The following is a 56950-nucleotide window of genomic DNA, read 5'->3' as shown; positions in this document are numbered from 1 at the left end:
CGCTGCTGCCGGGCTATCGGCCCTCCGGCGAGCCCTTCATCACCGCAGTCATTTCGCTTCAGTCAGATGACAAGGGCACGCGCTACACGGCAACGGCCATCCATCGCGACGAGGCTACCCGCAACAATCATGAAGAGATGGGGGTTCTTCGACGGCTGGGGCACGGTGGTCCGATCAGTTGGCGCACTATGTGAAGACCATTTGAGCTTTTCCCACTGCGGCCAGGACTTTGTCCCGGCCGCCTGGTTTTTGGGTCGTGCAGCGAAGTGCGCCGGAACCCTACGGCACCCGGGCTCAGTAGTAGAAGCGCTCTTCGGTGATCTTGCCGTTCTTGACCGTGTACAGGCCAACCTCGTCCATGGTGACCCGTTCGCCGGTCGCCTTGGGCGTTATGTCGAACTTGAAGCGCACTGCGAACTGGTCGCCGTTGACATAGGGGCCTTCGACAGAGCCGCCATGGACTTCGTGGTTGTCTTGCCACCATTCGCCCTTTTGCCTGAGAGCCTCCTTGCCACGGGCGATGGCCATCGGCCCCTCCATGGCTTCGAGGCTGACGATATCATCGGCATTGTACTTTTCACCAGCACCCAGGTGATCCCCCTGCTGGAGCATTTCAGTGAAATCCTTGGCAACATCCGCGATGGTCATGTGTGTTCCTCCTGTTCAGACTGGTTTGAAGTAGGTAAGCGCTTGCCGGCCCGCCACCTTTACCCGCACGACAGCTGACAAGGTGTGTCAGGACGATGATATAGCGCGGCTGTGTGACGACGATTGCGGCGGCGTCGGACAGCGACTTCGGTTGCAGACAAAAGCCAATTCCGCAATGCTGGGTGCATGTGCAACCTCTACAACATCACGACGACGCAAGAGGCGGTCCGCCAATGGACCCGCACATTGCGCGATATCAGCGGCAACCTCGAACCTTCGCTTGATGTCTATCCCAATCAACCTGGGCTTGTCGTTCGCAACAGGACGGATGGGGAGCGTGAACTGGCGAAACTGCTTTGGGGGTTGCCAACGCCGCCCGAGCGCATGAAAGGTAAGGCCGACTACGGCACCACCAACGTTCGCAATCCGCAATATTCGCACTGGCAGCAATATGTGGGCGTCGAGCACAGATGTGTCGTGCCGGTGACCAGCTTTGCCGAGCCCAGCCCTGCGGCGAACGATAAAGACCCGGAAACAGGAATCCAGCGAAATTACTGGTTTGCCCGTGGCGAGAGCCGGCCGCTGTTCTTCTTCGCTGGTTTCTGGACGTCTTGGCAGGGCGTGCGAAAGGTCAAGGACGGTCCCGGCGACTTCGAGCTATACGCCTTCATGACCACCAAGCCTAATGCTCTCATTGCGCCGATACATGAGAAGGCTATGCCCGTGATCCTCACCACGCCGGAGGAAACCGAGGCTTGGCTGACGGCGCCATGGTCGGAAGCACGGCATCTGCAGCGGACGGCGCCCAACGACGCGTTGGTGATCGTTGAGAAGCCAGCCACACAGATCAAGTTCCCACCACAGGCCCCGGCCCAAGGGTCTCTGTTTTAGCCCGAAATCGGCTCTCCTCAATCGTCGTCTCGCCAGATTACCCGGCGAACCATGCGGATTTCGACAAGACGTCTGACGCGAATTTTAAGGCGTTCAGCAGCGCTTGGCAGAATGATGCCTGCATCGAGCTCACGACCTTTGCAGCGCTCGCACCGCATGTGCCGCTCCACATCCCAAAAGGGGATATCACCAACCAGCTTTGCGAGATCGCCAGGCAGATAGTGTCGAGTGATGTTGCAGTTCCGACATCGAACACGAATTAGCTGCCCGACTTCATGCGCCAAGCAGAGGGTTTGCACATTTCGGCGCGGTCGGGTGCTTAGTTCGGGCATCCCGCAAAGTAGGAATATGTTCCTTTGCGAGTCAATTCACACTTAATTCCACCTTGGCGATCTTCACAGCAGGTTAAATCCAACCGTCGATGAAGGGATTGGGTTGGATCAGCTTGGCAGCATAGGGCAGTTGGCACCACGGCGCAGGCTGATATGCGCCACGTCGCCGACGCTGAATTGAAAGCCCTCGGCCTGGCGCGGCGCATCGATCACCACCGGCAATCCCTGCCCCAGCTCAGCATGCAGCCGCAGCGTGCGGCCGTGGAAGACGATGGAGTTGACGCGCGCCGGCGCGGTGCCGGCGGCGGCATCGGTGGTGGCCAGCAAGTCCTCGGGGCGAACGCCGATGGTGCGCTCAGTGCCTTCGCCGGGTGTGTCGCCGGTTTCAGATGTTGCTTCCAGCGAAAGCCCGCCAGCGGCGAAGCGCAGGCGGTCGCCGTCGCGGCCGATGAAGCGCGATTGCAAGAGGTTCATGGTGCCGATGAAGCTTGCGACGAATTTCGTCGCCGGCCGGTCGTAAAGCGTAGCCGGCGGCGCGATCTGCTCGATGCGGCCCTTGTTCATGACGACGATGCGGTCGGAGATCGACAGTGCTTCGGTCTGGTCGTGGGTGACCATGACGAAGGTGGTGCCGAGCCGCGACTGCAGCCGCTTCAGTTCGACCTGCATCTGTTCGCGCAGATGCGCATCGAGCGCCGACAGCGGTTCATCGAGCAACAGAACGCGCGGCTCGCAGACTATGGCTCGGGCGAGCGCGACGCGCTGGCGCTGGCCACCCGACAGTTCGGAAACGCGGGCGCCGAGCTTGTCGGCGAGGCCGACCATGTCGAGGGCTTCGCGGACGCGCTTTGCCTGCTCGGCGCCGGACAGTTTGCGCAGCGACAGGCCGAAGCCGACATTCTCGGCGACGTTCATATGCGGGAACAGCGCATAATCCTGGAACACGGTGTTGACGGGACGGTCGAACGGCCTGAGCGCGGTGATGTCGCGGCCGTCAAGCAGCACCTTGCCGCTCGACGGGCTCTCGAAACCGGCAATGACGCGCAGGCTGGTGGTCTTGCCGCAGCCCGAGGGCCCGAGCAGGGTGATGAACTCGCCGCTGATAATGTCGAGATCGACGGCGTCGAGCCCGACAATGCCGCCGGGGAAAACCTTCGAGACCGTGTCCAGGCGTACCAGCGCATCAGGCGCCATCGCGAACCTCGGACGGCTTGGTGGTGTTGACCCAGAGGATCTGGCAAGGCTCGGTGCCGGGATTGCGGAAGGCGTGCAGAAGCGTGCTCTTGAAGGCAAAGGAGTCGCCGCTCTTCAGCACGTATTTTGTCGAGTCCACCACCAGTTCGACCTCGCCCGACAGGACATAGCCGAACTCGTGACCGATATGCGCATAGGCTTCCGCCGTGCCGCCATCGGCTTCCACGGTCACCAAGAGGCCGGTCAGCGCCGCGCCCGGCGGCGACAGCAGCGCCTTGGCGATGCCTTCCGACTTGACCGGGAGCTGCCGCCTTTTGTCGGCGCGCACGCAATAGAGATCGTTGGCGGCTTCGTTGCCGTCGGTGATCAGCGCCGAAGGCTCGATGTCGAGCGCGGCCGCAAGCGGCCAGATCACCTTGACGCGCAGCGAAGACAGGCCGCGCTCGATCTGGCTCAGCGCACCGATGGAGACGCCGGCTTTTGCTGCCAGCTCGGCCAACGACAAATTGCGCTCCAGCCGCAGCGCCCGCACGCGCCGGCCGACGCGAATGTCGGCGTCGGCCTTTGGTTTCGCTTCAAGCATGTCCATCAGTTGGTCCTTGTTGCAGTCTTTGGCGCGGCGGCAAGACCCGCGGGCTTCAGGAGATTAGTCACAATTACCTGCCGTCGGCGCTGCCCCTCATTGTCCTGCCGGACATTTCTCCCCGTATAGTGACGGGGAGAAAGCGGCTGGTCGCAAACTCGGCGCCATTTCTGCAACGTTTGCGATTTGCGAAATCGCTGGTGACAGCGCCCCTCTCCCCGTCACTATACGGGGAGAGGATGCCGGCAGGCAGGTGAGGGGCAGCGCAACCGTCGGCGATGGATCCCTCAGCCGCCCGCCTTCACTTTCTCGAACATCTTCGCCACATCGTCGTTCTGCTCCATCGGGCCGGTGAAGATGGTGGTCTTCAGCATCACCTCCGGGTCCGCCGGCAATTGCAGCTTGTCCAGTTCGTCCTTCGCCACGCCGGCGAAGGCGGTGCTCAGCGAGCTGCCATAGCCGTAGGCCTGGATCAGGTACTTACCCGAGTCGGCGTCGAGCCGACTGTTGATGAAGTCATAGGCGAGGTCGACGTTTTTGGCGTCCTTGAGCATGACGAAGCCGCAGGCCCAGGTCAGCATGCCCTCCTTCGGCTTCATGAACTCGACCGGCACGCCCTGCTTCTTCAGCGAGGTTGCCGACGCGTTCCAGGTCATGGCGGCGACCAGCTGGCCGCTGGCCAGCGCCTGTTCGACCGAGGTCATGTCGGTGGTGTAGTTGGAGAGCAGCGGACGCTGCTCGCGCAATTTTTCCGCCACCTTGTCCATCTGCTCCGGCGTCATATCGAAGGGGTTTACGCCGGCCAGAAGTGCTGCAACGATCGGCGTGTCATGCACGGCATCGATGGTCGCCATGCGGCCGGCATATTGCTTGTCCCACAGAAGGTTCCAGCTCGCTTCCGGGTTCTTCACCAGATCGGTGCGGTAGAGGATCGAGGTGTTGCCCCAATCCCACGGCACCATCCAGACCTTGCCGTCGCCGGCCTGGATGTCGGGCAGGTTCTTGAACACCGGGAAGATCGAATCCCAGTTCTTGATGCGCTTGGTATCGATCGGCTGCAGCAGGCCTTCCTTGTTCCAGCGCGCCACCTTGTCGTAGCAGGGATGGGCGATATCGGGGCGGAAGCCGGCCTTGACCTTGGTGAAGGCATCGTCGTCGTCGCCGAAGATCGAGGCCTCGACGCCATCGGGATGGGCCGTCAGGAAGCTCTTGTTGAAGTCTGGCAGTTCATAGCCGGACCAGGTGAAATATTGCAGCTTGTCGGCGGCGAAGGCGACAGTCGACGACAGGACGATTGCAAGCGCGGCAAGCCCGGTGCGGGCTGTCTTTGCAGTGATCGATTTCGGGCCAGTGATCGATTTCAGCCCAGTAATTGATTTCGGGTCGAATGCCATTTCGGTTCTCCTCTTTTGTTATGGTTCAGGCTGGACTGGTGGGCGCCGTCCGACGGGCTGTGCTCAGCCCGCGATGGCGCAGGATTTCGGCGATGCCGGCGATGATGACGGACACAGCAAGGATAGCTGTCCCCAGCGCCATCACGGTCGGCAGCGAGCGAGGAAAACGCAGTTGGCTCCAGATGTAGAGCGGCAGCGTCGGCTCGGTGCCGGCGAGGAAGAAGACGACGATGAACTCGTCGAAGGAAATCAGAAAGGCCAGCATGAAGGCCGAGACGATGGCCGGCAGCGAGAGCGGCAACATCACCCGCCGGAAGGTCGTCCAGTCGGAAGCGCCGAGATCGAGTGCGGCCTCGCGAATGGTTTTCGGAATTGCGGCAAACCGGCTGCGCATGATCACCACGGTGGTCGGCAGCGCCACCAGTATGTGGCCGAGAACGATGGCGATGCGCGACGGGCCGAGGCCGATGAGATTGACGAGGATCAGCAACGATATGCCGACGATGACGCCGGGGATCAGGATCGGCAGCCTGGAGATGGCGCTGATGGTGGCGGCGAGCGGCGAGCGGCCATAGAGATCCATGTAGGACACCGTGATGCCGCAGAGCGTGGCGCCGGCGGCGGCCACGACCCCAATGACGAGACTGTTCAAAAGCGCGCCGGACAGCGCCGGATTGCCATAGAGCGTGGCATACCATTCGAGCGTGAAGCCCTGCAGCGGAAACGCGGCCTGGATGGAGTTGTTGAAGGAAAACAGCGGGATCAACAGCACCGGCATATAGAGGAAGACGAGATAGGCACACACATAGACGCCGAGCCAGCCGCGGCCATCATCTCTCCGCGCCGCGCTCATGTGCGGCTGCCGAATCTGCGGTCGGCGCCACGTGCGACCAGCACCACGCAGAGAATGACGAGCATGACGCAGACTGAAAGTGCCGCCCCGAACGACCAGTCATTGGCCTTGCCGAACTGCGACTGGATCAATGTGCCGATCATGGTACTGGCGGGACCGCCGACCATGGCCGGGGTGACATAGTCGCCGACCGTCGGCACAAAGACGACGAGGGCGGCCGCCAGAACGCCCGGCATCGAATTGGGCAAGACGACGCGGCGAAACGCCGTGAACGGTCTGGCGCCGAGATCGGAGGCGGCTTCGAGCAGCGATTTCGGGATGGTGTCCAGCGCCACATAGATCGGCAGGATGGCGAAGGGCGCATAGGCATGCGCCAGCGTAACGACGACGGCGGCCGGCGTGTTGAGGAAGGCCAGCGTCGGTTCCGACCAGATGCCGCTTTCGATCAGCGCCGAGTTCAGCACGCCATTGTAGGCGAGCACGATCTTCCAGGCGAAGACGCGCAGGAGATAGCTGGTCCAGAATGGCAGGGTCACCAGAAACAAAAGCAGGCTGCGGCGGCGGCCGGCATGGAAGGCGAGATAGTAAGCGACGGGATAGGCGGTGACGACGGTTGCCAGCGTCACCAGGCCGGCGATCACCAGCGAGCGCAGCGTCACCGTCCAGTAGAGCGGATCGGAGACCACGGTGATGAAGTTGCCTGCCGTGAAGCCAGCGCCGAGCAGCGAGCCGTCATTGCCGCGCAAGGCGAGGAACAGCACCAGGCCGAGGGCAAACAGGATCAGGAAGAAGGTGACGAGCCCGCCCGGCAGCAACATGGCGAAGCGGAAGCCTCGGGACGACCCTGCCGGCGCTTCTGTTGCAACGATGCTCGACATCGGACTGCTCAACGGAAATATGAAATCGGCTTAGCTTTTTTCATATTTGTGAAACTGTCAAGCTGAATCCACGAGGCCTAGGCGACCGGCGCCCAATCAGCGCTCGAAGGCGTCGAGCATCCGGTACCAGGCGATGGTCGCGGCGACGCCGACCTGGCGGAAGGCGTGGAACGGGATCGGCCGGACCGGCGACAGCGGGAACGGCAATTGATTGACATCGCCGCCCGCGAGGTAGCCCGCCATGCGTTTTCCCAGCGCGGTCATCAGGCCGACGCCCCTGCCCTGGCAACCAACCACGGCGAGCAGGCCCTTTTCCGGCTCATGGATGTGCGGCAGGTGATCCGGTGTCATCGCCACACGACCGAACCAGCGTTTCTCGATCGAGATATGGGCCAAGGCCGGATAGAGCCGCACCAGCGCGTGCTGCAGATGCGCCCAGTCGGCCTCGCTCCTCGGCCGCGCCATGCGGCCGCGGCCGCCAAGCACCAGATGGCCGTCGGCTGTTTTGCGGTAGTAGACGAGAATGCGCCTGGAGTCGGACACCGCCTGCCCTTCCGGCAGGATCGTCGCCGCAAGGTTGGATGACAGCGGCGCGGTGGCGACCTGGAAGGAATGCAGCGGCACGATCGTTTCGGCGAGGCCCGGAAGCAGTCCATCGGTATAGGCGTTCGTCGCCAGGACAACCGCTTTCGCCCGCACCTCGGCGCCGTTTTCGCTTGAAACATGCCAAAGGCCGGCCTCCTTGCGGAGTTTCACCACCTTCTGCCGCTCGGCAATGCTGGCGCCGGCGGCGGCAGCGATGCGCGCCAGTTCCACTGTATAGGCGAGCGGATCGATGATGCCGGCGCGGCGGTCGAGCCAGCCGCCGAGATAGCCTTGCGCGCCGGTCATAGCGGCGATCTCGCTTTCATTCAGAAGCCGGACATCGGCGCCACGCGCCCGCCATTGACGATCCCTGTTCGCCGCCGCTTTCAATGCGGTTTCGGTATGCGCGGCCTGGATCCAGCCATTGCGCGTGAACGGCACCGCCAGCTTTTCGTCTTGGATGAGGTCGAACACCGCGTCCGCCGTGGAGGCGGCGAAATCGACCAATGCCTGGCCGCGCTCGGGACCGAAATGCTCGAGCAGCCATTCGGGATCATATTTCAGGCCGGGAATGACCTGGCCGCCATTGAGGCCCGAGGCACCCTGGCCGATCTCGCCGGCCTCCAGCACCTGTACACCGAGACCGAGCCGGGCTGCGTGCAAGGCGGTCGACAGGCCCATGAAGCCGCCGCCGACGATGGCAACGTCGACCGGCGCAGTGACGAGCAACTGGAAGGCGGATGCGGTCTGCGGCTTCTGCCAGATCGGAACGGAAAACGGTGTGGGCAAGGCTTCACCTGGAGTATGCGGAAAATGAAAATTCTAGTGCTAGTTTCATTTTTTTGAAAGAGCGGGCCTCATGTCAGAACCGACAATTGCCTGCGCCACGGGATAGACCTTTGGCGTGAATCCGGTGAAAGTGCCGCGGCCCAGCTGCCATCTCGATCATCAAAGGACCGTAAGCCATGACGAACCCAACGCAGCTTCCCGCCGACGGGCTCTTCATCGGCCGAGCCAGGGCAAGCGATGCCTCGCATCCTCTGGTGGTCACCGTGCGCGACGGGATCGTTTTCGACGTCACCTCGACCACCGCACCCACAGTGCGCGACATCTGCGAGATGGCCGATCCGGCCGGACACGTGCGCTCTGCCAAGGGCGAACCGATCGGCTCGCTCGACGCGATCGCCGCCAACAGTTTTCAGGCCACCCGCGATCCGGCAAAACCCTATCTGCTCTCGCCTGTCGACCTGCAGGCGGTGAAGGCGTCGGGCGTGACCTTCGTGGTCAGCCTGCTCGAACGCGTCATCGAGGAGCAGGCGCGCGGCTCGGCGGAAAAGGCCGACTCCATCCGCGCCGACATTGCCGGGCTGATCGGCCACGATCTGTCCAAGCTGAAGCCCGGCTCGCCCGAAGCGATGGAGATCAAGGCCAAGCTCATCCAGCGCGGCGCCTGGTCGCAATATCTGGAAGTCGGCATCGGCCCCGACGCCGAGATCTTCACCAAATGCCAGCCGATGGCGTCCGTCGGCTTCGGCGCCGATGTCGGGCTGCATCCTGTCTCCACCTGGAACAACCCCGAGCCGGAGATCGCCATGATCGCCGCCAGCACCGGCAAGATCGTCGGCGCGACCATCGGCAACGACGTCAATCTGCGCGACGTCGAGGGACGCTCGGCGCTGCTGCTCGGCAAGGCCAAGGACAACAATGCCTCGGCCTCGCTTGGGCCCTTCATCCGGTTGTTCGACGCAAGCTTTTCCATCGACGATGTCAAGCGCGCCACTGTGCGGCTGAAGGTCGAGGGCGAGGACGGGTTTTCGCTGGAGGGCGCGAGCTCGATGGCCGAGATCAGCCGTTCGCCCGAAGAACTGGTCGCGGCCGCCATGGGGCCGCACCACCAGTATCCCGACGGCTTGGCGCTTTATCTCGGCACCATGTTCGTGCCGTCGAAGGATCGCGGCGAGAAGGGCAAGGGATTCACCCACAAGGTCGGTGACATCGTCACCATCTCGTCGGAGAAATTCGGCGCGCTGGTCAACCGGGTGCTTCTGTCGCCCGATTGCCCGCACTGGACCTACGGCGCCAGCCATCTCATGCGGGACCTAGCCAAGGCCGACCTGATCTGATTTCGGAGCAGCGGGACGAACGGCTAGCCGGTAAACGTTCCTGTCCGGGATTCGTAAGCCGTTTGTTAGCGGAATCCGGGTGACTGTATCGGAAATTCGCTCCAGGATCGGGGCGCGGTCTGTGGGGGCCGAATCGCATGCTCGGTTTGCCGATGATATCGGTGCGCAATCTCGCCAAGCGTTATGGCGGCGTTTTCGCGCTAAGGGATATGAACCTGTCTGTCGGACAGGGGACGATCCATGCTGTCGTCGGTGAAAGCGGCGCCGGCAAGTCGACGCTGGTGAAGGTGCTTGCCGGCGTGCTCCGGTCCAACAGCGGCACCATCCGTGTCGGCGACCAGATAGTCACCGTCGACAGCCCGATCGCTGCACGCAAGCACAGCTTCGGCGTCGTCCACCAGGGGCTCAGTCTGTTTGCCGACCGCTCGGTGCTGGCCAATCTGTTCGTCAATCGCGAGCCGTTGCGCAACGGCTTTGTCTCCAGGCGCGAGATGGAGGCACGCAGCCGCACCTTGCTTCGGCAACTCAAGCTCGACGTCGATGTCCACGCTCCTGTGGGACAACTCGGCATGGGCGAACGGCAATATGTCGAACTCGGCCGCGCAATTCTGGAAGGCACGAGGCTGCTGATCCTCGATGAACCGAATTCTGCGCTCGACCTGCGCCAGACCGAGCACCTGTTCACCGTACTAAGTGACCTCAAGGCCAAGGGCACGAGCGTGCTCTATGTCTCGCACCGGCTGGAGGACGTGTTTGCGATCGCAGACCAGGTCACCGTGATGCGCAACGGCCGTGACGTGCTGACAAGTGAGCGCTCGGCGTTGAGCGAAGCCGATGTGATCGACGCCATGATCGGCCAGCAGCGCGGCAGCCTGTTCCCGCCTGCACTGCCGGCCAATGCCAGCACGATAAGGCCGCGGATCACGGTGGAGGGTCTGAGCGGCGGCCGGATTTCCGGCGTCAGCTTCACCGCCCGCTCCGGCGAGATCCTCGGCTTGGCCGGGCTTGAGGGGTCGGGCGTTGAAGACCTGTTCGAGATGCTGTTTGGCCTGCGCGAGGCGCAAAGCGGCAGGGTGCGGCTCCCCGACGGCTACGGCTTGCCTGGAAATCCGACCGAAGCGGCGCGACGCGGCATCGGCCTGGTGCCGGCCAACCGCCTGTGCAACGGCCTGATGCCCGACCGGTCGCTGGCCTTCAACATAGGCAACATCGCTACCGGCGCCCGCAACTGGGGGTCGCGCCGCTACTCGCCCAAGGCCGCGATCGCCGCCGCCGCAAGGCAGATCGATGCGCTGCGCATCAAGGGCCTGCCGGACGCGCCGGTGAATTCGCTGCTGGCCGGCGATCAGCAGAAGATCGTAATCGCCAAATGGCTGGAGACGGCGCCGCAAGTGCTGCTCCTAGACAATCCGGCTGGCGGTATCGAGGCGGCTGCCAAGCGCAAGATCTATGCGCTGATCCGGCAGATGGCAGCCAATGGCTGTATCGTTTTGCTGCGTTCGGTCGAGCCGTCCGAACTGACCAACCTCAGCAACCGCGTCCTTGTCTTCCACCGCGGCCGGGTCGCCGGCGAGCTGTCCGGCGCCGAGATGAAGCGAAGGACAGTGCTGCAACTGACCACCACCGGCGAGATGCCGGAGGCGGAGCGGCCGAAAAAGAAACTCGAGGGAGCCATGGCATGACACGATTGGATCCCATGCTACAGCTTGCCGGTTCGGCTGCCCACCCGAAGCGCAGCCTTCGCCTGCCCGTCGAACTCAGGCCGCTCATCGGGCTCGTTGTCCTGGTGGCGATTACAGGCTTTGCCCGGCCGGATTTCCTCGATGAGGCCAATGTGCTGTCGTTGCTGGAAACCGCTGCGTATCCCGGCATGCTGGCGATCGGCATGGTGTTCGTGCTCGCACTCCGCGAGATCGACCTTTCCGTCGGCTGGATATTCCATCTCGCGGCCCTTCTCACCGCATTCCTTCTGGCCACCGGCATTGACCCGTGGCTTGCCGCCCTTGCCGGCGTGCTGCTCGGCGCCGGGCTCGGCCTCGTCAACGGCCTGCTGGTGGTGGCGCTGCGACTGCCGGCCATCGTCGTTACGCTGGGCACCTTTGCAATGTTCCGGGGCCTGGCGGCGGTGGCCGTCAAGATGCAAGCGACAGCTCCGGCCAGCCCAGGCGGCGACTTCTTTGAGATCGTTCACGGCAAGCTGTTCGGCCTTGTGCCGACGGTTGTCTTTGTCTTCGTCGCAATGGCGGTGGTGATGCACCTCGTGCTTCACCGCAGCCGCTTCGGCTACCGGATCCAGGCCGTCGGCAGCAATCCGCAGGCGGCGCTCTATGCCGGCATCCCGACAGGTGCTGTGCGGCTGCAGACGCTGGTGCTGATGGGCATCGTCTCGGGGCTCGCGGGCGCGCTGTGGCTTGGTTCTCCCGTTACCGACGTCGACCAAGGCGGCGGTTTCGTGCTGATGGCGATTGCCGCGGCGATCATCGGCGGCACCTCGCTTTCCGGCGGGCGCGGCACCGTCTTCGGTGCGGTGATCGGCATGCTGATCGTCCAGGTCATCTTGAGCGGCGTGACCCTGTTCGGCATCGACGCCGCATGGAGCCCGTTCGTGATCGGCGCGGCGATGGTGCTGGCGCTCGCGCTCGACCGGCTGGCCAAGGTGCTGCGCAACCGCCAGGCCGAGCGCTTTCAGGAAAATCCGCGCGCCTGAGTTTAAGCCCCGCCTGCTTGCCGGGGAATATCTCTATCTCTTGGTTTGACGCAATTCCGGACGGAAAACCGTTTCACACTTTTCCTGGAATTGCTCTCTAACTGATGCGATCTGATGGGACCGCTGATGGCGCGTTGCATCGCGCCACCATCCATTGGGCGGATAGAGGCTTGCCATCGGCCGCAAAAGAAGATGCTCTGCGCATCCGGGTCGGCGCTGGCAGGAGGAGAGGATCAAGGGCATGGCCCGGATCATCGCCGGACGTGGAGGTCGTTTTTCAACATGGGAGGAAAGCAAATGCTGACGAGGCTACGATTACTCGTGCTTGGCTTGATTGTGGCGCTGGCCATTCCGGCGGCGGCACAGGCCAAGACGTTCTACTGGATTTCGCATGGCGGCCCGGCCGACCCGGTCTGGACCTACTTCCTGGCCGGTGCCAAGCAATGGGCGAAGGACACCGGCAACACCGTCAACACCTCGTTCCACAATGGCGACGTTGCCTCGCAGCAAGAGGCCGTGCGTGCCGCGATCTCGGCAAAGGCCGACGGCATCGTCACCACCAGCCCCGATCCGGGCAGCCTGATCGAAATCGCCAAGGAAGCCAACACCGCCAAGATCCCGATCATCAACTTCAACACGCCCGATCCTAAGGCAAGCTTCGACGCCTATGTCGGCGGCGACAACGTCACCTTCGGCAAGCACTGGGCGCAATATCTGGTCGACAAGGGTCTGGTGAAGAAGGGCGACTTCGTCTGGATGCCGGTCGAAATCCCCGGCGCCACCTACGGCGTCCAGGAAGAGGAAGGCATCAAGAGCGTCTTCGAACCGCTGGGGATCACCTATGAGATCACCGAAGCGACGCTCGACCAGGCCGAAGCCATCAACCGCATGGTCGACTATCTCACCGCGAACAAGGCCAAGGTCAAGGCAATCATCGGCCTCGGCGATCTGGTCACCGGCTCGATCAAGCGGGTGTTCGACCAGGCCGGCATCAAGCCGGGCGAAATCCCGGTCGTCGGCTGGGGCAACTCGCTCGACACCACCCAGGAAGTGCTGACCGGCTACGTCAATGCCGGCCAGTGGCAGGACCCGCAGGCGACCAGCTACGTCGCGCTGTCGCTGGCCAACATGGCGGCGTCAGGCATTCCTCCGGGCTTCAACGTCATCACCGGCGCGCTCTATGAAAAGGACACCGCGCAGGTCTACGACGACATCCTGTCCGGCAAATAACCCAGACCTTCAACAGTCGCGGCCGCAGCCGCGGTCGCGACTGTCTTTCGCCGAGCCCTTCGCGTTGCGCGCTGGGCTCAGCCTTCCCCTTCCTGTCGCAGGTTATCAGTGGAAAACCGTTCGCTCATCCAACGCCTGATCGCGAGGCCGGAATTCGGGCCCTTCGTTCTGCTCATCGTCGAAATCGCGGTATTCTGGAGCATCAACCACGATTTCCTGTCGCCGCAGAACATCTCCAACACGCTGGCCTTCACCGTCGAGCTCGGGCTGATCGCGCTGGCGATGACGCTGTTGATGACGTCGGGTGAATTCGATCTGTCGGTCGGCTCGCTGTTCGGCTTTTCGCCGGTGCTGATGTGGACGCTGTTCAACAGCGGCCTGACCTCGCTGGAGGTCGGCTTCCTCGCCGCGCTGCTGATCGCGGCCTTCATCGGCCTGGTCAATGGCTGGTTCGTCACGCAGCTGAAAATCCCATCCTTCCTGGTGACGCTCGGCATGCTGCTGGTGGTGCGCGGCACCGCGCTGTTCGTCACTGACGGCTTTCCGCAGCGGACGTGGAGCGCCGAGGGCAGCTGGCTGGCCGAAGCGCTGGTCGGTGATTTCTTCATCGGCCCGTTCCGCATCTACATGTCGCTCTTCTGGTTCATCGCGGCGGCCATCGCGCTGGGCTACGTGCTGACGCAAAGCCGGACCGGCAACTGGATCCAGGCAGCCGGCGGCAATCCAGGCGCCGCAAGGGCGCGCGGCGTCAACGTCAGCGGCGTCAAGATCGGCCTGTTCGTGCTGTCGTCGGTGATGGCTTCGCTTGCGGGCGTCATCTCGTCGCTGCGCACGTCGGCCGCCAACCCCAACAGCGGCACCGGCTACGAGCTCGAAGTCATCGCCATGGTGGTGATCGGCGGCACGGCGCTGACCGGTGGGCGCGGCACCATCATCGGCACCGTGCTCGGCATCCTCATCCTGCGCGTCATGCGCAACGGCATCGTGCTGATCGGCGTGCCCGGGCTGGCCTACAACATCTTCATCGGCGCCATCATCCTCGGCATGATGGCGCTGCACTCATGGCTGGAACGCCGGCATCAGGCAGGGACCTAGAACCATGGCTGAACCGCTCATCCGCATGTCCAACATCAAAAAGTCCTACGGGCGCGTGCAGGCGCTCGAAGACGCCAATTTTCATGTCAACGAAAGGGAGATCGTGGGCCTGCTCGGCGACAATGGCGCCGGCAAATCGACGCTGATCAAGGTGTTGTCGGGGGCGGTGCCGCTGACCAGCGGCGACATTTTCATCCGCGGCAAGAAGGTCAATCTGCGCAGCACCAGCGACGCCATCGCGCACGGCATCGAGACGATCTACCAGGATTCGGCACTGGTGACGCAGCTGTCGATCGCGCGCAACCTGTTCCTCGGCCGCGAGCCGATCAAGCCGCCGCGTTTTTTGAACCGCATGGACCAGGAGGCGATGAACAATGTCGCCCGCGACCTGTTGAAACAGGTCGGCATCTCCAAGAACATCCCGCCGACGACGCCGATCGGCTCCCTGTCCGGCGGCGAGCGGCAGGCCGTCGCCATCGCGCGCGCCATGCACTTCGACAGCGACCTGATCATCCTCGACGAGCCGACCAACAATCTCGGCGTCGCCGAGACGCAAGGCGTGCTGAGCTTCGTGCGCAACGCGCGCGATTCCGGGCATTCCTGCATCTTCATCGCCCACAACATCCACCATGTCTTCCAGGTGGTTGACCGCATCGTCGTCATGCGCCGGGGCAAGGTGGTGGCCGACGACATCGACCCGAAGACGACCAGCGTGGCCGAGGTCGAACGCATCATCACCGGGATGTCGGACAAGGAGATCCGCGACGCCATCATCGAAGGCGGGCCATCGCACGGCTGAACCGTCTTCGCGCCGTCTGGCACGGAAACGCATCCGCTCTAACTCGTTGTAGAGCATGACCTTTTGACAAAACGGTTCCCGTTTGTCCGAGAAAACCGGTTCCCACTTTTCGGGATCATGCTCTATGACTACAGCCATGAAAGCCACCGTTGCCGACATAGCCAGGAGCTGCGGCCTGTCGACCGCGACCGTCGACCGGGTTCTGAACAACCGGGCCGGCGCGAGCGCCGCCAACCGCCAACGGGTGATGGAGGCGGCCAAGCAGCTCGGCTATTTGCCGGTGGTCGATCAGGTGACGCTGCCGTCGCGGCCGGCGCATCTTGAATTCTTCCTGCCGATCGGCGCCAACGGTTTCATGATCGACCTCGCCGGGCACATCGAGGACTATGCGGGGCGCCTGCCGCTGGTCGCCTCGTGCCGGATCCACAATCTCGGCGGCATCTCACCGGCAGCGCTGCAGGCGGCGGTTGAAAATCTGTCGCTGAAGGCCAATGGCGTCGGCGTCATTGCCGTCGATCATCCGCGAACGCGCAACATATTGCGCGATGTGGTCGAGGCAGGCATCCGCCTTGTCACGCTGGTCTCCGACGTTCCAGCCGCCCCGCGTTCGGCCTATGTCGGCATCGACAACCGGGTTGCCGGACGCACGGCGGCGCTGTTGATGGGGCGCTTCCTCAACGGCCGCCAGGGTCATCTGGCGATGGTCGTCGGCTCGCGTTCCTATCGCGGGCACGAGGAGCGCGAAATGGGTTTTCGGTCGGTACTAACAGAGGAATTCCCCAATCTAACCGTCTCGAGTGCGGTCGAGATCAATGACGAACCCGAAGGCAGCTACACAGCAACGATGCAGGCGCTGCACAACGAGCCGGAACTGCTCGGCATCTATTGCGTCGGGGCCGGGCGCTCAGGTGTGGCGAGAGCGCTGCTCGAGGCCAAGCCAAAGAAGAAGCCGGTCTTCATCTGCCACGACCTGACCAAGGAAACGCGCGGCTATCTCGTCGACGACCTCGCCGATGTCGTCATCGACCAGAATGCGCGGCTGATCGCGGAGCAATCTGTGATCCGCCTGCTCGGCTCGATCGCGTCCGCCGCGCCCTACCTGACGAAGAAGTTCATCGAGCCACGGCTGATCTTCAAGGAAAACGTGCCGGTGCAGTGAAGTCGCGCCGTGGCGGTTTCTCCGATTTGTACGACAAGTCGGGGTAGATGCCGCAAATCTGCACAGCAGCCATGCAACTTTCATTGTTGCCGAATCATTGGGCAACCCGTACTCATCTGGGTGTCGGCCATCTACTCCTCCCAGATGCGATGCCGACGCTGAGCGCGGTGCACCTCCTCCCGCATCTCGTTCGAAATCGAGCCCGCTGCCACCTCCTCCCGGCAGCGGGCTTTTTTCATTCTCAAATGAATCTAAATTAAAGTTGACGGGCAAGTTCGGAGAATAGCCAAAAGCCCCGCCGGATGATGGGGACTCCTCAACTCCGAAAGCTGGAATTCAGCGCGCCCTGAAAGAGCTGATCAGGCCTTCAGCCATGCGCACGAACTGCGTGCTGGGGCCCTGGCAGCCCATGGTCTGCACGCTTACGCGCGCCCCTTCGAACAGCAGCGACAGCGTATCGGCCAGAAGCTCGGCCTGACCGATGCCCGCATCCCGGCACAGCGCAACGAGGCGATCGCGCTGAGCGCCCTTGAGCTCCTTGATCACGCTCCTGGCGGGATGGTCCGGCTCGGTCAATTCGGCGGCAGCATTGGCCATGTCGCAGCCGCGACCGTCAGCCGCCAGGCAAGCAGCGGCCATGCGAATCCAGGCATGCAACTGGGCGAGCTTGTCGCCGGGATGCTCAGCCTCGAATTGGTCCCACATCGCGGCGCCTTTAGCCGCCGACGCGCGCAGGCATTGGACGATCAGTTCGTCCTTCGACTCAAAATGACGGTAGAGCGTCATCTTGTTGGTGCCGGCGGCTTCCGTGATGGCGTCGACACCGACGCCCTTGATGCCATGCTTGTGAAACATGTCCTGCGCCGTCTCCAGGATTCGGTCCCGGGGGCGCACGCGATCGGTAATGCCGTCTGCCATCGCAGTCTCCTTGTCTCCCTAAAAATTCGGTTCACCTCTTGACTAGGGTGTTACCGGTCTGTAACTATCCGAATGTTACTTACTGGTAACACCTATGTGGCCTTCCGTCAATAACAAGGCCGTGAACTGGTCCTGCCAGATCACAAAGGGTGAAAATTGCAGGTCATGCGGCTCCGGCCGGTGAAGAGATGAAAACCGGTTCGCGATCGTCCGATGCGAATCGCTGGAATGGAGACGCTCCAATGTCGCAGCGCAAGGATTTGACCATCGATGAAGCCATCCGGGATCCGATGATCCGGCTGGTGATGAAAGCGGACCGCGTCAATCCGCGCGCCTTCGAAGCGATGCTGAGGACCGTTGCCGATGAGCAGGGCCTCAGCGGTGCGGCGCCGTCTTCGTATTTTTTGCAGGACCCGGGTTCGGTGCGCAGCCGGCGGCTGTCCCGGTCTGCCAATTCTTTTAAAGAGGCCGGTTCTTCTAAAGAGGTTTGCGTGTCGTGGTAAATTATTTCATCCATCGTCCGATCTTCGCCTCGGCCATCGCCATCATCATGGTGCTCGCCGGGACGATTTGTTATTTCCTTTTGCCGGTTTCGCAGTTTCCCGACATCACGCCGCCGCAGGTCGTGGTCAGCGCCCATTATCCGGGCGCCAGCGCGCAAGTGGTCGCCGATACGGTGACGACGCCGCTGGAGCAGCAGATCAACGGCGTCGAAGGTATGACCTACATGTCGTCGTCGAGCTCCAATGACGGCTCCTCGACCATCACCATCACCTTCGATGTCGGCTATTCCTTGAGCACCGCGGCCGTCGACGTCCAGAACCGCGTCTCGCAAGCGGCCTCCTCGCTGCCGGCGATCGTCAACCAGGGCGGCGTGACGATCAAGAAGCAGAACCCGAATTTCGTCCTCATCGTCAACCTGACCTCGCCCGACAGTTCGGTCGATCCGGTGGCGCTGAGCAACCTCGCCTATCTGCAGGTCGTGGATCCGCTGAAGCGGCTGCCTGGCGTCGGCGACGTCCAGATATTCGGCGAGCGCCGCTATTCGATGCGCGTCTGGCTCGACCCGGACAAGCTCGCCAATCTTGGCATCACCGCTGTCGACGTCCAGAACGCCATCTCGGAACAGAACGTCCAGGTGGCGGCCGGCAAGATCGGCCAGTCGCCGGCGCCCGCCGGCACCGCCTTCGAGATGCAGGTCAACGCCGTCGGCCGCCTGAGCGACCCCAAGGAGTTCGGCGACATCGTCGTGCGCGCCAACACCGGCACCGGCTCGCTGGTGCGACTGCGCGACGTCGCCCGCATCGAGCTCGGCGCGCTGCAATATTCGTCGTCGGCCTTCTTCGGCAAGGACCCGACGGTGGTGCTGGCCGTCTACCAGATGCCCGGTTCCAACGCGCTCGATCTGCAGCAGCACGTCAAGGACAAGATGCAGGAACTGTCGGCCCGTTTTCCCAAGGGCGTCAGCTACGCCATGCACTACGACACCACGCGCTTCGTGTCGGCATCGATGCATGACGTGCTGATCACGCTTGGCGAAGCGCTGGTGCTGGTCGTGGCCGTGGTGTTCATCTTCCTGCAGAGCTGGCGCACGACGATCATCCCGACCATCGCCATTCCGGTGTCGCTGGTGGCGACGATGGTGGTCATGGAAATGATGGGCTTTTCGCTCAACATGCTCTCCCTACTCGGCATGGTGCTGGCCATCGGCCTCGTCGTCGACGACGCCATCGTGGTGGTCGAGAATGTCGAGCGACAATTGGAGGCGGGCCTCAAACCGCTGGCGGCGACCAAGGCCGCGATGGCCGAGGTCACCGGACCGATCATCGCCACCACCGCAGTGCTGATGGCCGTCTTCGTGCCCGTTGCCTTCATTCCTGGCGTCTCCGGCAAGCTCTACAATCAGTTCGCGCTGACGGTGGCGATTTCGGTCGGCATATCCGCCTTCAACTCGCTGACGCTCAGCCCGGCGCTGAGTGCCGCCTTCCTGCGCCATCGCGGCGAGACGCAGTTCGCCCCATTCCGCTGGTTCAACACGGGCTTCGAGAGACTGTCGCATGCCTATGCCCATGGCGTGCGTATCCTCATCCGGCTGCGCTGGATCATGCTCGGTCTGTTCGCGGCCGGCCTGGTGGCCACCTACTTCGTCTGGCAGAAGCTGCCCTCGACCTTCCTTCCGGTCGAGGACCAGGGTTACTTCTTCGTCGTCATCCAGCTGCCTGACGGCGCCTCGCTGGAGCGCACCGACGCGGTGGCCCAGAAGGCGCGCGACATCCTCCAAGCTACGCCCGGAGTCGAGATTGTCGGTTCGATCAGCGGCCTGAACTTCCTGACCAGTGCGGCGCAGTCGAACTCGGCTGTCGAGTTCGCCATCCTGAAGCCGTGGGAAGAGCGCGGCCCCGACCAGAGCGCGTCGAAGCTCGTCGCCGACGTGCGCGGCAAGCTGATGCAGATTCCGGAAGCCTTCGCGCTGTCCTTCGATCCGCCTTCGATCCCGGGTATCGGCACCACGGGCGGCTTCGAATTCGTCGTCGAGGATCTCACCGGGCGCGGCAGTTCAGCCCTCAACGACGCGACGCAAGCCGTGATCGCCGAGGCGCGCAAGCAGCCGGAAATCAACCCGCAGCAGCTGTTCTCGCCGTTCTCGACCTCGACGCCGCAGTTCAACTACGACCTCGACCGCAGCAAGGCCAAACTGCTCGGCCTCAACCTGCCCGACGTCTTCAACACGCTGCAGATCTATCTCGGCTCGCTCTACGTCAACGACTTCAACCTGTTCGGCCGCACCTTCCGGGTGACCATCCAGGCCGACAAGGATGCACGTGCCGACGCAGGCGACCTTTCGCGGCTCTATGTGCGCAACGCCTCCGGCGGCATGGTGCCGCTGAGCACACTGGGCAAACTGGTGCCGTTCGTCGGCCCGGAAACCGTGCCGCACTACAACAACAACGCCTCGGCCACGATCAATGGCGGCGCAGCCCCCGGCTTCTCGTCGGGCCAGGCGGTTGCCGCGATGGAACGGGCCGCCGCCACCGCTTTGCCCAGGGATTTCGGCTTCGAATGGACCGGCATCACCTTCCAGGAGCTCAAGGCAGGATCGATCGCGTCGGTCGTCTTCGGCCTCGCCATCGTCTTCGTCTTCCTGATCCTGGCGATGCAGTATGAGAGCTGGGCGATGCCGTTCATGGTGCTGCTGGCGGTGCCACTGGCCCTGTTCGGCGCCTTCGCAGCCCTGTTCCTGCGCGGCATGCAGATCGACGTCTACTCGCAGATCGGCTTCGTCATGCTGATCGGCCTCGCCGCCAAGAACGCGATCCTGATCGTCGAGTTTGCAAGGCGGCGGCGCGAGGAAGGCTTGAGCATTGTCGACGCGGCGATGGAAGCCGCGCGGCTGAGGCTGCGGCCGATCCTGATGACGGCCTTCGCCTTCATCCTCGGCGTGCTGCCGCTGATGTTTGCGACGGGTGCGGGTGCGGCAAGCCGGCAGTCGATCGGCACCACCGTGTTTGGCGGCATGGTCGCGGCGACCATTCTGTCGCTGGTGTTCGTGCCAGTCTTCTACGCGGTCATCGAACAGCTGCGCGAACGCCGCGTGCGCAGCGAACCCAACGCTGCTCATGACCAGGACAATAATGAACCGACAGCCGAACCAGCGCCGATGCGCCTGGCCGAAGCAGCCGAATAGAATTGGAGACCAAAATGCGTAAATGGAAAATAGCTTTGGGAACGGCCGTCGCCCTGGGAGCGATCTCGGTGGCAAGCGTCCACTTCCTCGACATGGGCAATCTCAGCCTCAATGCCGGCACGGCGGCAGCGACGGCAGCACCTGCGGCATTCGTTATGCCGGTGCCGGTGACGAGCGTGGTCAAGAAGACGATCCCGATCTATCTCGACTACGCCGCCCGCATCGAGGCGATCCGCAGCGTCACCTTGCAGGCCCGCGTGCCCGGCTATCTGCAGGAGCAGACGGCTGAGGACGGCGCGGATGTGCGCCAGGGTGATCTGCTCTACAAAATCTCGCCCGACGACTTCAAGGCGGCTCTCGACCAGGCCAAGGCCGAAGTGCAGCGCGACCAAGCGAGCCTCGACTATGCACGCTCCAATCTCGGCCGCGGCTCCGAACTCGCCAAGAGCGGTTATCTGGCCAAGGATGGGTTCGACCAGCGCACGAGCACCTTGCGTCAGGCCGAAGCGTCGCTTGCCGTCAACCAGGCGGCGGTGCGGACGGCCGAGCTTAATTTGAGCTACGCCGAAATCCACGCTCCGTTTGCCGGCCGCGTCGGCCGCAACCAGGCTTCGGTCGGCACGCTGGTCAGCGTCGCCGGCACGGTGCTGAACACGCTGGTGCAGCTCGACCCGATCTACGTCACCTTCAATCCGAGCGAGACGGATCTGGCCGAAATCGAACAGGCCCGGGCCGCCGGCCCGATCGAGGTCGAGGTGCTGCTGCCCGGCGAGACCGAAGCCAGCCAGAAGGGCGAACTCACCTTCATCGACAACACGGTCGACCACTCGACCGGCACGATTACGGCGCGCGCCACCATCGGCAATGCGAAGTTCTCGCTGCTGCCGGGCCAGTATGTCCGGGTGCGGCTGCACATCAAGCAGCTGCCCGACGCGCTGATGGTGCCGCAGGTGGCGCTGGGTTCGAGCCAGCTCGGCAAATATGTCTATGTAGTCGGCAAGGGCAACACGGTCGACCAGCGCATCGTCTCGCTCGGCGCGACCAGCGGCGACCTTGTGGCGGTGCTCAGCGGCGTTGCCGAAGGCGACCAGGTGATAACCGGCAATCTGCAGAAGATCGGACCAGGAATGCCGATCTCGCCATTGCCCCAGGAGAAACCGGCCAGCTGATAACCCCCATCAGCCCCGGTCCTGCGGCGCCTTCGGCTTCCACGCCGAGGGCGCCGTTTTTTATGGAGCGCCGCACGCCGTTTTTGGAGTAACCGCAAGGCACAAGAATCCGGAACAGACATATTGTAGGATTGTCGACAATCTGCTTGTCTGTTTCCGGCTCTCACTGGAGTGACGGAATGGCCAAGCTGGACTTCAATCCGATCGCGGATACGACACGCCGGGCCGAGATCGTCGCGCTGTTGCGGCGGGCGATCCTGACCGGCCAGCTGGAACCCGGCCAAAAGCTCAACGAGCTGAGGATCGCCGAGCAGATGAGGGTCAGCCGTGCGCCGTTGCGCGAGGCAATGCGCGAGCTGGTGCAGGAAGGCATCCTGACCAGCATTCCCTATGCCGGCACCTTCGTCATCGATGTCACCGCCAAAGATATCGACGACGCCTATTCGCTGAACAAGGTGCTCGATGAATTCGCCATCGAGCGGACATGGAAGCTGCGCGACCAGCGCTTCTTCGACGAACTCGACCGCCGGCACGAGGCAGTGAAGCAGGCGACGCGCGCGCGCGACACCACCCGCCAGATCGAAGCCGCGCTGCAATTGCACGGGCTGATCTATGAATGGGCCGACAATTCGGTGCTGCTGGAAACCTGGCAGCGGCTGACCAGCCGGCTGCAGATGTATTTTGCCCTGCACCAGCGGGCCCGCAACGAGCCGGTGCCGGCCGAAGATCTCCACGAGACCTATGTGCGGCTCTTGAAGGGCGCCGACATGCGCGCTGCCCAGCGCCATGCGCGCGAGCATATCGACCTCGATTTCGAAGAGCTGCTTGCCTATGCGCGTGGCCTCGATCAGCGGAACATCGAAGGGCTGACCCTCCTCAACGCCTAGAGACAACGGACAGACAAGTGCAGATCAAAACCATCAAGGCCTATCGCGTCGTGCAGCCGTTCGTGGACGGGCCCTACCGCATGTCCAAGGGGCGGGTTGCAGACTGCTTCGATGCGGTGATCGTCGCCATCACCTCCGACAGCGGCGTGACCGGCTGGGGCGAGATGGCGCCGCTCGGCAATTTCTATTCGGCCGCCTTTCCGGCGGGAACGCGCGCGGGCGTGGTCGAGATCGCGCCGCACCTGATCGGCCAGGACCCGCGTGGCCTCGCCGGCATCGGCCGATTGATGGATACGGTGTTCAAGGGCCATCCTTACATCAAGTCGGCGCTCGACATGGCCTGCTGGGATCTGGCGGCCCGGGCCGCCGACGTGCCGCTGGTGACCATGCTTGGCGGCCGCGAGAGCGACATGGCGGAGACCTACCGCGTCGTCACCCACGGCACGCTCGACCAGATGGCGGCACTGGCCAAAAGGATCATCGCCCAGGGCTGCCGCCGGCTGCAGGTCAAGGTCGGCGGCAATGTGCATGAAGACATCGAGCGGGTGAGCGCAGTCGCTTCGGCCGTGCCGAAAGGCACGGTGATTTTCTGCGACGCCAATGCCGGCTGGACACCCTACCAGGCGCGGCAGTTCGCCGATGCAACGCGCGGCATCGACTACACGTTCGAGCAGCCCTGCACGACGATCGAGGAGAACATGTCGGTGCGACGCATGCTCGACAAGCCGATGGTGCTGGACGAGAGCGTCATCTCGCTCGAGGCGATGCTGGAAATCCATCGCCTGGGCGCCGCCGACGGGCTGACGCTGAAGATCTCGCGGCTTGGCGGCGTAACCAGGACAAGGCAAATCCGCGACGTCGCCGTCGATCTCGGTTTCATGATCACCGTCGAGGATACGGGCGGCGCCGAGATCGACACGGCGGCGATGGCGCATCTGTCGCTGTCGACGCCGGAAGAACGCCGGCTGCACGCCATCGCCTTCCATGAGTGGGTGACGGTGCGCACGGCCTCCAACGCCCCACCGGTCACCGGCAGCCACATGGGCATTCCCGACGGGCCCGGCCTCGGCATCGATGTCGTGCCCGACCTGCTCGGCAAGCCTTTCCTAGAGATCGGCTGAGATCAAGCGCAGCATGAAGCTGTCACCCCACGAATCCTCCGTGGGAGATTTGGTCCTGCAGCCATTCTCCGATTTGCGGGTTGAAATATTTTTCAAATGGAAATAGGAATGTTCAAAATGATGATTTGACGCTGCGGCGCGTCATGACTGGAGGAAGCGATATGGCCCATCCGCAATTTGCAGCGGAACTTCTGCAGCGCGCTGAAGCCCAAGGGCCCATCACCATCGGACTCGCCGGCGCCGGGCAGATGGGCACCGACATCGTCGTCCAGGTGGCGCTGATGCCGGGCATGCGGATCGGTGCCATTTCCGAGGTGCGGCCGCAAGCGGCGATCGATGCCGCACTGCTCGCCGGCCATGACCGCTCCGACATCGTCCAGGCTGCGAACGCCTCTGCCATCGACCGCGCCATCGAGGCCGGCAAGATCGCTGTCACCGAAGATCTGCATGCGCTGGCCGCGGCCGGCCGCATTGATGTCATCATCGACGCGACAGGCAATCCCAACATCGGCACGCTGTTTGCGCTCGAAGTGATGAAGAACGGCAAGCACATCGTCATGCTCAATGTCGAGGCGGACATTACGATCGGCCGCTTCCTCAAGGAGGAAGCGCGCAAGGCCGGCGTGGTCTACACCGGTGCGGCCGGCGACGAACCCGCCTGCACGCTGGAGATCATCGGCTTCGCCAAGAGCCTCGGCTTCAACATCATCGCCGCCGGCAAGGGCAAAAACAACCCGCTCAAGATCGACGCCATGCCCGCCGACTACGAGAAGGAAGCGGCCGAGCGCAACATGAATGCGCGCATGCTGGTCGAGTTCGTCGACGGTTCCAAGACGGCGATCGAGATGGTGGCTATCGCCAACGCCACCGGGCTGGTGCCCGACGTGCCGGGCATGCACGGCCCGACGGCGACGCTGGAGGAACTGGCCAGCGTTCTTTGCCCGCGCGAGGATGGCGGCGTGCTGCACCGCAAGGGCGTGGTCGACTATTCCATCGGCAAGGGCGTGGCGCCCGGCGTGTTCTGCATCATCGAAACGAGGCATCCGCGCGTGCTGGAGCGCATGGTCGACCTCAAGGTCGGCAAGGGCCCCTATTTCACGATCTACCGTCCCTATCACCTGACAAGCCTTGAAGTGCCACTGTCGGCGGCGCGCGCCGTTGTCTACAAACGCGCCGACATGGAGCCGCTCGACCATCCGGTCGCCGAAGCGGTGGCGGTGGCCAAAAGCGATCTCGGCGCAGGGCAGTCGCTGGGCATGATCGGCGAGAACGACTATCGCGGCTTCGCCATGACCTGGGAGGACGCCCGCGCCAAGGGCGCGCTGCCGCTCGGGATTGCCGAACGCGCCAAGGTGGTCAAGCCGGTCAAGACCGGCGACTTCCTCACCTATGAAAATTGTGTACCCGACGATTCGATGGTGATAACGCAGATCCGCCGCCGTCTCGACCAGTCGGACGGACAGTTTGTGACCAACGCCGCCTGAACCTTCGGGATCTCCCTGTGATGGACGATGTCGTTATCGGGATCGATGCCTCGACGACGGCGGTGAAGGCAATCGCCTTCACCCGCGACGGCGCGGAGCTGTTCCAGGCGCGCGAGGCCTATCCGCTGGCCAATCCGAAGCCCGGCCATTTCGAGCAGGATGCCGAACATTGGTGGGCAGCCCTCGTCAGTGCGCTGAAGCAGGTTGCCGACAAGGTCGGCGCCGCGCGCGTGGCGGCAATTGCCATAGCCCATCAGCGCGAGACCTTCACCCTGATCGATCAGGCCGGCACGCCGCTCATCCCGGCGATCCTGTGGCTTGACGAGCGCGCCCGGCCACAAGTCGCCCGGCTGTCGGCCGAACTCGGCCGCGAAGCGATCCGCGACTGGAGCGGCAAGCCGCCGGATCCGACGCCGGCGCTCTATGCCATCGCCTGGTTGGCGGAACACCAGCCGCAGGTGCTGGCCAACGCCGCCGCCCTGGTCGATGTTCATGGCTTCTTCGTTCACCGGCTGACCGCACAGCTGGTTACCAGCACGGCAAGTGCCGACCCGCTCGGCTTGCTCGATGTCGCGACAGGCGAATGGCACGCTGAGCTTGTGGCGGCTGCAGGGCTGCAGCCACGGCAGTTGCCGGCGCTGATCGGCCCAGGCGAAATCTGCGGCGGCCTTGCCGAAAGCATTGCCCAGCTGACTGGCCTCAAAGCGGGCACGCCAATTGTCGCCGGCGCCGGCGATGGCCAGGCCATGGGTCTCGGCATGGGCGTCTATGGTGCCGGCAGGAGCTATCTCTCGCTCGGCTCCGGTGTCGTCTGCGGCTGCTATTCCGGCACAGTCACCACATCGGACGCGTTTCGCACGCTGGTCTCGCCCACCGGTTCGGGCTTCATGCTGGAAACCGTGCTGCGCTCGGGCATGCAACTGGTCGACTGGATCGTGCGCACCACCGGCGCGTCTTCCGCGGCAGAACTGGAGAAGGGTGCGGTCGATGTTGCGGCCGGCAGCGACGGTCTTTTGGTCATGCCCTATTGGGCCGGCGTCATGAGCCCCTATTGGGATGGCGCGGCGCGCGGCGCCGTTGTTGGCCTGTCGCTCGACCATGAGCCCAGGCATCTCTTCCGCGCCACGCTGGAAGGCATCGCTTTGGAGCAAGCCATCGCCAGCGAGGCGATGGAGGCCGAAAGCGGCGGCAAGCCGGGAGAGATGATTGCCGCCGGCGGCGGCACCAATTCGGCGCTGCTGATGAAGATCATGGCCAGCGTGCTGGAGCGGCCGCTGTTCGTGTCGCCGGTCAACGAGGCGGCGGCCCTTGGCGCGGCCATGCTGGCGGCTTCGGCGATCGGCTGGTTTGCCTCGCCGGAAGACGCCGCCAAGGCGATGGCGGCGGCGCCGGCCAGGCGTGTCGATCCGGATATGACGCTGGTGCCGGCTTACCGGGCGCGCAAGGCGATCTACCGCGACCTCTATCACGCGACACGCGACATCCACGCGCGGCTCGGTGCGATCTGAGTTCAAGCGCAGCTTGCCTGCGTGAGGCTCCCATGCCCAACCTGCCCAGCTTGCCGATTTTGCGTCCTGCCCGGCCAATGCTAGACTCATCGGGCTCATGAAAGCAGTATTTCACCTTGCCGCCCTGCCCTGGATTGTCGCGCTTGCGGCAGCTCCAATGACGGCGCGTGCGCAGGACGAGCCGCCCTTCGAGGTCACGCTCGACATGGACAATGACGGCAGGATGGATCGGGCCGCGATCGCGGCGGATTCCGAAACCGGGCTGGCGGATCTCTCGATCTATCTGGCTGCCGGCGAAGGAAAGCTCGATCCTTCGCGCAAGCCTGACTTTGTCAAAAGGGCGCTGACGCAGGACCGTATTCTCGGGCTCGAAAGCAAGGGCAAGGGATCGCTTGTCGTCACCTCGTGCTTCGGCTGCGGCGCCAACAAATCATGGGATGCGACGCTGACCATCGTCTGGCGCGGCGGTAAATTCCTTGTCGCCGGCTACAGTCGCGACTGGGACTGGAATGTGCAGAAAGCCGACGGCTCGGTCGGGACGACGCTGGGCGGCTGCGACATCAATTTTCTCACCGGCAAAGGTACCGCTTCAAAGGACCTGGACGACGGCAAACCGGTCGCGGGAAAATTCGTGCCGATCGCACTGGCCGACTGGTCGGACGACAGTCGTCCGGAGCCCTGCGAATTCTGACCGACGCCGACAGCGCTCAACGGTTGAGCAGGCCTTTGGCCGCATCCTCATCGGTAATGAGCACCGAAATCCTGGTGTTGGCGAGCGCGGCGCGCATGACGGCGACCTTCTCCTGACCGCCTGACACCAGGATGATGCTCGGAATATCGGACAGATCCTGCAGCGGATAGGCGCAGACGCGGCGGTTGACCTCATGGTCGACAGAGTGGCCCTCGGCGTCGATGAAATGGCACAAGAGGTCGCCGACCGCGCCGGCCGCCTGCAATTCCTCTAGTTCGCTCGGTTTGATGAAGCCGTAATTGGCGATCGGGCTGTCCTTGGAAAACGAGCCGACGCTGAGCACGGCGATGTTGGCGCGGCGCGCGCGGAAGACGACATCCTGAACGCTGCGCTGGCTCATGAAGGCGTCGCGCTGTTCCGGCTTGTCGGCATAGACCGGCACCGGCAGCAGGAAACATTCAGCGCCGATCTTTTCGGCGAACTCCCAGGCGCTTTCGGTCGGGTTGAGCGGCTGCGCGTGGGTGAGGCCGCCGAGCATCGAGACGACCGTCGTCCTGGCAATCGGCCGCCTCGGCAATTCGTTGATGGCGAATTTCAGCGTCCGGCCCCAGCCCAGCGCAATGACGTCGCCGGCATTGACGTTGTCGGCGAGATAGGCGGCAGCCGCGTGGCCGATCATCAGCGGCGCGTTGCTGCGGTCGGCGGCCGACGGCACCACGACCGCCTGGCTTAGCCCAAAGCGCTGCTTCAGGCTCTCCTCGAGCTGCACACATTCGACGACACTGTCGCGAATGCGGAACTGGACAATGCCTTCCTCGCGGGCAGCCGACAGGATCCGGTGCACCTTGATGCGGCCGACGCCAAGAATCTCGGAGATGCGCTCCTGCGTCAGCCCTTCGACATAGTAATGCCAGGCGGCGCGGGCCTTGAGCTCGGCATCGGGGAAGCGCGAAGCCTTCTCATTTTCGACGGTCGCCATCTTTTGCCCTCCCGCGGCAGATTTCGGAAATCTTTTCCGCAAGCGCCGCCGCCTGGCCTTCCCTAGGACAAACCGCCCTGTGGCGCAAACCTTCGCCGAATGGCGCAACGGCTCTTGACAATTTTCTAATGAACAGTTTAGCTGAACAAAATTGCATATCAAAGATAAATTGTTCACAGGGAGGTGCCTGGTGAACAAGAGCGGACGGCAGGCCATCGTCGTTTCGCTGACGGAGGAGACGAAGTGGCCGTGAGTAATGATGCAAGCGAGTCGAAGGCTGGCGAGTTGAAAGCCGCGCCCGGCACTCAAGGTGCGACGGCCGCGAAGCTTTCGGCGCTGTTTGCCGGAACCATGGGGCCGCTGATCGGGCTGCTGCTGCTTTGCCTGGCGCTGACGCTGACCACCGACACGTTCCTCACCGTGCGCAACATCCTCAACGTACTTGACCAGATCACGGTGCTCGGCATCATGGCAATCGGGATGACGCTGGTGATCCTGATCGGCGGCATCGATCTCTCGGTCGGCTCGGTGCTGGCGCTGGCCGCCATGGTGATGGGCTTTGTCTCCCACCCCGACTATCTCAATCTCGGCCTTGCGGCCGGCGTCGTCGCAGCACTGGTCGTCGCCGGCCTTTGCGGACTGGTGTCCGGCCTGCTGGTGACCGTCACCCGGCTGCCGCCGTTCATTGCGACGCTGGCGATGATGTCGGTGGCGCGCGGTCTTGCCAACATGATCACCGACGGTTCGCAGATCGTCGGCTTTCCCGACTGGTTCACCAGCCTGTCGATCATCCGCCATTTCGGCTTCCTGTCGGTCACAGTCGGGGTGATGATGGTGCTGGCGATCGTCTTCGCCATCTTCCTCAACTACCGCGCCACCGGCCGCAGCCTTTACGCCATCGGCGGCAGCGCCGAGGTGGCGCGGCTCTCCGGCATTCCGGTGAAGTCGCTGACCAACTGGGTCTATGCCATCTGCGGCGTGCTTGCGGGTCTTGCAGGCATTGTGCTTGCCGCGCGGCTGGATTCGGTCCAGCCGAGTTCCGGCCTCGGCTATGAGCTCGACACCATCGCGGCGGTGGTGATCGGCGGCGCCAGCCTCTCGGGCGGCGTCGGTTCGATCGGCGGCACAGCGGTCGGCGTGCTCATCATCGGCGTGCTGCGCAACGGCCTCAATCTGCTCGGCGTCTCGCCCTTCATCCAGCAGGTGGTGATCGGCGTGGTGATCGCGCTGGCCGTCGCCAGCGACACCTGGCGGCGCAGGGCGCGATAGAGAGCGGGGCACAATTGAGAATTCGCCCGGAACGTCCGGGCGATAGACGGATCGGTCGATCCGAAACTGGGATGTTCCAAGGGGCGCGATGCGCTGGCGGGACAGTTTGACTATCAACGGAGGAAACACATGCTCACCAAACGTTCACTGCTGCTCGCCGCTGCCGCAATCATTCCCCTGCTCGGCCTGACCGACATGGCCTCGGCCAAGGACGCCAAGAAACTCGGCCTCGCCGTCGCCAATCTGCAGGCCGACTTCTTCAACCAGATCAAGCAGTCGGTCGAAGCCTACGGCAAGGAGAAGGGCATCGAGATCGTCACCGTCGACGCCAAGGGCGATTCAGCGACCCAGGTCAGCCAGGTGCAGGATCTGATCACGCAGAACATCGACGCGCTGATCTACATTCCGGCCGGCGCCACAGCCGCCACCGTGCCGACCAAGACCGCCAAGGCCGCCGGCATTCCGGTGATCAATGTCGACCGCAACGCCGACGGCGCGCCCGGCGACACCTTCATCGCCACCAACAGTGTCGCCTCGGCGCAGGCGGTGTGCGACTACATCGCCAAGCAGGCCGGCGGCAAAGGCGAACTGATCATCATCCACGGCCAGAAGGGCACCACGCCGGAAGTCGACCGTTCCAAGGGTTGCGGCGAAGCGCTCAAGGCCTATCCCGATATCAAGGTGGTCGGCGAATTGTGGAGCGAAGGCTGGCACCAGGACGAAGGCTTCAAGCTGACGCAGGACCTGCTGCAGTCGCATCCCGATGTCTCCATCGTCATCGGCCAGGCCGATGCGCTGGCGCTGGGTGCGGCACAGGCGGTCAAGGTCGCCAATCCCGGCCACAAGGTCTGGGTTGCCGGCTTCGATGGCGACGTGGCCGCGCTCAAGGCGCTGAAGGACGGCGTGTTCGACGTCACCGCGACGCAGCAGACGCAAGGCATGGGCCGTCTCGCCGTCGATGCGGCGATCAAGCTGGTGGCCGGCGAAAGCGTTCCGGCCGAGCAGCTGCAGGATGCGACGCTGACCACCAAGGACAATGTCGAGCAGTTCATCGCCAAGCATCCGTAACGACCGGCACCGCTTTAGAGAGCACCACGATGTCTCCTGATCCTCGCCACAGCGAAAGCCCGCACAACGGGCTCTTCGTCAACGGCCTTTGCAAGAGCTACGGACCGGTCCAGGTCCTGGCCGATGCAAGCTTTGAGGTGCGGCCGGGCGAGGTTGTGGCGCTGCTCGGCGAAAACGGCGCCGGCAAGTCGACGGTGTCCAATATCATCGCCGGCTCGACCCGGCCCGACGCGGGCACCATCATCTGGCGGGGGAAGCCCTATTCCCCCGCCTCGCCTGCCGCGGCAATCGATGCCGGTGTGGGCATGATCCATCAGGAACTGAAGCTGCTGCCGGATCTGTCGGTGGCGGAAAACGTCTATGTCGGGCGCCTGCCGATGCGCGGCGGCCGCATCGACCGCGCCGAGATGAACGCTAAGGCCTCGGCGCAGTTGAAGCGGCTTGGCCTCGACGTCTCGCCCGAGCGCAAGGTGGGCACGCTGCGCATCGCCGCCCAGCAACAGGTCGAGATCGCCAAGGCGTTGACGCTCAATGCCGAATTGCTGATCTTCGACGAACCCACCGCAGCGCTCGGCGGCGAGGAAACGGAGCTTTTGTTCCAGCAGATCCGCAAGCTCAAGGCGGAGGGCATGTCCTTCATCTACATCAGCCATCGTCTCGACGAGATCGCGCAGATTGCCGACCGCGTGGTTGTGATGCGCGACGGACGCATCGTCGCCCGCCACGAGCGCGCCGATATTCCCGTGCGCACAGTGGTGGAGCAGATGGTCGGCCGCTCGGTCGAACGGATGTTCCCGCATCTGTCGTCGCCGCGCGAGGAGACGCTGCTCGAGGTCGACAACCTGTCCTCGCCGGAGAAGAGCTTCAACAACGTTTCCTTCTCGGTCAAAGCAGGCGAGATCCTCGGCATTGCCGGGTTGATCGGCGCCGGCCGCACCGAACTGGTGCGGGCGATCGCCGGCGCCGATCCGATCTCGTCGGGCTCGGTGCGCGTTGCCGGCAAACCGGTGCATCTCAGCGGGCCAGCGGCAGCCATCAAGGCCGGCGTCGTGCTGGTGCCGGAAGACCGCAAGGCGCAAGGCGTGGTGCTCGACCAGACCATCGGCGAGAATCTGGCGTTCGGCAATTTCGACCATGTCGCGCCGAAGGGCTGGGTGTTCCCGAAAGCGGTGCAGAAATTCGCCGAGGCCGGCATCTCCCGTCTCGGCGTCAAAGGCAAGCCGAACCAGGCGGTGTCGAAACTGTCCGGCGGCAACCAGCAGAAGGTGATCATCGCCAAATGGGTGTCGCGGCCGCCAAAAGTGTTCATCCTCGACGAGCCGACGCGCGGTATCGATGTCGGCGCGCGTGCGGCGATCTACGACGTGATCGCCGACCTCGCCCGTTCCGGCATGGCGGTGGTGGTGGTGAGCTCCGACCTCGAGGAGGTGCTGGGTCTGTCGCACCGGGTGCTGGTGCTGAGCCGCGGCCGCCAGCGCGGCATTCTCGGCCGCAGCGAGGCCAGCAATGTCGCGGTGATGGAACTCGCCACGAGCTGAGGACAGGAGTCGGAACAAAGCGCAGCAGGTGGTATCCTCCCAAGGACCGGACCGCGCGGGGCGCCAGCAAAGACTGGCGCCCCTTCATTTCAGGAGGGGGAACAACATGAAACTATTCGATCTCAGCGGCGACGTAGCGCTGGTAACAGGCGCCGGCAGCGGCATTGGCCAGGCCATTGCCATCGGGCTCGCCGAAGCCGGCGCCGACATAGCCTGTTTCGGCCATGCCTCGAAAGGCGGGCTGGATGAGACCGCGCACAGGATCGCCGCGCTTGGCCGCAAGGCGGTGGTGCTGACGGGGACGGTGACGTCGGAGGCCGACCTAGCGACCGCAGTCGAGCGCACGGAAAAGGAGCTCGGCGCGCTGACCATCGCCGTCAACAATGCCGGCATTGCAGGAGCCGAGGCCGCCGAGACGCTGTCGCTGGAGAAGTGGCAGAAAATCTACGACGTGAATGTCAGCGGCGTGTTCCTGTCCTGCCAGGCCGAAGCGCGCGCCATGCTGACGCGGCGCAAGGGCTCGATCATCAACATCGCCTCCATGTCGGGTTCGATCGTCAATCGCGGCCTGACCCAGGCGCATTACAATTCGTCGAAGGCGGCGGTCATCCACATGTCGAAAAGCCTAGCCATGGAATGGGCCGATCGCGGCCTGCGCGTCAATGTGGTGAGCCCAGGCTACACGCTGACGCCGATGAACAAGCGGCCGGAGGTCGCCGAACAGATCAAGATCTTCGAACGCGACACGCCCATGGGGCGCATGGCGACGCCGGAAGAGATGGTCGGCCCGACCGTGTTCCTGGCCAGCCGCGCCGCGAGTTACGTCACCGGCATCGACCTGATCGTCGATGGCGGCTTTGTCTGCTGGTAGGAGAAGAAAAGTGCAGAAGCGTTTTGAAGGCAAGACTGCGGTCATCACCGGCGCGAGCGGCGGCATCGGCGCGGCGATGGCGAAGCGCTTTGCCGAAGAAGGTGCCGCGGTCGTGGTCAGCGCCATCGATACCCGCGTCGAGGACGTCGCCGCCGGCCTGAAAGCGGCAGGCGCCAAGGTCGCGTCGATGCGCATGGACGTTACCAGGAAGGATGAGGTCACCGCGCTTTACGACCTCGCCGAGAAGGAATTCGGCCGTGTCGACATTTCGGTGCAGAATGCCGGCGTCATCACCATCGCCCGGATCGAGGCGATGACCGAGGCCGAGTGGGACAAGGTGATGGCGGTCAACACCAAGGGCGTGTTCCTGTGCTGTCAGGAAGCGATCGCCCGCATCCGCAAGCATGGCGATGGCGGCCGGCTGATCAACACGGCGTCGGGCCAGGCGCGGCAGGGTTTCATCTACACGCCGCATTATGCGGCGTCGAAGTTCGGCGTCGTCGGCATTACCCAGAGCCTGGCCAAGGAAGTGGCCAAGGAAAAGATCACCGTCAACGCCATCTGCCCCGGCATCATCGACACCGACATGTGGGCCTATAATGACGCAGCGTGGGGCAAGCTGATGGGTGACTACAAACCCGGCGAGCTGATGGCCGAATGGGTGAAGAACATCCCGATGGGCCGCGCCGGCAGCGGCGAGGACGTGTCCGGCCTGGTCAGCTTTCTCGCCAGCGACGACGCCACCTACATCACCGGCCAAACCATCAATGTCGATGGCGGCCTGATCATGTCGTGAACGTCAGCTCTGGCGGTTGGCAATCGACCAGTCTGAAATTCCGCAGTGCACAGGGTATCAGCCGTTGCGCCGCATGAACGTTGGTATATATAATTTCATCTCATGAAACGGCCTTGGCGGGGATGGGGCTCGCGGGCCGAGACCATGGGACCTTGATGGCTCGCACGTCTGAGAGCGCCGCTGGAGCGGCGATCGATCTGTTGACGATTGCTCACGCAGCAATCCATCCGATGCCATGACGCGGGCCCGCCCGGCATCACATAAACACCAAGTCGAGCAACCATTTCGCCTGCGCAAGTTGCGGCCGCGGCACTGGCTTGGTGCGAACGAGCTTGCGTAACGACCCGCCTTTCCAACACAATCAAGAAAAGACGCAAGAAGGGAACGATCAAGAAATTTCCACATGGTTTGACAGGAGAACAAGCATGTCATTTCGCAGTGTGATTTCGAACCTATCAATGGGAGCCTTGGCGCTTGCCACCGCAAGTGCGCTTACATCACCGGTCCACGCAGCAGCACCCGAATCCAACGACCCGATCAAGATCGCGCTGTTCGACTGGACCAGCGTCAACCTCAACGCCAAGATCCTTGGCGGTATCCTCGAAAAGCTCGGCTATACCGTCGAATATCCGACAGCCGACTACCTCTCCAGCCTGACCACCGGTCTCACCAATGGCGACCTCGATGTCGGCCTGGAGTTCTGGGACACGACGGCCGGCGAGGCGATGAAGGCTTCAGACGCCACCGGCCAGACCGAGCGGCTCGGCAAGCTCGGGCCGAAGGCCAAGGAGGAATGGTGGTTTCCCGAATATATGAAGGAGAAATGCCCCGGCCTGCCCAATTGGGAGGCGCTGAAGGACCCGAAATGCGCCGAGGCGTTCTCGACGGCGGAGACGGCGCCGAAGGGCCGCTATCTCGGCGGCCCGGTAACCTGGGAAGGCTTTGACGACGAGCGCGTCGAGGCGCTGAAACTGCCCTTCACCGTCATCCATGCCGGCACCGACGCGGCGATGTTCGCCGAGTTGGACTCGGCCTATCAGCGCAAGGCGCCGATCATGCTGTGGATCTATTCGCCGCATTGGGCGCCGGCCAAGTACAAGGGCGAGTGGGTCGAATTCCCGGAGTATACGCCCGAGTGCTACACCGATCCGAAATGGGGCACCAACCCGGATGCCAAATATGATTGCGGCAAGCCGCATGGCGAAATCTGGAAATACTCCTGGTCCGGCATGAAGGACAAATGGCCGATCGCCTACAAGGTGGCCAAGGCCTACACGATCGACACCGATGAGCTCAACAAGATGAGCGGCGAGATCGACCTCGGCGGCAAGATGCCCGAAGATGTCGCCGCCGCCTGGATCGCCGCCCACGAAGCCGACTGGAAAGCCTGGGCGCAGTGATCGCCTGACTGGAAGCCAGACCCGGCCCTAGCGGCCGGGTCTTATCTCCATTTTCCAGAAGGACCATTGGATGACGGAAGCGACTGAACCGCAGGCAGTTGGCACGCCAAAGGATGCGCGGCCGATAAAGCTTGCTTGCCGCAATGTCTGGAAACTGTTCGGATCGAACGCGGCCAGCTTCATCCGCGAGCGTGACGGCAAGGCCAGCATGGCCGATGTCGCTGCCGCAGGACTGGTGGGTGCGGTGCGCGCCGTCGATCTCGAAATACGCCAGGGCGAGATCTTCATCATCATGGGGCTATCCGGCTCCGGCAAGTCGACGCTGGTGCGCTGCATGTCGCGGCTGGTCGAGCCGACCCACGGCAAGGTCGAATTCGAAGGCAACGACCTGCTCAAGATTTCCGATGCGGCGCTGATCGAACTGCGGCGTCATCGCATGGGTATGGTGTTCCAGAATTTTGCGCTGCTGCCGCATCTTAACGTGCTCGACAACATTGCCTTTCCCCTGAGCATCCAGGGCCAGGACCGACCGACGCGCGAAACGAGAGCGCGGGAGGTGATCGATCTCGTGGGCTTACGCGGCCGCGAGCATTTCTATCCGCGCGAACTCTCCGGCGGCCAGCAGCAGCGCGTCGGCATTGCCCGCAGCCTCGCGACCAAGCCGGAGATCTGGTTCCTCGACGAGCCGTTCTCGGCGCTCGACCCGCTGATCCGCCGCGAGATGCAGGACGAACTGATGCGGCTGCAGACCATGCTGCACAAGACCATCGTCTTCATCACCCATGATTTCGACGAGGCGATAAGGCTTGCCGACCGCATCGCCATCATGAAGGATGGCGAGGTCATCCAGACCGGCACGCCGGAACAGCTGGTTGTCAACCCGGCGACCGACTATGTCGCCGAATTCACCCGCGATGTCGACCGCGCCAAGGTGATTTCGGCGCGCAGCCTGATGCGTGCCTGCGATGGCGCCGAACATGGCGGTACGGTTTCGCCCGACGCCAGGATCGCCAGCTTCTCGGCCAGCATCGTCGCTTCGGGAAAACCGTTCGCGGTGGTCAACGGCAGCGGCAAGCCGATCGGCGAGGTGACGCCGCAAGCCGTGATCGGACTGCTGGCCGGCATCGACAAGCAAAGAGCTGGCGCATGACGGTCACGGCAAGCGCCAGCCAATCGAGGCCGCCGGTTCAGCGCTGGCTGCTGGTCTGGGCGCTGGCGCTGGCCGCCGTGCTGGTGGTATTCCTGCTGCAGGAGAGGCTGCCATGGGCGGTCGACTATCCGGCCGAGGCGGTTATCCCGGTCGCCGACTGGGTCAGTGCGCTGATGCGCTGGATCAAGTCGAACTTGTCCTGGCTGACCCGCTCGATCACCGCGGTGCTCGGCGTTCCCCTCGATTTCGCGCTCGACCTGCTGGCCAAGAATTTCAAGATTGGTCACGGTGCCGATGCCTATGTCCTGCCGCGCCTGTCCTGGATCGGCGTCTGCGCCGCCGCCTTCATCGCCGGGCATGCCGTGGGCGGTAGAAAACTCGGCATGCTGGTCGGCGGCTGCTTCCTCTACACCGCGCTGTTCGGCCAATGGACCAGCGCCATGCTGACACTGGCACTGATTTCCATCGCGGTGCCGTTCTGCATCGTCACCGGCCTGTTCGCCGGCATCTGGGCGTGGCGCAAGCCATGGGCCGAGCGGCTGATCATCTCACCTGCCCTCGATTTGATGCAGACCATCCCGACCTTCGCCTATCTCATCCCGATGCTGCTCCTGTTCGGCAACAGCCCGGTCTCGGCGATGATCGCCACCGCCATCTTCGCCACGCCGCCCATGGTGCGGGCGACGATGCTCGGCCTGTCGCGGGTGCCGTCAGAGATCGACGATTTCTCAGAGATGGCCGGCTGCACGGCGCGGCAGAAATTGTGGCGCGTGCTGCTGCCGTCGGCGCGGCCGACACTGATGATCGGCGTCAACCAGGTGATCATGCTGGCGCTGAACATGGTGATCATCGCCTCGATGATCGGCGCCGGCGGCCTCGGCTACGACGTGCTGCTGGCGCTGCGTGCGCTGAAGGTCGGCGAAGCGATGGAAGCCGGGCTCGCCATTGTGGCGCTCGCAATCGCGCTCGACCGGCTGAGCCAGGCGATCGCGCATAAGCAGGCAAAAGGCCACGTTCAACGGCAGGTGAACCAGAGCGTTTGGCGGCGCTATCCCAATCTGTCGCTGGCCATCGCCATCCTGGTCGTGACGACGCTGCTCGGCCTGTTCGTACCGGCCTTCGCGGCGGTGCCGAAGGCGATCACCTTCACCACCGCGCCATTGTGGAAGGCGGCGGTGAGCTGGGTGACGATCAACTTCTTCGACGTGATCGAAGCGTTTCGCGTGGCGCTCATCCTCAATGTACTGAACCCGCTGCGCGCCTTCTGCGAAGGCTTTCCGTGGCTCGGCGCGGTGGCCCTGCTCGGCCTCGCCGGCTACCAGCTCGGTGGCCTGCGTCTCGCCGCCCTCGTCGCGGCGCTGACCGCATTCTGCGCCGTCACCGGCCTGTGGGAAAAGACCATGGCGACGGTTTATCTCTGCGGCATCTCGGCCTTCATCGCTTGCCTGATCGGCATCCCGATTGGCCTGATGGCCGCGCGCAGCGACCGCTTCGAAAAGATCGTCACGCCCATCATCGACACGCTGCAGGTGCTGCCGTCCTTCTGCTTCATCATTCCCGTGGTGATGCTGTTCCGGGTCGGCGACGTCACCGCCATGATCGCAACGGTGGCCTTCGCCGTGGTGCCGGCGATCCGTTACACCAATCACGGCATCCGGCAGGTGCCGCCGGCGCTGATCGAGGCGGCGAAGGTTTCCGGCTGCACGCCGCGCCAGACCTTCTTTCGGGTACAATTGCCACTGGCGCTTCCCGAAATCATGCTCGGCGTCAACCAGACGATCCTGATGGCGCTGGCGATGATCATCATCTGCGCCATGGTCGGCACACGCGACCTCGGCCAGGAAGTCTTCATCGCGCTGTCCAAGGCCGATTCCGGACGCGGCATTGTCGCGGGTCTCGCCATCGCTTTCATCGGCATCGTCGCAGACCGGCTGTTCAATGCCTGGACGGCGAAGGCGCGGGCAAGACTAGGATAATTGTTGAATGTCCAATCCCGGCGAACCGCCTTTTGCCGTACTCGTCTTCGACATGGCCAAGACCGGCGAGCCGGACGGGGAGCACGTAGTTTCGGGGTTTGAGACGCTGGAGGCGGCGACGTCCTACGCCATTGCGCGGGTTCGCGCCTCGGTGGAGGAGTTGCGCGAGCCCGGCATCGCCACTGCAGAGCTTCGCCAGCTCTGGCACCTCTATGGCGAAGACTGTTCGGTGCTGAACGCCGGAGTGGGCGGCAGCGATCTACTCGACGATTTCATTGCGACGCCGTCGATGCCGGCCGAATGCAACTGGCAAGTTCTCGCGCCAAGGCTGCGCCGCTTCCGCGCCTCGCTGCTGATCTCCAACGGCAACAACGAATCCGTCTGGGCGGGCGGCTTCTTTCGCTCGACCTACAGGCTGACGCGAGACGGCCTGCTCGAGCGCTTTGGCGACGACGCCATTGCCGCCTTCAAGGCCAAGGGGATCGAGCCGGCGGAGCCGACGAAGCTCATGGTCGCCAATTACTTCGAGCTGCCCGACCCGCCCTACCCGCCGCCAGGCGTGACGCTGCGATCCTGGAAGGTCGAGGTCGGTTTTGTCTGCCACGACGTGAAGTTCGGTGGCGACGCCGCCGGAATCTTCGCCTGGCCGCAAGAGCCGACCGACTGGGCGCTCAGAACCATGCAGTTCCTGCTGATGGCCGACATGATGGCCATGCGCGGCGATGGCCCCGACTGGGCCAATGACTGCGAGATACTAACCGCCAAAGTGACCGAGACGGAGGCGCCTCCCGACTATCCGCTGGATTGAAGTGATGATCATCACCTGCCCCGTGGCCGGCACACGCGATCTCGGCCAGGAAGTGTTCATCGCACGGTCCAGGGTCGCGGCATTTTCGGGGGCTGGTAATAGCATGCCATCGACATCATCGCGGTCGGTCTTCGACCCCTGAGCCGCGAAAGCTCAAGCACGGCTCGGATAGAACGGTTTCGCCTCTTCTGGAGTTCGCCTCTTCTGGAAATGGCAGGCCGCGCTCCAGCTCTTGACTTTGACGCATTTTCGCGCGGAAAGCTGCTTCATCCTCGACCAGCCTGAGCTTGCTGCCGAATGCCCGATCAGCGCGAACCGCCTTTTACTGTCGTCGTCTTCGACATGGCCATGACCGGCGAGCATGTGGTTTCGGGGTTTGAGACGTTGGATGCGGCTACGTCCTACGCGATTGCTCGGGTTCGCGCCTCGGTGGAAGAGCTGCGCAAGCCCGGCATCGCAGCAGCCGAGCTCCGGCGGCACTGGCATATCCATGGTGAGGATTGCACGGTGCTGAACGCCAATGTGCGCGGCAGCGATCTGCTTGACGATTTCATCGCGACGCCGGGGACACCGGCCGAATGCGACTGGCGGGCGCTGGCGCCACGACTGCGCCGTTTCTACGCCGCTGTGAACGTCTTCAACAACGATGGCAAATCTATCCGGGTCAGCGGCTTTTTCCGCGCGACCTACCGGTTATGGCACGCTGGCCTGCTCGCACGATTTGGCGACGACGCCATCGCCTCCTTCAAAGCCAAAGGCATCACGCCGGCAGTGCCGACGAGAGTCTCGGTCGACCATCACTTCGAGCAGCCCGATCCGCCGCGCCCGCCGCTCAGCGATATCAGGCCGTTGCTGTCGTGGAAGGTCGAGATCGATTTCGGATGCACCGATGTGAGGTTCGGCGCCAAAACCGACGGCGTCTTCGCCTGGCCCGAGGAGCCGACCGGCCGGGCACTCAACGACATGACACATCTGCTGATGGCTGACAGGCTGTCTATGTACGGCACCGGCCCGGAGGGTGCCTATTATAGCGAATTGGTGTGGGTCAAGGTGACGGAGACCGATGCGGCTCCCGACTACCCTCTGAATTGAAACTGGGCCGGTGCCGGCGCATTGTTTTGCATCACGCCGACCTATTCCGCCGCCACGCCCTTCACCTGGAGATAGCTTTCCATCGAGTCGTCCAGCGCCTGCAGCCAGGGCGTATGGTGCAATGGCGCCATGGTGCCGGTCATCAGCGAGCGGTAGGCGTGGTCGCGAAAGCTCATAATGTCTTCCGCCTTGTGGTGCTCCCATTCCATGAAGGTCTGGTTGACCGCCTCGACGTCGAAGCCGGGATAGTCGGTCTGGTCCATCAGTTCCTTGGTGTAGTCGCCCTGGAACCAGATCATCTGCTCGGCGTCTTCCAGCGTCTCTTCGCGTGCCCGCCACTTGGCGCCGTGCTCGGCCATCGCCTGTCCCGACGGCAGCTTGATGCGGCCCATGATGACGTCACGGGCGAACCAGGCCTGGGCGTCGAACATGTTGAAAGTGTAGAACTGGTCCTGCATGCCGATATAGGACAGTTTCGGGTTCTTCTCCCACACGACGCCCTCATAGAGCCCGTCCGGCCACATGCGGTTGGCGGTCTTCAGCTTCAGCTCTTCCGTGAGGAACGGGAAGGAATGCAGATAGCCGGTGCACAGGATGATGGCGTCGACATCTTTTGTGGTGCCGTCCTTGAAGTGCGCCGTCTTGCCGACGACCTTCTGCAGCAGCGGCACTTCCTTCCAGTTCTCCGGCCATTTGAACCCCATCGGCTTGGAGCGGTAGCTGGAGGTGATCGATCTGGCGCCGTATTTGTAGCATTGCGAGCCGATGTCCTCGGCAGAATAGGAGCGGCCGATGATCAGTATGTCCTTGCCCTTGAACTCCATGGCGTCGCGAAAATCATGGCTGTGCAGGATACGGCCGTTGAAGGTCGAAAAGCCTTCGAAATAGGGAACGTTGGGAACCGAGAAATGCCCGGAAGCGACGACGACATTGTCGAACTCTTCGGAGTAGGTGACGTCGTTGGTGCGGTCATGCGCGGTGACAGTGAATTTCCTGCTCTCGTCCGAGAAGGTGACCATGCGCACCGGGCTGTTGAAGCGCACCCATTTGCGCAGGCCTGATTTCTCGACGCGACCCTTGATGTAATCCCACAAAACGGCGCGCGGCGGGTAGGATCCGATCGGGCGGCCGAAATGCTCCTCGAACGTATAGTCGGCGAATTCCAGGCATTCCTTCGGTCCGTTCGACCAGAGGTAGCGGTACATCGAGCCGTGGACGGGGTCGCCATGCTCGTCGAGGCCGGTGCGCCAGGTGTAGTTCCACAGGCCGCCCCAGTCCGACTGCTTTTCGAAGCAGACGATTTCGGGGATCTCGGCGCCCTTGTCGGCAGCCGACTTGAAGGCCCTGAGCTGGGCCAGACCGGATGGCCCCGCTCCAATGACGGCAACGCGCGTTTTCATGGCAGGCCTCCCGGTGTCATTCGATTTTTGGAATTGCTCTTACGAAACAAATTTCACTCACAGGACAGTAATTGCCTCTTGGATGCTGTCAACAGGCCTTGTGGAGAAACCGCGTTTCGCCCCAGCGGATTTCCGGAAAAACGGATGACGGCGTAAATCCTGTTCGGACACCATTCGACTTAAGGGGCTTGCTGCGCGGTTGCGTTTCTGTATCGGCACCGAATATGTTCACCTGGAGTGAAATAATCATGGGGATTCGGAGGCGAGATGGCGAAGACAAGTTCCGATTCCAAGACTGCTTCGACAAGGGCAAAGCCACCGGCAAAGGCCTCCGTGGACGGAAAAACCATCCGCGCGCCGCTGACGCAGAATCCGCACGCCATTCGCGACACGCGCGAAAAAGTGCTGGAGGTGGCGATCGGGCGCGAGGTGCGCGCCTTCCGCAAGAAGCTCGGCATCACCGTCGCCGATCTCGCCGTCGCCACCGATATTTCGCTGGGCATGCTGTCGAAGATCGAGAACGGCATCACCTCGCCGTCGCTGACCACACTGCAGGCGCTGTCGAGGGCGCTCGGCGTTCCCGTCACCGCCTTCTTCCGCCGATTCGAGGAAGAGCGCAGCGCCGTCTTCGTCAAGGCCGGCGAAGGGCTAGATGTCGAACGCCGCGGCACCCGCGCCGGCCATCAATACAATCTGCTCGGCCATATCGGCTCCAACACCAGCGGCGTCGTCGTCGAGCCCTATCTGATTACGCTGACCGAGGATTCGGATGTGTTCCCGACCTTCCAGCATGAGGGCATGGAATTCCTCTATATGCTGGAGGGCGAGGTGGTGTACCGGCACGGCAGCAACCTCTATCCGATGAAGCCGGGCGACAGCCTGTTCTTCGACGCCGACGCGCCGCACGGGCCGGAGCAACTGACGAAACTTCCGATGCGGTATCTGTCGATTATTTGCTATCCGCAGAGCGCGGGGTAGTCGGACCGCCGCAGCCCGCTCACCCGGATTGCCCCGAGGGGAGAGGAGTCTGGCGTCAGCGCTGGCGATCTCTTCTCCGCTCGGGGAGAAGGTGGCCGCGCAGCGGCCGGATGAGGGGGCCTTTAGTCCGGCCCGAACCCCGGTGACGTCGCACTGCCATCATCCAGCTTCGACAGCCATTCCACCAATGTCGGCCGATACCGCGTCAGGCCCTTGTAGGTGGCCAGCTCTTCCGGCAAATCCCGGATCACCCGGTGCAGTCGCCTTGCCCATTTCGGCTGTGTCACCAGTTCGTCCATCTTGATCAGATAGCAGCGGATCGGGAAGACGATGCCGTTCGAGCGCGGCAGGCGCCAGAAGCTTTGCAGTTCGACGCGCAGATGCACCTTGTCGCCGACATTTTCGGGCGTCACCGTCGCGCGGTCCGGGCCCCATTTGTGGTAATTCTCCGGACTGGTGTCGAGGCGCGGGTTGATGGTCATCGTCCAGTTGAGACGCCGCGCCGGCTTGCCCTGCTGGATGTTGGTGAGGAACTTCAGCGCCCTGACGAAAATCCCCTTCTCATGCGCCAGCGGCACCGGCGCGTGCCATTCGAAGAAATTCATGCCGATGTCGAAATCGAGCGACCAGTCGGCCTGAGTGGTGACCATGCCGGCGTCCATCCAAAGATTGCCGTCGCGCTGATCGAGAATGCAGAAATCACCCTGGCTCTGGCGGGTGATGTACTCCATCGGCCCGTAAGGCAGTGTCGAGGTGTCGCCGAAGGTGAAGGTGTCGTCGATGCCGAGCGGCCGGTTGATCCAGCGCCAGCGGTCGCCGTCGCGGGTCAGGGTGAAATGCTCGGGATAGCCAAGTGCCTGTTGCTCCATCAAAAGTTCGAGCAGGTCCCAGCCGGCCAGCGTCATATGCGGCAGCGACTGGCAGCGCAGCGGATCGTCGGCCAGCACCAGTGCACGGTCCTGCATCTCGGCGACATAGTGCTCGTCGACGTCGATCAGGTTTTCCAGAACGCTGCCCTTGGGGCCAACCACATGCGGCTCGATGTTGACCGCATACATGTAGGCGTCTTCGTGGAACGGGAACGGAAACCGCCTGATGTGTTCCGGGCTGTTCCTGAAGGTGAAATCGTCGCGAAACGTTTCCTTGCGAAAGGTGATGCCCAAGCTGGCCTCCTATCTTTCCAGGACCAGCGACTTGCCTTCGAAGCGCGACACGCACGGCATGATCTTGCAGCCGGAACGATGGTCTTCCTCGCTGAGCCAGTGGTCGTTGTGGATGAACTTGCCGTCATACGAGACGACGTTGGTCTCGCACTGGCCGCAGACACCGCCGCGGCAGAGATAGGGCGGATCGACGCCGGCGGCCTCGATCGCTTCGAGCAGGCTCTGCTGCTCGCCGACGCGGATGGTCTTGCCGCTAACGGCAAGTGTGACGTCGAACGGCAGGCCGGGCTGGGGTGCCGCGAAATGCTCGTAGTGCACGGTCTCCGCCGGCCAGCCGAGAGCCGCAGCGCGCTCGCGCACCCAGTTGATCATGCCGGCCGGGCCGCAGACATAGAGATGGGTGCCGAGCGGCTGCGAGGACAAGAGACGGTCGAGTTCGATGCGCTCGTCGCGGTCGTCGTGATAGAGCCGGACGCGACGGCCATAGCGCTCCTGCAGCACATCGGCATAGGTGCCGAGCGAGGCGGTGCGGCAGGTGTAGTGCAGCTCGAAATTGCCGCCGGACCCGGCGAGCTGCGCGGTCTGCGCCATGAACGGCGTGATCCCGATGCCGCCGGCAAGCATCAGATGCTTCTTTGCCCTGAGGTCGAGCGAGAACAGATTGACGGGGTAGCTGACCACCATCTCCAGGCCAGGCTTGACGCTCCGGTGCATGAACAACGAGCCGCCGCGGCCGACATCGTCGCGGCGCACCGAGATGGTGTATTCGCGGGTGTCGAGCGGCGATCCCATCAGCGAATAGGGATTGAGCCTTGTGCGGTCGCCATCGCGCATCTCGACCACGACATGGGCGCCGCCGGAAAAGGTCGGCAAAAGCTCACCGTCACGGCGGCGGAAATGGAAGCGCGTCACCAGTTCGTTGACCGGGACGACGTCGCTGACGACGACATCGAGCTTGGTGGTGCCGGTGCTCATGGGAAGACCTCCTCTATGGGAGGGATCTCCGAGCGATCCTCGGCATTTATGCAGACGCCCTGGAATGCTGCCAGCCGTCGCGAATAATGATCGCGCACCAGAAGCAGCAGGCCGCAATGCGCGCAGGTGGCCGGCTGCGTCGTCACATTTTCGGTGATGCCTTTGCAATGCACGCACTGCATGCGCCGCGCCAATGAGCCGCGATGCTCGGTCTGCATGGAGGTATGATCGATGCCGGCTTCGAGCGCCACCTGCATGGCCTGGCCGATCAGCCCTTCGGTGCCGGCGAGATAGAGGCGCAGGCCCATATGCGCGTTGGCAAGCGTCTGCTTCAGCCGGGGCAGCAGGCTGGCGAAGGTTGGCGCGACATGAAATTGCGCGGACTTCAGTGCCTCAAGAGCGGCAACGTGCTTGCCGTCGGCCCCGGGAATGAAGACGATTTCGGCGCCGTCGAAGAAGCCGGGGGGCGCCGTCCTTGCCATATCGACGATCGCCAGCGCGCCTTCCGCATCCGCCACGAAAAGATGATGCTTGCCGGGCTGCGGGGACAGGGTTCCGTAAATGGGCCGGCTGATGATCGTTTTGGCTGCCATTCTCTACTTCGTACCTCGAAACCCCTCGCTGTCGATTGTGCCTCAGCCTTTCGCCGTGCGCTTGGTCTTTTTGGGATCGTCGAAGGGCAGAGGCTGCGCCGTCGCCCTGATCGAACCGCTCTTGTTGCGGATCTCGAGCTTGGTGTCCTTGACCGCGCAGTCGACGTCGAGGCGGGCGATGCCCATCGATTTCTCGACCAGCGGCGAATACATGGCGCAGGTGACCACGCCCACCTTTTTGCCGTCGCGATAGACCGGCGCGCCCTCATCCGCGGGTTGCTTGCCGTCGAGCAGCACGCCGTAGATCTTGAAGCGCTCCTTGCCCTTGAGGCGGTAATGCTCTTCGGCGCCGCGAAAGCCGGTCTTGCCGGGGCTGACGGTGAAGTCGAGGCCGAGCTCCCACAGCGTGTCGCCGGGGCCTTCGTTCTCGAACGGATATTTCTGCGAGTTGTCATAGGGATAAAACAGCAAATAACTTTCGACGCGCAGCATATCGAGCGTGGTGAAGCGGCACGGAATGATGCCGGCGCTCTTGCCCTCGTCGAGGATCCTGTCCCAGATCGTGCCGGCGTCCTGGCCGCGGCAGAATATCTCGTAGCCGCGCTCGCCGGTATAGCCGGTGCGCGAGATCATGACGGGAAAGCCGAACAGCTGCGTCTGCATATGATGGAAATAGTTGAGGTCGCGAATGCCCGGCACATGCTTTGAGAGATAGTCGACCGCGGTCGGTCCCTGCAGCGACAGGTCGTGCAGATTGTCGTCGAAGCGCAGCGATACGTCGCGGCCGACGGAAGCGCGCTGCAATTCCTCATGGCCGGTGCCGGAGCCGTGCACCACCATCCAGGCGTTCGGCCCGGTGCGGTAGAGGATGCAGTCGTCGGTGAATTTTCCGGCCTCGTTCAGCATGCAGGCATAGGCCGACTTGCCGGGATAGATCTTCTCCACGTCGCGCGTCGTTGCCAGGTCTATGAGGTGTGAGGCGTGCGGCCCGGTGATGTGAACCTTCTTCAGGCCCGACACATCCATCAGCCCGGCCCTGGTGCGGATGGCGGTGTATTCCTCGTCGGCGTCCTTGTCGTAGGTCCAGGCGGTGCCCATGCCGCTCCAGTCTTCGAGCTTCGAGCCTAACGCGCGATGGCGATCCGCCAGGGTCGAAAATCTCCAGGATGCCGTCATCCGCAAATCCTCCGTTCGAAAATTCTATTGTGTTCCCGGCTCCCTGCGCGGAGCGGGAGCATTTGGTCGAATATTGATCGCAAACGTCCTGATGCCGCAATACCCGCAAGCAAATAATTTCATTGTCAGGCAAAATTCGCGGCTGGGGACAAACGGTTAACCCAACGTAAAATCGGCTTGACAATTGCTGGATTCGGCCCGAAGTTATGAAAAAAATTTCACTCTGTTGAAAGAGGGCAGCAGGCGGCCAATTCGGGGTCGGGCGCTGGAAAAAGGGGAAAACCGATGTCAGACCTGCAGCAGCGCATCGAAGCGCTGTACCGTTCCGACCTGCGCGGATCCGCGCTCCTGATCATCTGCCTTTGGGCGACGATCCTCTTCGTGCTCGTCATGACATGGCCCTACATCCCGGACACCGGGATCAAGATCGTCGTCGCGATCGCGGCGGCCGCCGTGCTGATCTTCAACACGGCCGCCATCCTGGCGATGGTCAATCACTACAAGGAAGACAAGGACTTCATCTACGGTCTCGACATCAAGAACGCCGACGCGGCCCGCAGCCGCAAGTCCTGAAAACAGAACGTCCTGAGGGGTAGAAGTCATGTCGCGCTACACGCCGCCGGAACAAGGCAAGGCCGGGCAGATTTTCGATATCGTGGTCGTCGTGGTCGCCATTTTCGTGGCGCTGTGGCTGCCATTGAAACTCGGCCTGGCGGGTGCGGCGAAATCCATCGACGCGCTCGATGCCAAAACCTGGGAAGCGTTGGGACAGAACCCGACCATGGCCTCGATCTGGGAAAAGCTCGGCTATACGCCGGAGACCGCGCACGACATCATCCAGAACCGCTTCCACTACATCATCGACTGGCCGACGCTGATCATCATGGCGGCGGTGCTGATCGGCTATTTCGTCTTCCTGTTCCGCGCCTCCGACCGCGAATATCGCGACGTCATCAACGAAAAGTTCGACGACAAGTAACGCCAGAGATTTTGGGGAAGCACGCTCATGTGGGTCGCACTCTCTTACGCATCGTGGGGCATCTCGGTCGTGCTTGCGCTGTGGATGCTCTACGACTGGTTCAAGATCGACACGACCTATTCCGAGGAGGTGCTGACTTCCTCGCGCGAAGGCGAGCTTGAAGCCGCTTCCGAAAAACACCGGATCTGAGTGGGGATTGAACAATGACGATCACGCTTGAACCGGCAATACACGGCGACAGGGTTTCACTGCTACGCGTGCTCGGCCCGGCCCATGTCTGGGCGCTTGGCGTCGGCATCGTGCTGGTCGGCGAATTCACCGGCTGGAATTTCTCGGCCGACAAGGGCGGCGCACTGGCGGCGCTGATCGTCTGCTGGGTGGTCGGGCTCTTGTACACTTCGGTCGCCATGATCGACTCCGAGGTGACATCGACGGTTGCCGCCGCCGGCGGCCAATACGCGCAGGCCAAGCACATTGTCGGGCCGCTGATGGCCTTCAACGTCGCGCTGTTCCTGGTCTTTGCCTACACCATGCTGGAGGTTTCGGACGCCATCCTGCTCGGCGACACCATCGTCGCCAAGGCCGGCGTCGAAGGGCTCACCCACAACTCCTTCATTGCCGCCACCATCGTCGTGCTGGCATGGCTGAACTATCGCGGCGTGCTGATGACGCTCAACGTCAACTTCGTCATCACGGCGATAGCCTATGTCTCGATCGTTATCCTGTTCTTCTCGGTCAGCCCCTGGACGCAGGGTGCTGTGCTGAAGCTCAACGAACTGGTCACCCCCGGCAATGCGCTGCCCTATGGCTGGATCGGCGTCATCGCGGCCTTCCAGTTCGGCATCTGGTACTATCTCGGCATCGAAGGCACCACGCAGGCCGCCGAGGAAGTGCGCTCGCCGGCGCGTTCGCTGCCTTACGGCACCATGGCCGGCATGATCACGCTTTTGATCGCCGCCGCCATGACCTGGTATGTCTGCGCCTCGCTGATGCCCTGGGAGTACCTCGGTATCACCTATTATCCCTTGTGGGACGCCGGCAAGCTGACCGGCAGCCCGCTGCTGGAAAACCTGTTGTTCGTCGCCACGCTGCTCGCGGCACTGGCGTCGGCCAATGGCTGTATCAACGATGCGGCCCGCGCGTGGTTCTCGCTTGGACGCGACCGCTATCTGCCGACATGGTTCTCGGCCGTGCACCCGAAATACCGCACGCCCTATCGCTCGATCCTGTTCCTGTTGCCGATCGCGCTCGCCTTCGCCTTCATCGCCGACCTCAACCAGGCGATCACCTTCTCAATCCTGTCGGGCGTGCTGCAATACACCTTCATGAGCATAAACATCATGATGTTCCGCAAAAAGTGGCCGCTGGGCACGATCCGCCGCGGCTATACGCACCCGTTCCACCCGATCCCGGCGATCGTGCTGTTTTGCCTCTGCGTGGTGACCTTCTTTGCGATCTTCCTCGGCTACGGCACGCAGCTGATCGCCATGGTCGCCTTCTACTTCCTGATCTCGCTGTGGTTCCACTTCTACCGTTACCGCTATGTGCGCCGCGGCGACCAGTTCACCATGCCGTGGCCGAAGCCGCAGGGCTATTGACAGGAGAGGGCCTGCCGGTCTGGGCGGGCATGGCGTGACGAGGTGTCTGACGTGACGACAGCATTGCTGGCCGGGGCGGTCGCCGTGGCTCTCGTCCTGCACCTCGCCTGGCATACGCGCGCCAGCCGCAAAAAGGCCAAGGCTGATCTTGCAGCCGAGGCAGCCAGCATCCGGACCGTCATCACAGATGCCGTTGATGTCTCCGATGGCACAGCCGGCGTTGTCACCTGGGCCGGCACATGGAACGGACAGCGCGTGCAGCTGCGCACCATCGTCGACACGCTGGCAACGCGAAAGCTGCCGGCGCGATGGTTGAGTGTCACGATCACAGAGCCGGTTGCGGTGCCGGCGACCTTCGACATGATGATGCGGCCGGGCTCGCCGACGACCTTCTCCAATTTCGATCATCTTCAGCATACGCTGCCGAAGGCTCCGGGATTTCCGGCTGAAGCCGTGCTGCGAACCGACCTCAGGGCGGCGCGCTTTCCGCAGAACCTGATCGCCAGCCATCTCGACATCTTTGCCGAAGGCCGCGCCAAGGAACTCTTGATCACCCCGAACGGCGTGCGCATCGTCTGGCTGCTGGCCGAGGCCGAGCGGGCGCGCTACGGCGTGTTCCGGCAGGCCGCATTCGGCGGCGCAAGGCTGGATCCAACGCTGGTCGAGAGACTGCTGACCTCGGCCTCAGTGCTGCGCGATGCCATCAACCGACAGGAAAGGCAGGTCGCATGAGCGCACCCGCACCGACAAACCCGTATCTGGTGCTCGGCGCTGCCATCGTCTTACCGGCCAGCGGCCACGTCATTCTGGGCGTGCCCGTGCGCGGCCTGCAGTTCCTGTTCTTCATGGTGATCCTCGCCTGGGTGACGGCCAAGATCGCGCCGGCCGATGCCAGCTTCGTCGGCCGCCACGCCGGCGGCTTCCTGATCTATGCGCTGTCGATCCTCGATGCCTACAGAATAGCCCGCATCCGCACCGCCACATGGATTCACAGCGCCCGCGACGGCGGCGATAGTTCACAAGGCCGCATCGAGCCGGATACGTAACTACAGGAATATTTTTTTCATACGATTGAATTCGCACGACGCATTCGATACATCATCGTCTAGTGGTAACGTCGGGAGGCTGACATGTGTGGAATCGTCGGACTTTTTCTGAAAGACAAGTCGCTTGAGCCGCAGCTCGGCTCGATGCTGTCGCAGATGCTGATATCGCTCAGCGATCGCGGCCCCGACAGCGCCGGCATCGCCATCTATGGCGCGCCTTCCAGGAATGAAGCCAAGATCACCATCCAGTCCGCGAAGCCCGAGCGCGATTTCCGCGGCCTCGACGCCGAACTCGCGAAGGCCATCGGCGCGCCGGTGAGCATAGCGGTGAAGTCCACCCATGCAGTGTTGAGAACCGCGCCCGACAAGGTCGATGCCGCGCGCGAAGCGCTGCAGTCAATCCGCCCCGACGTGCGCATCATGGGCGCCGGCGAAGCGGTGGAAATCTACAAGGAAGTCGGTCTGCCGGAAGCGGTCGTCGACCGCTTCGACGTCCGCTCGATGACCGGCACGCATGGCATCGGCCATACCCGCATGGCGACGGAATCGGCCGTCACCACTATGGGCGCGCATCCGTTCTCGACCGGCGCCGACCAGTGCCTGGTGCACAATGGCTCGCTGTCCAACCACAACAATGTGCGGCGTGAGCTGGTGCGGGAGGGCATGAAATTCGAGACCGAGAACGACACCGAGGTCGCCGCCGCCTATCTCTCCTCGCAGATGGCGCATGGCAAGAACCTCGGCGAGGCGCTGGAAGGCACGCTGTCCGACCTCGACGGCTTCTTCACCTTCGTCGTCGGCACCAAGAACGGTTTCGGCGTGGTGCGCGATCCGATCGCCTGCAAGCCCGCCGTCATGGCCGAGACCGACCAGTATGTCGCCTTCGGCTCGGAATATCGGGCGCTGACCAAGCTGCCCGGCATAGACAATGCGAGGGTCTGGGAGCCGGAACCCGCAACCGTCTATTTCTGGGAGCATTGAGCCCATGCCGGCAACCAAACTTTCGAAGGCGGCGCAAGACCAGGCGTCCCGGGTCTTCGATCTTGATGTGTCGTCGCTGCGCGAGCTCAACCAGGCGCTTCACAATCTGACGCCCGGCTCCAACGAAACGGCGTGGGAAGTGCTGCACCCGAAGGGCAGCCATTCGGTTGCGGTCGGCGTCGACCAGCCTGTCAGCATCGATGTGCGCGGCAGCGTCGGCTACTACTGCGCCGGGATGAATGACGGCGCTGCCATCACCGTGCACGGCTCGGCCGGACCTGGCGTCGGCGAAAACATGATGTCGGGCTCGATCGTCATCAAGGGCGACGCCAGCCAGTATGCCGGCGCCACCGGCAAGGGCGGGCTGCTCGTCATCGAGGGCAACGCCTCGTCGCGCTGCGGCATCTCGATGAAGGGCATCGACATCGTCGTGCACGGCAATATCGGCCACATGTCGGCCTTCATGGCGCAGTCCGGCAATCTGGTGGTGCTGGGCGATGCCGGCGACGCACTTGGCGATTCCATCTACGAAGCGCGGCTGTTCGTGCGCGGCAAGGTCGAAAGCCTGGGCGCCGACTGCATCGCCAAGGAGATGCGGCCCGAGCATATCGAACTGCTGCAGGGACTGCTCGACCGCGCCGGCGTCACCGGCGTCAAGCCGTCGGAATTCAAGCGCTACGGCTCGGCGCGCACGCTCTACAATTTCAATATCGACAACGCCGACGCGTATTGAGGCAGCATGACCTACAAGAACCCGCCGACGACGCCGCGCAAATCCGCGACCTTCGACGACTACACGCTTTCCGAAATCCGCCGCGCCGCGGCGACCGGCATCTATGACATCAGGGGCGCCGGGGCCAAGCGCAAGCTGCCGCATTTCGACGACCTTTTGTTCCTCGGCGCCTCGATCTCGCGCTATCCGCTGGAAGGCTATCGCGAGCGGTGCGACACGTCGGTCGTGCTGGGCTCGCGCTATGCCAAGAAGCCGATCGAGCTGAAAATCCCGATCACCGTTGCCGGCATGAGCTTCGGGTCGCTGTCCGGCCCGGCCAAGGAAGCGCTCGGCCGTGGCGCTACGCTCTCAGGCACGTCGACCACCACGGGCGACGGCGGCATGACCGAGGAAGAGCGCGGCCATTCCAAGCAACTGGTCTACCAGTACCTGCCGTCACGCTACGGCATGAACCCCAGGGATTTGCGCCGTGCCGACGCCATCGAAGTCGTTGTCGGCCAGGGCGCCAAGCCCGGCGGCGGCGGCATGCTGTTGGGACAAAAGATTTCCGACCGCGTCGCCGAAATGCGCACGCTGCCGAAGGGCATCGACCAGCGCTCGGCCTCACGCCATCCCGACTGGACCGGGCCGGACGATCTCGAGATCAAGATCCTCGAGCTGCGCGAGATCACCGACTGGGAAAAGCCGATCTACGTCAAGGTCGGCGGCGCCCGCCCCTATTACGACACAGCACTTGCGGTGAAGGCCGGCGCCGATGTCGTCGTCGTCGACGGCATGCAGGGCGGCACGGCGGCCACCCAGGAAGTATTCATCGAAAATGTCGGCCAGCCGACGCTTGCCTGCATCAGGCCGGCGGTGCAGGCGCTGCAGGATCTCGGCATGCACCGCAAGGTGCAGCTGATCGTGTCGGGCGGCATCCGCAATGGCGCCGACGTCGCCAAGGCGCTGGCGCTCGGCGTCGACGCGGTGTCGATCGGCACGGCAGCGCTCGTCGCGCTCGGCGACAACGACCCGCGCTGGGAGGCCGAATACAATGCGCTCGGCACCACCGCCGGCGCCTATGACGACTGGCACGAGGGTCGCGACCCCGCGGGCATCACCACGCAGGACCCCGAACTGATGAAGCGGGTCGATCCGATCGCCGCCGGACGGCGGCTGGCGAACTACCTCAAGGTGATAACGCTGGAGGCGCAGACCATTGCGCGTGCCTGCGGCAAGAACAGCCTGCACAATCTCGAGCCCGAGGATCTCGTAGCCCTCACCATCGAAGCCGCCGCCATGGCTGGCGTGCCGCTGGCCGGCACCAACTGGATACCGGGGAAAAACGGCTTCTAAAAAACACATCAAAATAAGCGAGGAACTATAATGGGGAACGATCTCGCCGCATTCGCCAAAGAGAACGGCGTCAAATATTTCATGATTTCCTACACCGACCTGTTCGGCGGCCAGCGCGCCAAGCTGGTGCCGGCGCAGGCGATCGCCGACATGCAGAAGGACGGCGCCGGCTTCGCCGGTTTCGCCACCTGGCTCGACCTCACGCCGGCGCATCCTGATATGCTGGCGGTGCCGGATCCGGATTCGGTGATCCAGCTGCCGTGGAAGCCCGATGTCGCCTGGGTCGCCGCCAACTGCATCATGGACGACAAGGAAGTCGAGCAGGCGCCGCGCAACACGCTGCGCCGGCTGATCGCGGAAGCCGCCACTGACGGCATGCATGTCAAGACTGGCGTCGAGGCTGAGTTCTTCCTGATCTCGCCGGACGGCAGCGTCATCTCCGACAAGTACGACACGGCCTCGAAGCCCTGCTACGACCAGCAAGCGGTGATGCGCCGCTACGATGTCATCGCCGAGATCTGCGACCACATGCTGGCGCTGGGCTGGAGCCCCTACCAGAACGACCATGAGGACGCCAACGGCCAGTTCGAGATGAACTGGGCCTTCGACGATGTGCTCGCCACCGCCGACAAGCACTCCTTCTTCAAGTTCATGGTCAAGTCGGTGGCCGAGAAACACGGCCTGCGCGCGACCTTCATGCCGAAGCCCTTCCAGGGCCTGACCGGCAATGGCTGCCACGCCCATATTTCGGTGTGGGACAAGGCCGGCAAGGTCAACGTCTTTGCCGATAATGCGATGGAGCTCGGCCTGTCGGCCAAGGGCAAGAATTTCCTCGGCGGCATCATGAAACATGCCTCGGCGCTGGCCGCCATCACCAACCCGACGGTGAACTCCTACAAACGCATCAACGCGCCGCGCACCATTTCGGGCGCCACCTGGGCGCCGAACACGGTGACCTGGACCGGAAACAACCGCACTCACATGGTGCGCGTGCCCGGCCCCGGCCGCTTCGAGCTGCGGTTGCCGGACGGCGCCGCAAACCCTTATTTGCTGCAGGCCGTCATCATTGCCGCCGGTCTCGACGGCATCCGCTCCAAGGCCGATCCCGGCAAGCGCTACGACATCGACATGTACCAGAACGGTCACACGGTGAAGGGCGCGCCGAAGCTGCCGCTCAATCTGCTCGACGCGCTTCGCGAATACGACAAGGACAAATCGCTCAAGGCGGCGCTGGGTGAGGAATTCTCGTCGGCTTATCTAAAGCTGAAGCACCAGGAATGGAATTCCTATGCTTCGCACTTCACGCAATGGGAGCGCGACCACACGCTGGACATATAATCGTCCCAGCTGTGCGAGCGACCTCGGAATGACCTGATGAAATATTCGATCTTCTCGCTCGCCCGTGCTGCCCTTTCCGGCCACAAGAATTGGCAGCGCACCTGGCGCGATGCGGCGCCCAAGGACCACTACGATGTGGTGATCATCGGCGGCGGCGGCCATGGGCTCGCCACCGCCTGGTTCCTCGCCAGCGAGTTCGGCATCAGAAACGTCGCCGTGCTGGAAAAGGGCTGGATCGGCTCCGGCAATGCCGGTCGCAACACCACCATCATCCGTTCCAATTACGGCCTGCCCGGCAATACCGGCTTCTACGAGCTTTCGATGAAGCTTTGGGAGCGGATGGAGCAGGACCTCAACTATAACGCCATGGTCAGCCAGCGCGGCGTGCTCAACCTCTATCATTCCGACGCGCAGCGCGACGCTTATGCGCGGCGCGGAAACACCATGCGCATCAATGGCATCGATGCCGAACTGCTCGACCAGGCGGCGCTGAAGAAGATGCTGCCGTTCCTGAATTTCGACCATGCGCGCTTTCCCGTGCAGGGCGGCCTCCTGCAGCGCCGCGGCGGCACCGCGCGGCATGACGCGGTGGTCTGGGGCTATGCCCATGCGGCGAGCGAACTCGGCGTCGACATCATCCAGAACTGCGAGGTCACCGGCTTTGTCCGGGACGGCAACGGCAAGGTGACTGGCGTCGAGACGTCGCGCGGCAAGATCGGCGCCGGCAAGGTCGGCATGGCGGTCGCCGGGTCATCGTCGCGTGTCGCCGCGATGGCGGGCATGCGCCTGCCGATCGAAAGCCATGTGCTGCAAGCTTTCGTCTCGGAGGCGATCAAGCCGCTCATTCCTGGCGTCATGACCTTCGGCGCCGGGCATTTCTATGTCAGCCAGTCCGACAAGGGCGGGCTGGTCTTCGGCGGCGACATCGACGGCTATAATTCCTACGCCCAGCGCGGCAATCTGCCTGTGATGGAAGATGTCTGCGAAGGCGGCATGGCGCTGATCCCGATGATCGGCCGCGTGCGGCTGCTGCGCCAGTGGGGCGGCATCATGGACATGTCGATGGATGGCTCGCCGATCATCGACAAGACGCCGGTCGACGGGCTCTACCTCAACGCCGGCTGGTGCTATGGCGGCTTCAAGGCGACGCCGGGGTCGGGCTTGGTCTTTGCCCATCTGCTGGCGCGTGACGAAACGCACAAGGAGGCGGCTCGTTTCCGCCTCGACCGCTTCCGGACTGGCGCCATGATCGACGAAAAGGGCCAGGGCGCCCAACCGAACCTGCACTGAGGCTGGCGAGATGCGTATTGTCTGTCCCTTCTGCGGCGAACGCGAACTCGGCGAGTTCAGCTATCTCGGCGACGCCAAGCCGGCGCGGCCGGCGGCGGGTGCCGGCGAGGATGCTGTCTACGACTACGTCTATCTGCGCGACAATGTCGCCGGCGTGATGGCTGAGAACTGGTATCACGGCGGTGGCTGCCGGGCCTGGCTGAAGGTCACCCGCAACACGCTGACGCACGAGATCTCGGCGGTGGAACCGGCGGCGGGGGCTGGTGCGAGCCAGGTGGAGACATGAGCTATTCTGTCGAGACCACAGCCGTCGCGAAAAGCGCCAGCCCCCTACCTCCCCCTTGTGGGGAGGTCGGACCGCAGGTCCGGGTGGGGGTCGGTGCCGCGGCGGCCGCCCCCCCGCCGCGCGGCGCCCCCGCCCCCACCCGGCGGGGGGGGGCGGGGGGGCGGCCAGGGCCCGGGGGCACGGCGAGGGGAGAGCGGG

General features: G+C 63.3%; 53 protein-coding genes and 1 pseudogene (1 of these 54 cut by a window edge). 40 read left to right on the top strand and 14 right to left on the bottom strand.

Translation table 11 applies throughout. The annotated features are described in order from the left end of the window. A pseudogene (locus NKJ75_RS30300) lies at positions 1 to 205 on the top strand (SRPBCC family protein) (it extends 277 nt beyond the left edge of the window). 89 nt (positions 206 to 294) lie between these two features. Here NKJ75_RS30300 and NKJ75_RS30295 read toward each other — a convergent pair. Then, positions 295 to 648: a nuclear transport factor 2 family protein gene (locus NKJ75_RS30295; RefSeq protein ID WP_023834822.1), complete on the bottom strand. Its 354-nt coding sequence runs from the start codon at positions 646 to 648 to the stop codon at positions 295 to 297. 186 nt (positions 649 to 834) lie between these two features. Between NKJ75_RS30295 and NKJ75_RS30290 the strand changes: the two genes are divergently transcribed. Beyond that, complete coding sequence (locus NKJ75_RS30290) at positions 835 to 1539, top strand: SOS response-associated peptidase (RefSeq protein WP_023834823.1); 705 nt, start codon at positions 835 to 837, stop codon at positions 1537 to 1539. 440 nt (positions 1540 to 1979) lie between these two features. Here the strand turns inward: NKJ75_RS30290 and NKJ75_RS30285 are convergent, their stop codons facing one another. The 6 genes from NKJ75_RS30285 to NKJ75_RS30260 form a co-directional block, all read right to left on the bottom strand. Then, on the bottom strand, positions 1980 to 3065 hold the full coding sequence (locus NKJ75_RS30285) for an ABC transporter ATP-binding protein (RefSeq protein ID WP_023687090.1): 1086 nt from the start codon (positions 3063 to 3065) through the stop codon (positions 1980 to 1982). Next, positions 3055 to 3654, bottom strand: coding sequence for a helix-turn-helix domain-containing protein (locus NKJ75_RS30280; protein ID WP_023684396.1), 600 nt, complete (start codon positions 3652 to 3654; stop codon positions 3055 to 3057). Before NKJ75_RS30280 ends, NKJ75_RS30285 begins: the two co-directional genes overlap by 11 nt. A 281-nt stretch (positions 3655 to 3935) precedes the next feature. After that, positions 3936 to 5042 carry an ABC transporter substrate-binding protein gene (locus tag NKJ75_RS30275; RefSeq protein ID WP_023834824.1) on the bottom strand — a complete coding sequence of 369 codons (1107 nt, stop codon included), beginning with the start codon at positions 5040 to 5042 and terminating at the stop codon, positions 3936 to 3938. A gap of 25 nt (positions 5043 to 5067) precedes the next feature. Further along, positions 5068 to 5895, bottom strand: a complete 828-nt coding sequence (locus NKJ75_RS30270) for an ABC transporter permease (protein WP_502903944.1) — start codon at positions 5893 to 5895, stop codon at positions 5068 to 5070. After that, a complete protein-coding gene (locus NKJ75_RS30265) occupies positions 5892 to 6773 on the bottom strand; it encodes an ABC transporter permease (RefSeq protein WP_023834826.1) in 882 nt (293 codons plus the stop codon). Before NKJ75_RS30265 ends, NKJ75_RS30270 begins: the two co-directional genes overlap by 4 nt. Positions 6774 to 6869: 96 nt before the next feature. Then, on the bottom strand, positions 6870 to 8147 hold the full coding sequence (locus NKJ75_RS30260) for an NAD(P)/FAD-dependent oxidoreductase (RefSeq protein WP_023745521.1): 1278 nt from the start codon (positions 8145 to 8147) through the stop codon (positions 6870 to 6872). Between the two features lie 176 nt (positions 8148 to 8323). On the opposite strand from NKJ75_RS30260, the gene NKJ75_RS30255 reads away from it, so the two are divergent. The 7 genes from NKJ75_RS30255 (at position 8324) to NKJ75_RS30225 (ending at position 16471) form a co-directional block, all read left to right on the top strand. Further along, positions 8324 to 9481 carry a fumarylacetoacetate hydrolase family protein gene (locus NKJ75_RS30255; RefSeq protein WP_023834827.1) on the top strand — a complete coding sequence of 386 codons (1158 nt, stop codon included), beginning with the start codon at positions 8324 to 8326 and terminating at the stop codon, positions 9479 to 9481. Positions 9482 to 9618: 137 nt separating this feature from the next. Continuing rightward, entirely contained in the window at positions 9619 to 11163 is a 1545-nt protein-coding gene (locus NKJ75_RS30250; protein ID WP_352500558.1) for a sugar ABC transporter ATP-binding protein, read from the top strand. Beyond that, on the top strand, positions 11160 to 12188 hold the full coding sequence (locus NKJ75_RS30245) for an ABC transporter permease (protein ID WP_352500557.1): 1029 nt from the start codon (positions 11160 to 11162) through the stop codon (positions 12186 to 12188). Before NKJ75_RS30250 ends, NKJ75_RS30245 begins: the two co-directional genes overlap by 4 nt. Before the next feature lie 297 nt (positions 12189 to 12485). Further along, entirely contained in the window at positions 12486 to 13418 is a 933-nt protein-coding gene (locus tag NKJ75_RS30240) for a substrate-binding domain-containing protein (protein WP_023692133.1), read from the top strand. Positions 13419 to 13526: 108 nt separating this feature from the next. Further along, positions 13527 to 14513: an ABC transporter permease gene (locus NKJ75_RS30235; protein ID WP_023668514.1), complete on the top strand. Its 987-nt coding sequence runs from the start codon at positions 13527 to 13529 to the stop codon at positions 14511 to 14513. Positions 14514 to 14517: 4 nt separating this feature from the next. Further along, positions 14518 to 15312, top strand: coding sequence for an ATP-binding cassette domain-containing protein (locus NKJ75_RS30230; RefSeq protein WP_023745525.1), 795 nt, complete (start codon positions 14518 to 14520; stop codon positions 15310 to 15312). Positions 15313 to 15448: 136 nt separating this feature from the next. Next, the gene (locus NKJ75_RS30225) at positions 15449 to 16471 is read left to right on the top strand and encodes a LacI family DNA-binding transcriptional regulator (RefSeq protein WP_023668516.1); all 1023 of its coding nucleotides are present in this window, start codon (positions 15449 to 15451) and stop codon (positions 16469 to 16471) included. Positions 16472 to 16807: 336 nt separating this feature from the next. Here the strand turns inward: NKJ75_RS30225 and NKJ75_RS30220 are convergent, their stop codons facing one another. After that, entirely contained in the window at positions 16808 to 17389 is a 582-nt protein-coding gene (locus tag NKJ75_RS30220; RefSeq protein ID WP_352500556.1) for a TetR/AcrR family transcriptional regulator, read from the bottom strand. 242 nt (positions 17390 to 17631) lie between these two features. Between NKJ75_RS30220 and NKJ75_RS30215 the strand changes: the two genes are divergently transcribed. The 8 genes from NKJ75_RS30215 to NKJ75_RS30180 all read left to right on the top strand — a co-directional run bounded on the left by NKJ75_RS30215 (position 17632) and on the right by NKJ75_RS30180 (position 27934). Continuing rightward, positions 17632 to 17892, top strand: a complete 261-nt coding sequence (locus NKJ75_RS30215) for a hypothetical protein (RefSeq protein ID WP_352500555.1) — start codon at positions 17632 to 17634, stop codon at positions 17890 to 17892. Further along, positions 17886 to 21074, top strand: coding sequence for an efflux RND transporter permease subunit (locus NKJ75_RS30210; RefSeq protein ID WP_352500554.1), 3189 nt, complete (start codon positions 17886 to 17888; stop codon positions 21072 to 21074). The genes NKJ75_RS30215 and NKJ75_RS30210 overlap by 7 nt, the downstream gene beginning before the upstream one ends. A 14-nt stretch (positions 21075 to 21088) precedes the next feature. Further along, positions 21089 to 22243 carry an efflux RND transporter periplasmic adaptor subunit gene (locus NKJ75_RS30205; protein WP_023687079.1) on the top strand — a complete coding sequence of 385 codons (1155 nt, stop codon included), beginning with the start codon at positions 21089 to 21091 and terminating at the stop codon, positions 22241 to 22243. A gap of 179 nt (positions 22244 to 22422) precedes the next feature. Next, the gene (locus tag NKJ75_RS30200) at positions 22423 to 23130 is read left to right on the top strand and encodes a GntR family transcriptional regulator (RefSeq protein WP_023828020.1); all 708 of its coding nucleotides are present in this window, start codon (positions 22423 to 22425) and stop codon (positions 23128 to 23130) included. A gap of 17 nt (positions 23131 to 23147) precedes the next feature. Continuing rightward, on the top strand, positions 23148 to 24251 hold the full coding sequence (locus NKJ75_RS30195; protein ID WP_023696609.1) for a mandelate racemase/muconate lactonizing enzyme family protein: 1104 nt from the start codon (positions 23148 to 23150) through the stop codon (positions 24249 to 24251). 161 nt (positions 24252 to 24412) lie between these two features. Further along, on the top strand, positions 24413 to 25735 hold the full coding sequence (locus NKJ75_RS30190; RefSeq protein ID WP_023668524.1) for an NAD(P)H-dependent oxidoreductase: 1323 nt from the start codon (positions 24413 to 24415) through the stop codon (positions 25733 to 25735). 20 nt (positions 25736 to 25755) lie between these two features. Continuing rightward, positions 25756 to 27243: a xylulokinase gene (locus NKJ75_RS30185; protein WP_023684409.1), complete on the top strand. Its 1488-nt coding sequence runs from the start codon at positions 25756 to 25758 to the stop codon at positions 27241 to 27243. 97 nt (positions 27244 to 27340) lie between these two features. Beyond that, positions 27341 to 27934, top strand: a complete 594-nt coding sequence (locus tag NKJ75_RS30180) for a hypothetical protein (RefSeq protein ID WP_155924217.1) — start codon at positions 27341 to 27343, stop codon at positions 27932 to 27934. Between the two features lie 16 nt (positions 27935 to 27950). On the opposite strand, the gene NKJ75_RS30175 is transcribed toward NKJ75_RS30180, so the two are convergent. Then, positions 27951 to 28913: a sugar-binding transcriptional regulator gene (locus tag NKJ75_RS30175; RefSeq protein ID WP_023684411.1), complete on the bottom strand. Its 963-nt coding sequence runs from the start codon at positions 28911 to 28913 to the stop codon at positions 27951 to 27953. Between the two features lie 285 nt (positions 28914 to 29198). On the opposite strand from NKJ75_RS30175, the gene NKJ75_RS30170 reads away from it, so the two are divergent. The 10 genes from NKJ75_RS30170 to NKJ75_RS30125 all read left to right on the top strand — a co-directional run bounded on the left by NKJ75_RS30170 (position 29199) and on the right by NKJ75_RS30125 (position 40881). After that, positions 29199 to 30182 carry an ABC transporter permease gene (locus NKJ75_RS30170; RefSeq protein WP_050588086.1) on the top strand — a complete coding sequence of 328 codons (984 nt, stop codon included), beginning with the start codon at positions 29199 to 29201 and terminating at the stop codon, positions 30180 to 30182. 129 nt (positions 30183 to 30311) lie between these two features. Next, positions 30312 to 31250, top strand: a complete 939-nt coding sequence (locus NKJ75_RS30165) for a sugar ABC transporter substrate-binding protein (RefSeq protein WP_352500553.1) — start codon at positions 30312 to 30314, stop codon at positions 31248 to 31250. Between the two features lie 29 nt (positions 31251 to 31279). Further along, the gene (locus NKJ75_RS30160; protein ID WP_352500552.1) at positions 31280 to 32788 is read left to right on the top strand and encodes a sugar ABC transporter ATP-binding protein; all 1509 of its coding nucleotides are present in this window, start codon (positions 31280 to 31282) and stop codon (positions 32786 to 32788) included. Between the two features lie 106 nt (positions 32789 to 32894). After that, positions 32895 to 33659, top strand: coding sequence for an SDR family oxidoreductase (locus tag NKJ75_RS30155; protein WP_023684416.1), 765 nt, complete (start codon positions 32895 to 32897; stop codon positions 33657 to 33659). Beyond that, a complete protein-coding gene (locus NKJ75_RS30150; RefSeq protein ID WP_352444438.1) occupies positions 33637 to 34455 on the top strand; it encodes an SDR family oxidoreductase in 819 nt (272 codons plus the stop codon). Before NKJ75_RS30155 ends, NKJ75_RS30150 begins: the two co-directional genes overlap by 23 nt. 425 nt (positions 34456 to 34880) lie before the next feature. Next, positions 34881 to 35855 carry an ABC transporter substrate-binding protein gene (locus NKJ75_RS30145; protein ID WP_352500551.1) on the top strand — a complete coding sequence of 325 codons (975 nt, stop codon included), beginning with the start codon at positions 34881 to 34883 and terminating at the stop codon, positions 35853 to 35855. A gap of 70 nt (positions 35856 to 35925) precedes the next feature. Further along, positions 35926 to 37005 (top strand): quaternary amine ABC transporter ATP-binding protein, encoded by a 1080-nt coding sequence (locus tag NKJ75_RS30140; protein ID WP_352500550.1) that lies wholly within the window; start codon positions 35926 to 35928, stop codon positions 37003 to 37005. Next, positions 37002 to 38981: an ABC transporter permease gene (locus tag NKJ75_RS30135; protein WP_352500549.1), complete on the top strand. Its 1980-nt coding sequence runs from the start codon at positions 37002 to 37004 to the stop codon at positions 38979 to 38981. The genes NKJ75_RS30140 and NKJ75_RS30135 overlap by 4 nt, the downstream gene beginning before the upstream one ends. A 7-nt stretch (positions 38982 to 38988) precedes the next feature. After that, entirely contained in the window at positions 38989 to 39789 is an 801-nt protein-coding gene (locus tag NKJ75_RS30130) for a hypothetical protein (protein ID WP_352500548.1), read from the top strand. A 297-nt stretch (positions 39790 to 40086) separates the two neighbouring features. Then, positions 40087 to 40881 (top strand): hypothetical protein, encoded by a 795-nt coding sequence (locus tag NKJ75_RS30125; protein WP_023825992.1) that lies wholly within the window; start codon positions 40087 to 40089, stop codon positions 40879 to 40881. Positions 40882 to 40922: 41 nt separating this feature from the next. Here the strand turns inward: NKJ75_RS30125 and NKJ75_RS30120 are convergent, their stop codons facing one another. Then, positions 40923 to 42281 carry a trimethylamine monooxygenase gene (locus NKJ75_RS30120; RefSeq protein ID WP_023709929.1) on the bottom strand — a complete coding sequence of 453 codons (1359 nt, stop codon included), beginning with the start codon at positions 42279 to 42281 and terminating at the stop codon, positions 40923 to 40925. Between the two features lie 267 nt (positions 42282 to 42548). Here NKJ75_RS30120 and NKJ75_RS30115 point away from each other — a divergent pair, with 267 nt between their 5' ends. Beyond that, positions 42549 to 43259: a helix-turn-helix domain-containing protein gene (locus NKJ75_RS30115; protein WP_023687066.1), complete on the top strand. Its 711-nt coding sequence runs from the start codon at positions 42549 to 42551 to the stop codon at positions 43257 to 43259. A 122-nt stretch (positions 43260 to 43381) separates the two neighbouring features. Here the strand turns inward: NKJ75_RS30115 and NKJ75_RS30110 are convergent, their stop codons facing one another. From NKJ75_RS30110 to NKJ75_RS30095, 4 genes are read right to left on the bottom strand one after another with little or no spacing between them, the layout of a single operon-like run. After that, on the bottom strand, positions 43382 to 44422 hold the full coding sequence (locus tag NKJ75_RS30110; RefSeq protein WP_023687065.1) for a heme-dependent oxidative N-demethylase family protein: 1041 nt from the start codon (positions 44420 to 44422) through the stop codon (positions 43382 to 43384). A 9-nt stretch (positions 44423 to 44431) separates the two neighbouring features. Continuing rightward, the gene (locus NKJ75_RS30105; protein ID WP_023687064.1) at positions 44432 to 45397 is read right to left on the bottom strand and encodes a PDR/VanB family oxidoreductase; all 966 of its coding nucleotides are present in this window, start codon (positions 45395 to 45397) and stop codon (positions 44432 to 44434) included. After that, the gene (locus NKJ75_RS30100) at positions 45394 to 45990 is read right to left on the bottom strand and encodes a dimethylamine monooxygenase subunit DmmA family protein (protein WP_023668542.1); all 597 of its coding nucleotides are present in this window, start codon (positions 45988 to 45990) and stop codon (positions 45394 to 45396) included. Before NKJ75_RS30100 ends, NKJ75_RS30105 begins: the two co-directional genes overlap by 4 nt. A gap of 42 nt (positions 45991 to 46032) precedes the next feature. Further along, positions 46033 to 47166, bottom strand: a complete 1134-nt coding sequence (locus tag NKJ75_RS30095) for an aminomethyl transferase family protein (RefSeq protein ID WP_023668543.1) — start codon at positions 47164 to 47166, stop codon at positions 46033 to 46035. Between the two features lie 285 nt (positions 47167 to 47451). Here NKJ75_RS30095 and NKJ75_RS30090 point away from each other — a divergent pair, with 285 nt between their 5' ends. From NKJ75_RS30090 to NKJ75_RS30035, 12 genes are all read left to right on the top strand, one after another. Next, positions 47452 to 47739, top strand: a complete 288-nt coding sequence (locus NKJ75_RS30090) for a hypothetical protein (RefSeq protein WP_023684429.1) — start codon at positions 47452 to 47454, stop codon at positions 47737 to 47739. A 28-nt stretch (positions 47740 to 47767) separates the two neighbouring features. Next, entirely contained in the window at positions 47768 to 48145 is a 378-nt protein-coding gene (locus NKJ75_RS30085) for a hypothetical protein (protein ID WP_023668545.1), read from the top strand. Positions 48146 to 48172: 27 nt separating this feature from the next. Beyond that, positions 48173 to 48334 (top strand): hypothetical protein, encoded by a 162-nt coding sequence (locus tag NKJ75_RS30080; RefSeq protein WP_023668546.1) that lies wholly within the window; start codon positions 48173 to 48175, stop codon positions 48332 to 48334. Positions 48335 to 48348: 14 nt separating this feature from the next. Then, positions 48349 to 49743, top strand: a complete 1395-nt coding sequence (locus NKJ75_RS30075) for an APC family permease (protein WP_023668547.1) — start codon at positions 48349 to 48351, stop codon at positions 49741 to 49743. A gap of 42 nt (positions 49744 to 49785) precedes the next feature. Beyond that, positions 49786 to 50475, top strand: a complete 690-nt coding sequence (locus NKJ75_RS30070; RefSeq protein WP_023704841.1) for a hypothetical protein — start codon at positions 49786 to 49788, stop codon at positions 50473 to 50475. Then, positions 50472 to 50789, top strand: a complete 318-nt coding sequence (locus NKJ75_RS30065) for a hypothetical protein (RefSeq protein WP_023668549.1) — start codon at positions 50472 to 50474, stop codon at positions 50787 to 50789. The genes NKJ75_RS30070 and NKJ75_RS30065 overlap by 4 nt, the downstream gene beginning before the upstream one ends. A gap of 84 nt (positions 50790 to 50873) precedes the next feature. Continuing rightward, positions 50874 to 51770, top strand: a complete 897-nt coding sequence (locus tag NKJ75_RS30060) for a class II glutamine amidotransferase (RefSeq protein WP_023668550.1) — start codon at positions 50874 to 50876, stop codon at positions 51768 to 51770. 4 nt (positions 51771 to 51774) lie between these two features. Continuing rightward, positions 51775 to 52503: a GltB/FmdC/FwdC-like GXGXG domain-containing protein gene (locus NKJ75_RS30055; protein WP_023668551.1), complete on the top strand. Its 729-nt coding sequence runs from the start codon at positions 51775 to 51777 to the stop codon at positions 52501 to 52503. A gap of 6 nt (positions 52504 to 52509) precedes the next feature. After that, complete coding sequence (locus NKJ75_RS30050) at positions 52510 to 53838, top strand: FMN-binding glutamate synthase family protein (RefSeq protein WP_023687061.1); 1329 nt, start codon at positions 52510 to 52512, stop codon at positions 53836 to 53838. Between the two features lie 30 nt (positions 53839 to 53868). Continuing rightward, positions 53869 to 55176, top strand: coding sequence for a type III glutamate--ammonia ligase (glnT, locus tag NKJ75_RS30045; protein WP_023668553.1), 1308 nt, complete (start codon positions 53869 to 53871; stop codon positions 55174 to 55176). A 36-nt stretch (positions 55177 to 55212) separates the two neighbouring features. Then, positions 55213 to 56466 carry a sarcosine oxidase subunit beta family protein gene (locus tag NKJ75_RS30040; protein ID WP_352500547.1) on the top strand — a complete coding sequence of 418 codons (1254 nt, stop codon included), beginning with the start codon at positions 55213 to 55215 and terminating at the stop codon, positions 56464 to 56466. 10 nt (positions 56467 to 56476) lie between these two features. Beyond that, on the top strand, positions 56477 to 56752 hold the full coding sequence (locus NKJ75_RS30035) for a sarcosine oxidase subunit delta (protein ID WP_352500546.1): 276 nt from the start codon (positions 56477 to 56479) through the stop codon (positions 56750 to 56752). Positions 56753 to 56950: the final 198 nt, after the last annotated feature.

Origin of the sequence: Mesorhizobium sp. M0058, from assembly GCF_040323095.1 — a bacterium.
GTDB lineage: Bacteria > Pseudomonadota > Alphaproteobacteria > Rhizobiales > Rhizobiaceae > Mesorhizobium.
Note: the sequence above shows the minus strand (reverse complement) of the source record. Positions and strands in the feature narration are given on the sequence as shown.

Excerpts from the sequence above, each read along its gene's own strand:
- NKJ75_RS30295 (WP_023834822.1), bottom strand. The coding sequence starts at position 648 with ATGACCATCGCGGATGTTGCCAAGGATTTCACTGAAATGCTCCAGCAG.
- NKJ75_RS30290 (WP_023834823.1), top strand. The coding sequence starts at position 835 with ATGTGCAACCTCTACAACATCACGACGACGCAAGAGGCGGTCCGCCAA.
- NKJ75_RS30285 (WP_023687090.1), bottom strand. The coding sequence starts at position 3,065 with ATGGCGCCTGATGCGCTGGTACGCCTGGACACGGTCTCGAAGGTTTTC.
- NKJ75_RS30280 (WP_023684396.1), bottom strand. The coding sequence starts at position 3,654 with ATGGACATGCTTGAAGCGAAACCAAAGGCCGACGCCGACATTCGCGTC.
- NKJ75_RS30275 (WP_023834824.1), bottom strand. The coding sequence starts at position 5,042 with ATGGCATTCGACCCGAAATCAATTACTGGGCTGAAATCGATCACTGGC.
- NKJ75_RS30270 (WP_502903944.1), bottom strand. The coding sequence starts at position 5,895 with ATGAGCGCGGCGCGGAGAGATGATGGCCGCGGCTGGCTCGGCGTCTAT.
- NKJ75_RS30265 (WP_023834826.1), bottom strand. The coding sequence starts at position 6,773 with ATGTCGAGCATCGTTGCAACAGAAGCGCCGGCAGGGTCGTCCCGAGGC.
- NKJ75_RS30255 (WP_023834827.1), top strand. The coding sequence starts at position 8,324 with ATGACGAACCCAACGCAGCTTCCCGCCGACGGGCTCTTCATCGGCCGA.
- NKJ75_RS30250 (WP_352500558.1), top strand. The coding sequence starts at position 9,619 with ATGCTCGGTTTGCCGATGATATCGGTGCGCAATCTCGCCAAGCGTTAT.
- NKJ75_RS30245 (WP_352500557.1), top strand. The coding sequence starts at position 11,160 with ATGACACGATTGGATCCCATGCTACAGCTTGCCGGTTCGGCTGCCCAC.
- NKJ75_RS30240 (WP_023692133.1), top strand. The coding sequence starts at position 12,486 with ATGCTGACGAGGCTACGATTACTCGTGCTTGGCTTGATTGTGGCGCTG.
- NKJ75_RS30230 (WP_023745525.1), top strand. The coding sequence starts at position 14,518 with ATGGCTGAACCGCTCATCCGCATGTCCAACATCAAAAAGTCCTACGGG.
- NKJ75_RS30225 (WP_023668516.1), top strand. The coding sequence starts at position 15,449 with ATGAAAGCCACCGTTGCCGACATAGCCAGGAGCTGCGGCCTGTCGACC.
- NKJ75_RS30220 (WP_352500556.1), bottom strand. The coding sequence starts at position 17,389 with ATGGCAGACGGCATTACCGATCGCGTGCGCCCCCGGGACCGAATCCTG.
- NKJ75_RS30215 (WP_352500555.1), top strand. The coding sequence starts at position 17,632 with ATGTCGCAGCGCAAGGATTTGACCATCGATGAAGCCATCCGGGATCCG.
- NKJ75_RS30205 (WP_023687079.1), top strand. The coding sequence starts at position 21,089 with ATGCGTAAATGGAAAATAGCTTTGGGAACGGCCGTCGCCCTGGGAGCG.
- NKJ75_RS30200 (WP_023828020.1), top strand. The coding sequence starts at position 22,423 with ATGGCCAAGCTGGACTTCAATCCGATCGCGGATACGACACGCCGGGCC.
- NKJ75_RS30190 (WP_023668524.1), top strand. The coding sequence starts at position 24,413 with ATGGCCCATCCGCAATTTGCAGCGGAACTTCTGCAGCGCGCTGAAGCC.
- NKJ75_RS30185 (WP_023684409.1), top strand. The coding sequence starts at position 25,756 with ATGGACGATGTCGTTATCGGGATCGATGCCTCGACGACGGCGGTGAAG.
- NKJ75_RS30180 (WP_155924217.1), top strand. The coding sequence starts at position 27,341 with ATGAAAGCAGTATTTCACCTTGCCGCCCTGCCCTGGATTGTCGCGCTT.
- NKJ75_RS30175 (WP_023684411.1), bottom strand. The coding sequence starts at position 28,913 with ATGGCGACCGTCGAAAATGAGAAGGCTTCGCGCTTCCCCGATGCCGAG.
- NKJ75_RS30165 (WP_352500553.1), top strand. The coding sequence starts at position 30,312 with ATGCTCACCAAACGTTCACTGCTGCTCGCCGCTGCCGCAATCATTCCC.
- NKJ75_RS30160 (WP_352500552.1), top strand. The coding sequence starts at position 31,280 with ATGTCTCCTGATCCTCGCCACAGCGAAAGCCCGCACAACGGGCTCTTC.
- NKJ75_RS30155 (WP_023684416.1), top strand. The coding sequence starts at position 32,895 with ATGAAACTATTCGATCTCAGCGGCGACGTAGCGCTGGTAACAGGCGCC.
- NKJ75_RS30150 (WP_352444438.1), top strand. The coding sequence starts at position 33,637 with ATGGCGGCTTTGTCTGCTGGTAGGAGAAGAAAAGTGCAGAAGCGTTTT.
- NKJ75_RS30145 (WP_352500551.1), top strand. The coding sequence starts at position 34,881 with ATGTCATTTCGCAGTGTGATTTCGAACCTATCAATGGGAGCCTTGGCG.
- NKJ75_RS30140 (WP_352500550.1), top strand. The coding sequence starts at position 35,926 with ATGACGGAAGCGACTGAACCGCAGGCAGTTGGCACGCCAAAGGATGCG.
- NKJ75_RS30135 (WP_352500549.1), top strand. The coding sequence starts at position 37,002 with ATGACGGTCACGGCAAGCGCCAGCCAATCGAGGCCGCCGGTTCAGCGC.
- NKJ75_RS30130 (WP_352500548.1), top strand. The coding sequence starts at position 38,989 with ATGTCCAATCCCGGCGAACCGCCTTTTGCCGTACTCGTCTTCGACATG.
- NKJ75_RS30125 (WP_023825992.1), top strand. The coding sequence starts at position 40,087 with ATGCCCGATCAGCGCGAACCGCCTTTTACTGTCGTCGTCTTCGACATG.
- NKJ75_RS30120 (WP_023709929.1), bottom strand. The coding sequence starts at position 42,281 with ATGAAAACGCGCGTTGCCGTCATTGGAGCGGGGCCATCCGGTCTGGCC.
- NKJ75_RS30115 (WP_023687066.1), top strand. The coding sequence starts at position 42,549 with ATGGCGAAGACAAGTTCCGATTCCAAGACTGCTTCGACAAGGGCAAAG.
- NKJ75_RS30105 (WP_023687064.1), bottom strand. The coding sequence starts at position 45,397 with ATGAGCACCGGCACCACCAAGCTCGATGTCGTCGTCAGCGACGTCGTC.
- NKJ75_RS30100 (WP_023668542.1), bottom strand. The coding sequence starts at position 45,990 with ATGGCAGCCAAAACGATCATCAGCCGGCCCATTTACGGAACCCTGTCC.
- NKJ75_RS30095 (WP_023668543.1), bottom strand. The coding sequence starts at position 47,166 with ATGACGGCATCCTGGAGATTTTCGACCCTGGCGGATCGCCATCGCGCG.
- NKJ75_RS30090 (WP_023684429.1), top strand. The coding sequence starts at position 47,452 with ATGTCAGACCTGCAGCAGCGCATCGAAGCGCTGTACCGTTCCGACCTG.
- NKJ75_RS30085 (WP_023668545.1), top strand. The coding sequence starts at position 47,768 with ATGTCGCGCTACACGCCGCCGGAACAAGGCAAGGCCGGGCAGATTTTC.
- NKJ75_RS30080 (WP_023668546.1), top strand. The coding sequence starts at position 48,173 with ATGTGGGTCGCACTCTCTTACGCATCGTGGGGCATCTCGGTCGTGCTT.
- NKJ75_RS30075 (WP_023668547.1), top strand. The coding sequence starts at position 48,349 with ATGACGATCACGCTTGAACCGGCAATACACGGCGACAGGGTTTCACTG.
- NKJ75_RS30065 (WP_023668549.1), top strand. The coding sequence starts at position 50,472 with ATGAGCGCACCCGCACCGACAAACCCGTATCTGGTGCTCGGCGCTGCC.
- NKJ75_RS30060 (WP_023668550.1), top strand. The coding sequence starts at position 50,874 with ATGTGTGGAATCGTCGGACTTTTTCTGAAAGACAAGTCGCTTGAGCCG.
- NKJ75_RS30055 (WP_023668551.1), top strand. The coding sequence starts at position 51,775 with ATGCCGGCAACCAAACTTTCGAAGGCGGCGCAAGACCAGGCGTCCCGG.
- NKJ75_RS30050 (WP_023687061.1), top strand. The coding sequence starts at position 52,510 with ATGACCTACAAGAACCCGCCGACGACGCCGCGCAAATCCGCGACCTTC.
- glnT (WP_023668553.1), top strand. The coding sequence starts at position 53,869 with ATGGGGAACGATCTCGCCGCATTCGCCAAAGAGAACGGCGTCAAATAT.
- NKJ75_RS30040 (WP_352500547.1), top strand. The coding sequence starts at position 55,213 with ATGAAATATTCGATCTTCTCGCTCGCCCGTGCTGCCCTTTCCGGCCAC.
- NKJ75_RS30035 (WP_352500546.1), top strand. The coding sequence starts at position 56,477 with ATGCGTATTGTCTGTCCCTTCTGCGGCGAACGCGAACTCGGCGAGTTC.